This is a genomic window from Streptomyces sp. NPDC055189 (assembly GCF_053606765.1).
On sequence record NZ_JBSGSG010000017.1, the window covers coordinates 57,548 to 114,185 of the forward strand.

The following is a 56,638-nucleotide window of genomic DNA, read 5'->3' on the forward strand; positions in this document are numbered from 1 at the left end:
GGTTTGTCCCTAACACCGTATGTCAACCCCCGTCGGGCTTAAAACTTTTGGGGGTGGTACTGGGGTCTTGGGTTCCCGGCGGGAATGGCGGGGGGGCCGGGCGGGGGGGGGCGCCCGCCCCCTGCCGGGGGTGAGCTGTCAGCTGTTCTTCGGCAATGTCAGCTCTTCGGCTGGGTCAGGTCGTAGAAGGTCGCGCTGCCGGCGGTGACCTTCTTGTAGTTGTCCTCCACCCAGGAGGTGATCTTGGAGGAGGTGCCGCTGTCGCCGCCCATGCCGCCTCCCATGCCGCCGCCGGAGATGAAGTAGTGGATCTTTCCGTCCTCCACGTACTGCTTGAACTGGGCGAGGGTCGGGGACGGGTCGCTGCCGTTGAAGCCGCCGATGGCCATCACCGGGTCGCCGGTGGCGAGTTGGTAGCTCGCCGCGTTCTGCGAGCCGATGGCCGCCGCCGCCCAGGTGTAGTCCCCGGAGTCCGTCTCCAGGAGCTTCTTGGCCTTGGCGCTGACCTGGGCGCCGTCGAGGAGGCCGCCCATGCCTCCGCCTCCGCCCATGCCGCCGCGTTCGCCGGTGCGGGCGCCCTGCTGCTGGCCCTTCTGACCCTGCTGGCCCTGGCCCTGGGAGTTGCCGTTCTGGCCGGGAGGCTGGCCCATGCCGCCGCCGTTCTGGCCGCCGGTGGGGGGCTGCATGGCGTTGCCGTTCTGACCGCCCGGGGCCTGACCGTTCTGGCCGTTCTGGCCGTTCTGGCCCGGCGGCTGCATCCCGCCGCCACCGCCACCGCCGCCGGGACCGCCACCGCCGGGACCGCCGCCGCCACCGGGACCGCCGCCCATCCGCCCCGCCGAAGCAGGACCCGCGGTCACGATCGACCCGGTGTGCGCGCTGTTCACGGTGGAGAGGGTGTACGCGACCGGTCCCGCCAGGGACGCGGCGAGGCTCAGCCCCACCGCCGCGAGGGCGAACTGACGCCCGAGCCGGGCCGCGAGCAGCAGCCCGACCGCGCCCACGAGGCCGTCGACCAGCACCGCCCAGCGCAGCCACGGCAGGTAGTCCGGGGTCCGGCCGAGCAGGACGTACCCCCACCAGGCCGTGCCCGCGACGCTCACGCCGAGCAGCGCGCCCGCCCACCACTTGGCCCGCTCCTCCCACAGGACCGTGGCGCCCATGCCGATCAGCGCCGCGACGTAGGGGGCGAGGGCGATCGTGTAGTACTGGTGGAAGATCCCCGCCATGAAGCTGAAGACGGCCGCCGTCATCAGGAGCGCGCTGCCCCACGCCACGAACGCCGAGCGCGTGGTGTCGGTCCTGCGGGCCTTCCAGGTGAGGATGATGCCGCCGACGAGCAGGATCAGGGCGGCGGGCAGCAGCCAGGAGATCTGCGCTCCGACCTCGGAGTTGAACATCCGCCCGAGCCCGGTCTCACCCCACTGGCCGCCGCCGCCACCGCCTCCGCCGCCCCCGCCGACGCTGCCGGTCTCTTCGCCGTTGATGCGGCCGAGGCCGTTGTAGCCGAAGGTCAGTTCAAGGAAGGAGTTGTTCTGCGAGCCGCCGATGTACGGGCGCGAGGACGCGGGCCACAGTTCGACTATGGCCACCCACCAGCCGCCGGCCACGATCATCGCGAGCCCGGAGAGTGCCAGCTGACCGAAGCGCTTGCGCAGCCGCACGGGCGCGCACACCGCGTACAGGACGGCGAGCGGCGGCAGGATCAGGAACGCCTGGAGCGTCTTGGCCAGGAAGGCGACGCCGACCGCGACGCCCGCCCACACCAGCCACTTGGTGCGGCCGTGCTCCAGGGCGCGCAGGACGCAGTACACGGTGACGGTCATCAGGAGCGCGAGGATCGCGTCCGGGTTGTTGAACCGGAACATCAGAGCCGCGACCGGCGTGAGCGCGAGCACGGCGCCCGCGATCAGCCCGGCCGCCGGGCTGAAGCGACGGCGCACGGCGGCGTACAGGACACCGACCGTCGCGACGCCCATCAGCACCTGCGGGGCGAGCACCGCCCAGGAATTGAGCCCGAAGAGCCGCACGGAGAGGGCCATCGGCCAGAGCGCGGCCGGGGGCTTGTCCACCGTGATCGCGTTGCCCGCGTCCAGCGAACCGAAGAACATCGCCTTCCAGCTCTGGCTGCCCGCCTGGACGGCCGCGGAGTAGAAGGAGTTGGCGTAGCCGGACGCACTGAGGTTCCAGAGGTAGAGGACCGCGGTCGCGAGCAGCAGCCCCAGGAAGGCGGGGCGCGCCCAGCGCGGGTCGTCGGGGCGTCCGCGCCAGGCACGGGCGAGGAACCCTCCCGCCCCCGCGCGCCGGTGTGCGGCGCCTTCGTGGGGCGGTGCGACCGGGGCCGGCGGCGGCACCGGGTGGGCCGGGTGATCCGGGTGGGTCGTCGTCATCGTGCGTTCCTCGGGTCGGGTGCTTCGGTTCGGATGGGGGCGAGGTCGTACGTCGTCGTGTCGGGTGCCGCGGGGTGGAATTCCGCTGTCGCGTACGCGGGTTGCGGCACCCTGTACTCGGGCTGCGGACCCGCGTCCGGGCGCCGCTCCGGGAAGACCCAGGCCCGCAGGAGCAGGAACCGCAGCACCGTCGCCGCGAGGTTGGCGGCTATGAGGACGGCGAGTTCCGTGCCGTGCGACGCGTCGCCCGACGCCGCGCCGAGTGCGGCAAGCGAGCCGCTGGTCAGGGCGAGACCGATGGCGAAGACCACCAGGCCCTGCGCCTGGTGCCGCACGGCCCGGTCGCGGCCCCGCACCCCGAAGGTCAGCCGCCGGTTGGCCGCGGTGTTGGCGACCGCCGACACGAGCAGGGCGAGCGCGTTGGCCACCTGCGAGCCCGAGAACGTACGGAAGCCGGAGTACAGCAGCAGGTAGAAGAGCGTGGAGAGCGCGCCGACCACGCAGAAGCCGACCAGCTGGCGGGCCAGGCCGCGCGGCACGCCGGTCAGTTGCCGGTCGCGCGGGTCGTCCCCGAAGGGGCGCGCGAGGCGGTCGAGCGGGAGCGCGCCGACGGCGAGGGCCTTCCCCACCCGCCACACCCCCTTGAGGTCGTCCGTGGCCGTCTTGACCAGGTGGACCGTGGAGTCCGGGTCGTCGACCCAGTCGACCGGCACCTCGTGGATGCGCAGGCCCGCGCGCTCGGCGAGCACCAGCATCTCCGTGTCGAAGAACCACCCCGTGTCCTCGACGAGCGGAAGCAGCACCCCCGCCACATCACCTCTGATCGCCTTGAACCCGCACTGGGCGTCGGAGAAACGGGCCTGCAGCGAGCCGCGCAGGATGAGGTTGTACGTACGAGAGATGAACTCCCGCTTCGGGCCGCGCACCACCCGCGAACTGCGCGCGAGCCGGGAGCCGATCGCCAGGTCCGAGTGCCCGGAGATCAGCGGCGCCACCAGCGGGAGCAGCGCGTTGAGGTCGGTGGACAGGTCCACGTCCATGTAGGCGAGGACGGGGGCGTCCGAAGCGGACCACACGGCGCGCAGGGCCCGCCCGCGCCCCTTCTGCTCCAGACGCGTGTACCGGACTTCTCCGCTCGACGCCGCGAGTTGCGCCGCCACCTCGGGGGTGCGGTCCGTGGACGCGTTGTCCGCGATGGTGATGCGGAAGGGGTAGGGGAAGGTCCGCACGAGGTGATCACGCAGGCGCCGCACGCACGGCCCCAGATCCTTCTCCTCGTTGTAGACGGGGATCACGATGTCCAGGACGGGCACATCGCGCCATCCGGCGGGGAGGTGGGCCCGGGCCGGCAGAGGGACCGAGAAAGCACCGCCCGAAGCAGAGTCGGTTTGCATGACACCGACATTCGCCAAGTGGTCTGTCAGGCCTGTGTGGTGAGCCTGTGGCCCGCCTGTGAGTCCCATGACGGGCCGCTGACCTGCTCCGATACGGCAGGCAGCGCCACGGTGAAGACCGTACGGCCCGGCACGCTGTCGACCGCCACAGTGCCGCCGTGGGCCGCGACTATGGCCTGCACGAGGGCGAGACCGAGCCCCGTGGACCCGGCGTTGCGGGAGCGCGAGGCGTCGCCGCGGGCGAACCGTTCGAAGACGTGGGGCAGGAGGGCGGGCGCGATGCCGGGGCCGTTGTCCTCGACCTCCAGGCAGACGCCGGGTCCGGCCCGCCGCACGCGGGCGGTGACCTTCGTGCCCGGTGGCGTGTGCGTACGCGCGTTGGCGAGGAGGTTGACGACGACCTGCTGGAGACGGGCCGGGTCGGCGAGGACGAGCGCCGGTTCGTCGGGCAGCTCAAGGGCCCAGTAGTGCTCGGGGCCCGCGGCCCGCGCGTCGCTCACGGTGTCGACGACGAGCGGTGAGAGATCAGTGCTCTGATACGAGAGCGGCAGTCGGGCACCGGGGCCGTTTCCGTGGGAACGCCCGCCGTCACGCCCCTCGTCGAGGCGCGCGAGCAGCAGCAGGTCCTCCACGAGGCCCGTCATCCGCTGCGCCTCGGACTCGATGCGCCCGAGAGCGTGCCGGGTGTCGGGCCCGGTCGACTCCCGCCCCCGCCGCGTCAGTTCGGCGTAGCCACGGATCGAGGCAAGGGGCGTACGCAGCTCATGACTGGCGTCCGCGACGAACTGGCGTACCCGCGTCTCGCTCTCCTGGCGCGCGTGCAGCGCGGAGTGCACATGGTCGAGCATCCGGTTCAGCGCGGCGCCCACCTGCCCGACCTCCGTGTTCGGCTCGGCGTCGGGGACCCGCTCGTACAACGTCACTTCACCGCTGTGCAGCGGGAGTTCGGAGACGCGGGTGGCGGTCGCCGCGACCCGGCGCAGCGGGCGAAGGGCGACGCCGACCATGACCGCGCCGGTGAGCGAGGCGGCGACCAGGCCCGCGGCGGTGACGCTGACCTCGACGATGATCAGCGTTTCGAGGGTGTTCTGCACCTTGTCCGTGGGGATGCCGACGAGGAAGTCGCCGTTGGGGCCGGTCGCGTACATCACGCGGTACCCGCCCAGGCCGGGGATGTCGACGTTGTGCTCCTGCTTGTCGCGCGGCACGGAGGCGAGCGCGGCGGACTCCGCCTCGTTGAGCTGCTTGGTCCGCGGCTCGAAGCTGCCGTTGTCCGGGTCGGCGCTGACCAGTGCCTGGCCGACCGAGCCGTCGCTCTCCACGACGGCCCCGATGGTGCCGACCTCCTGGGGCCCCTTCGACACGAACCGCAGCGGATCGTCCGTTTCCGCGGACGGCACGCCCGGGCCATCCGCCCCCGGCTTCGGCATCGGCCCCGACGCACGCTCCGCGACCGTGCCGAGCGTGCCGTCCAGCTGCTCGTACAGGTGCGAGCGCAACGCGATGGTCGTCACCGTGCCGATCACCGCGCAGACGACGGCGATCAGCGCCACCGCCGAGACGACGAGCCGCGTCCGCAGCGACCGCGGCTGCCGTCTCCGCCTCATGAGGCTGCGGCCACCTCGGTCGAGGGCGCGGGCTTGATCAGGTAACCGGCACCACGCCGCGTGTGGATCATCGGCTCACGACCGGCGTCTATCTTCCTCCTGAGATACGAGATGTAGAGCTCTACGACGTTGGCCTGACCCCCGAAGTCGTAGTTCCACACGCGATCGAGGATCTGCGCCTTGCTGAGCACGCGCCGCGGATTGCGCATCAGGAAGCGGAGCAGCTCAAACTCCGTGGCGGTGAGGTGGATGGAGTCCCCGCCACGCGTCACCTCGTGGCTGTCCTCGTCGAGGGTGAGGTCCCCGACGGCGAGCACGGATTCGCTGCGCCGGTCGGAGGCCCCGGCCCGGCGGATGAGTCCGCGCAGCCGCGCGACGACTTCCTCCAGGCTGAAGGGCTTGGTGACGTAGTCGTCGCCCCCGGCGGTGAGACCGGCGATACGGTCCTCGACGGCGTCCTTGGCCGTCAGGAAAAGCACCGGCACGTCGGGCAGCTCACGCCGAAGGCGCCCGAGCACGGCGAGGCCGTCCATGTCCGGCAGCATCATGTCGAGCACGACGGCGTCGGGCCGGAAGGCACGGGCGACACGGACCGCGCCGGCGCCGTCCCCGGCACTACGGATCTGCCAGCCCTCGTACCGCAGGGCCATGGAGAGCAGCTCGGTCAGCGACACCTCGTCGTCGACGACGAGGACGCGGACGGGGCTACCGTCCGCCCTGAGCAGTTCGGTACGCCCCTGGGGCGAGGTCGTAGTCATGACACACAGATTGCTCGGCGGCCGTGAGAGCGAGCTTTCGGCAACCTGTGAATTCCCTGAGAAACGGGGAGGGCTACAGCCGGGGCTCGGCGACGAACGAGCCGAGGCCGACCTCGGCTCGGACGAGCCCTTCCGCCTTGAGGTGGGCCAGAGCCTTCTGGGCGGTCGAAGCCGCGATACCGAACTCGGCGGACAGCTCCACGACGGAGGGCACCCTGGCGCCCACGGGGTAGGTGCCGTCGTCAATGCGGGACGCGATGGCTGCGGCCACCTGGCGCCAGACGGGGCGCGTCCGGTCCAGCTCCGGACTCACTCGGTGGGTCGCTGCGAGACGAAGGAGCCGAGGCCGACCTCGGCTCGGATGAGCCCCTTGTCCCGAAGGTGGGCCAGGACCTTGTGCGCCGTGGACGCCGAGATGCCGAACTCGGAGGACAACTTCGCCACCGACGGCACCGGTGCACCCACGGGGTAGTCGCCCTCCGCGATGCGCGCGGCCATGACCGTGGCGACCTTCCGCCAGACAGGCTGAGCATCCTGGATCTCAGGGACCCGCCCGGGCGGTGGGGTGTCGGCGGGGGAGACGAACGAGCCGAGACCTGGCTCCGTGTAGGTCAGCCCCTCCGCGCGCAGCCCACCGAGCACCTTGTGCGCAGTCGCGTTGGCGATGCCGAACTCGGCCGTCAACTGGACGACGGACGGCACTCGCGCACGCGGCGGGTAGACGCCATCCTCGATCCGCCCACGGATCACTTCGGCCACCTGGCGCCAACGAGGCTTGTCTGGAGCGAATTCCATCACACGACCATAATGAGTATGCCGCGCACTCTAGTGCGATTCATAGACGCCCTAGACGCCCTAGCATGCTTAAGAAACCCCGACCTTATCCGCCGCCTCGCCACCTGGGTGAGACTCCTCCTGACCCCCGCACCCACGCCCACGGCCACCCCCACCCCTCCACCGCAACTGCTCCCCGAACCAGCCGCCCCCACCCCCCGCAGCCGCTACGGCCTCGACGCTCTTCTCCCCCTCGCCGGAGAGTCCACCCGCCCAGTACGCCCCTACCTCACGGCCCACGAGCAGCACAGCCGCCGACGTGAACTGCTGCTGGCCACACTCGGATTGGACACCCCCGGCCCCTACTGGATCCACGGCATGGAGGTCGCCCGATGAACGACGACGCCGACGACTTCATCAGCCCCGCCCGCCTGCTCCCCTGGCCCGGCCCCGAGGGCAAACCCTGCTACTTGATCGGCGACGCCACCGGCCCCGTATCCCGCGTAGCCGACGCCATGGAGTCGGTCCAGCTAGGCATGGGCGGCGAGCTGCTGACGTACGCGCACGGCATGATCCCCGACGCATCCGAGGCCGAAATCCGTTACCTGGCCCAGCGCTTGACCGAGGCCCTCCAGGACGCGCTGCGCGTCGCGGAGAGCCGAGGCCAAAGGCTGCGCTGAGCCGGTGTCACCACGCGCGTCGCAAAAAAGTCCCGCCCGAAACGCCCAAAACGGGCGCGTCAGCGGGACTTTCTTGCAACAGCCGCAGCTACTCACTCCCCCGCTCGAAGCCGTAGCTCCGCTCCACCTTGGCGACGTGGACGACGTACTTCTCGTACCACTCGCCCCGCCCCCGCTTCTGCGCCGTGCGGTGCTCGGTGTTGCCGCGCCACTGCTTGATGGCGTCCGCGTCGCGGAAGTACCCGACGGTTATGCCGAGCCCGCCGGGCGTCCGCGCGGACTCGATCCCGAGGAAGCCGGGCACGGCGGTGACGAGTTCCTCCATGCGGTCGGAGGTCTCGGCGTAGCCGTCGTCGTGGCCGTCCTCGGCCTCGGTTCTCAGGGAGGTGAACACGACGGCGTAGTAGGGAGGTTCAAAGGGCTGGACAGGCGCGACAGGCTGATCACTCATGTCCACAGACTTGGCCGCGCCGCACCCGACTGTCCACCCTCCGCTGCCCCTTATTGCCTTACGGGCAGCGAGACTTGACCATCCGGTCAGCAAGCAGGGCCCAGGGGTCAGAAGAGACCGCCCTGGACCACCGGCACCTCCCGTACCGGCACAGTCGTACGCTCCGCGCCCCCCGCCCCTTCGAGCCGCCACCCCCGCAGCAGCCGACTGTCGAGCACCACAAGCCGCCCACCATCGTCGAAGTAAAGATCAGGCCCGGCCACCGCGACGAGATCCCCCCGCACCACCCCGCCATCGACGAGCTCGGTGACGGCGAACCCGCCGCCGACGCCCGCGAGACGCTCGACCCCGAACGCCTCGCCGTGGTCCACGACAGCCGACGGCACCCGCTCCAGCGACTCCGGCCACCCGTCGAGCGCGAGGGCGAAGCCGTGCATCCGCTCCAGCTCGCGCCGCCGCTCGTCCGCCCCCGGCAGGGTGGCCCTCACGGCCCGCTTCCTCGCGTACGAGATCCGGTCCGGCACCCCGAGTGCGACGCGCAGCAGCTCCTCGGCCCGCCGAGCCGCCATCAGTGGGCCGCGGCCCAGCCAGGCGAAGGCCACCGCCCCCTGTTCGAGGAGGCGGGCCGGACCCCGCTCCTCGCGGGTGATCCCCACCTTCACCAGGCCCGCCCCGAACCACGCCAGGTAGACGCGGTAGGTCCGCGGATCGTCGGCGATGGTGTCGGCGGCCACCGAGTGCGCCCGGTCGAGCCGCGCGCACTCGTCGCAGCGGGCCTGCGTCCCCCGCGCGGGCACGGCGGCGGCGACCGGGCAGGGGTTCCCCCGCGCCCCCACGCACTCCCGCCGCCCGAGCGCCCGGAACCCCACCCGCCGGCCCACGACCAGCGGACTGACTTCCCCCCGCTCCCACACGAGCGCGGGCCGTTCGCGATCCGCCCAGCTCAACCCCGCGCTACGCCACTCCATGGGGACAGTCTTACGCCCGCCACTGACAGACGGACTCAGCAGCTCACGTGCCTGCCGGGCGCGGCGTGCAGCACCCGCACGAAATCCCGGTAGAGCCCGACCCGGTGCTTCACCTGCTCGGGCTTGCCCCCGTCGCACTCGGGTCCGTTGAGGCTGCGGATGGTCTCGCCGAAGCCCTTCCGCTGCACCATCGCCTCGTGGCCGGTGGCGGTGCCCATGCCGGTCTGGGTGTTCCAGTACCAAAGGGCGGTCATCCAGGCCACCTTCGGATCGCGCTCCACCAGCGACGGATCGTTCAGCAGGTCGATCCCGAGCGCGTCCCCGGCCGCCTTGTAGTTGAAGTTCCAGCTCAGCATGATCGCGCCGCGCCCGTAGTACGCGGACTCGCCCGCCGGACAGCCGTAGGGCTGGGTCTTGTCGCAGAAGATCGGATACGTCGACTCGTCCTGGGCCACGACGTAGAAGAGGCCGCCGGTCTCGTGACTGACGTTGGCCAGGAAGGCTGCGGCCTCCTGGCGCCGCACCGCCTTGCTTCCCGTCCGCGCGAACTCGGGGTAGGCACGGGTGGCTTCGACGAGACCGTCGTACGTGAAGAAGGCGTTCCGCTCGGGGAACATCCGCTCGAACTGAGCCTCACTGACGACGAACCGCGTCTTGCCCCGCTCCTCGGCGGCGGCGACGGCACCCGGCCCGTGCACCCCGGAGCCCACCCCCAAGGCCACCGCAAGCGCGACCAGAACAGCAAGCCCTCGTGTTCTCCACACCGCGTCATCACTCCCTCGGACATCACCCATCCCCGGCGGGATTGGTCCGGACCATTGTGCCGTGCATGTCAATGCCGCAACCTCAACTCCGCTGCCGCGCCACTCTGTTGCCGGAAAGACCGTCTATCGGGAAGGTCGCGGCGTACGGACACCCAGCCGGCCCGTACCGCGCGAGCTAGGATCCGGACCATGGCTCTGACCATGAACGACGTGGACCGGTTCGAAGCGGCAAGGCCCCGCCTGGAGGCCATCGCCTACCGCCTCCTGGGCTCGTCGGGCGATGCCGAGGACGCCGTACAGGACACCTTCCTGCGCTGGCAGGCCGCCGACGTCGACCGCATCGAGGTCCCCGAGGCCTGGCTGACGAAGGTCCTCACCAACCTGTGCCTCAACCAGCTCACCTCGGCCCGCGCCCGGCGCGAGACCTACGTGGGCCAGTGGCTGCCCGAGCCGCTGCTCGCCGGTGACCCCATGCTCGGCCCCGCCGACACCGCCGAACAGCGCGAATCGCTCTCGTACGCGGTCCTCATGCTCATGGAGCGCCTCTCGCCCGACGAGCGCGTGGTGTACGTGCTGCGGGAGGCGTTCGGCTACCGGCACCGGGAGATCGCCCAGATCCTCGACATCACCGAGTCCGCGGGCCAGCAGATCTTCCACCGCGCCAAGAAGCGCGTCGCGGAGGGCAAGACCCGCACCGAGATCGACGAGGCGGCGGCCGTGCGCATCGTCGAGGAGTTCCTCGCGGCCGCCACCAGCGGCCGGACCGAACCGCTGGTGGCGCTGCTCACCGCGGACGCCGTCGCGATCGGCGACGGCGGCGGGAAGATCCCGGCCCGCGCCAAGGCGTTCGAGGGCGCCGTGGCGGTCGCAAAGTTCATGCGGGGCCTGTTCAAGCCGAGCGAGGCCAAGCGCGCCTACGTCGGCGGCTCACCCGAGGCCTACATCACGACCGCCAACGGCGCCCCCGCCGTCGTGGCGGTCCTCGACGGCCGGGTCGTCGGCATCATGTGCATCGAGATCACCGCCGACGGCATCGCGGCGTTCCACAACCAGGTCAACCCCGACAAGCTCGAACGCGCGACCAGGCAGTGGGCGGCCACCGACCACGGGGATCCCGTGCTGCGCACCGCCTTCTGATCTCCGCACCACTCTCCGATACTGATGTGACTCCGATCCCTGATGTGACGTGCTTCACATCAGGCTCCTGTCAGGAAACGGCGGGCTGCCCGGTTCAAGGGGCGAACCCGCCGAAGAGCTGATGACAGCCGAAGAGCTGACGACAGGAGCCAGACCATGCTGCAGCACCGCATCATCGTCATCGGAGCCGGATACACCGGAGCCGTCGCCGCCGGGCGCCTCGCCAAGCGGCTGCACCGCGACGACGTCGCCATCACCCTCGTCAACGCCGAACCCGACTTCGTCGAGCGCGTCCGCATGCACCAGCTGACCACCGGCCAGGACCTCGGGCACCGGCCCTTCAGCGAGATGTTCGCGGGCACCGGCGTCGAGCTGAAGCTCGCGAGGGTCACCGCCGTCGACGCCGACCGCAAGACCGTCACGGTCACCGCCGCCGCGCCCGACCAGGACGAGCCGAGCGCGGACGGATCGGGGGCGGACGAACCGCGCGAGGAGGAGGAGCTGGAGTACGACACCCTCGTCTACGCCCTCGGCAGCGGCTGGAGCACCCAAGGCGTCCCCGGCACCGCCGAGCACGCCCACCAGATCGCGAGCCGCCCCGGAGCGCTCCGGCTGCGCGAGCGCCTGGCCGCCCTGGGCGCCGGGGAGACCGTGGTCGTCGTCGGCGGCGGACTCACCGGGCTCGAGGCCGCGACCGAGATCGCCGAGTCCCGCCCTGACCTCGACGTCGCCCTCGCCGCCCGCGGCCGGTTCGGCGACTGGCTCTCGCCCAAGGGGCGCGGCCATGCGCGGAAGGTCTTCGGCAAGCTCGGCATCACCGTGCACGAGCAGGCCGCGGTCACCGAGGTGCGGGCCGACGGCGTCACCACCGCCGACGGCAAGACCATCCCGGCCGCGGTCACCCTGTGGACCACCGGCTTCGCCGTCCACCCGATCGCACGGGCCACCACCCTGGACGTCACGGACTCCGGTCAGATCGTGGTCGACGGGACCATGCGCTCGGTGTCGCACCCGGACGTGTACGCGGTCGGCGACGCGGCCATGGCGATGGGCCCCGGCGACAAGCCGCTGCGGATGTCGTGCGCGACCGGCACCCCCATGGCATGGCAGGCCGCCGACTCCATCGCGGCCCGCCTGACCGGCAGGAAGCTCCCGAAGACCCTGATGCGCTACTTCAACCAGTGCATCTCGCTGGGCCGCAAGGAGGGCCTGATCCAGTACGTCACCGCCGACGACCGCGCGGTCCGGGCGGCCCTGACGGGACGGCTCGCAGCCGTCTACAAGGAACTGATCTGCAAGGGCGCGGCCTGGGGCGTCGCCAACCCGCTGCTCGGGATGCCGAGCCGTACCCGCCACATCGTGCGGGAGCCGCAGCAGGCGAGCACAGCCGTCAAGACGCCGGCCTGAGCCCGCCCCGAGTCCGGCCCGGACCCTGCGTGCCGCGGACGCCCCCGGACCATCTCCGGGGGCCCTTGCCCTCGCCTGCCCTCGCCCGCTCTCACATGCCCTCGCCCCGGTGCGCGCGTGCCGCCCGTACGGCTTTCGGTATTCGCGGGACCCGTCGCGGCGATGAAGAGTAATCTCGCGATCACGGAACGTGGCCAACACATGCGTGCGGGTCCGCCGGGCGCGGCACCGAGCCCGCTTCGGCACACCGGAGGACGGGATGAGCAGGGAAGCGGAGATCGCTCGCACTCTTGTGCAGCTCGCCGACACCCTGGCGGACGACTTCGACGTCATCGACTACGTGGAGCAGCTGAAGACCCGCTGCTGCGAGATCCTCGACATCGCGGACGCCGCCGTCCTGCTGGCCTCCCCGGAACCACTGACTTCCCCGGCACAACCGGCTTCCTCCGGATTCCCGGCTTCCCCTGAAGCGCCGTCCTCCCCGGAAAACCGTCTCTACAGCCCGGCAGCAATCACCTGCGGCACCGGCACCGGCGGCACCGGCGACGCCGATTCCGCCAAGGCCTCGCTAAAGGCCTCGGTACTCGACGCGGCCCTGCGCGAGGGCCCCGCCATCGACGTCTACCGCACCGCTTCCGTCATCGCCCCCGGGTACCTCGGCAGTGCCCCCGCCGTCTGGCGCGACTTCACCTTCCGGGCCCGCGCCGCCGGCTACACCTACGCCGGCGCCGTACCCCTGCGGCTGCGCAAGGAGACCCTCGGCAGCCTGCTGCTCCTGCGCACCCGCCACAGCCCGATGCCGGACGCCGACCTCGCGCTGGCCCAGTCCTTCGCCGACGCGGCCGCCATCGGCCTGCTGCACGCCCGCACCTTCCGGCAGGCGGACACCCTCAACGCACAGCTGCGCACGGCCCTGCACACCCGCATCGTCATCGAGCAGGCCAAGGGGTTCCTCGCCGCCCGCCGCGGCATCTCCCCCGCCGAGGCCTTCGAGACCCTGCGCCGCCGCGCACGCCACCACCGCGTACGCCTCGCCACCGTCGCCCAAGAAGTCATCGCCATACGGGAAATCCCCCACGCACCGCCCGGCGCCAGAGACCCGGGCCGGGACGCACCGGCCTCGTAAGCCCGCACTCGCTCGGGGGGCCTGCCGCACGGCCTGCCCCGCACGGCCCCTCGTTCGCCAACCAGTGAGGAGGCACGATGCTCAACTCGACCGACGCCTTCGCGGGATTCGCGCACTCCTTCGAGCATTGCCAGCGGCTGCGCCGCCTGGCCCGGGAGACGATCGACAGGGCCCGCAAGATGCGGTCGGAAGCGGTGGAGATGCGGCTGCAGGCAGCGCAGATCCGTGCCGACCGAGCGCGGTGGCTCTCCGCACGCCTCACCGAGGGCCTCGCGAACCGCCCCGCACCGACGGGCACACGCCCGTCCGGCACGCACCCGACCGCCACGCACTCTCCGGGCACTTACCCGACCGGCACACGCCCGCCCGCCACACGCCCGTCCGGCAAGGCCTCTCCTGCCGTGCAGCTGGCCGCACTGGCCGCCTTCGTGCACGCCCGCCTCGACGAGGAGGCAGCTTCCGCCGACCTCTTCCACAAGGCCGACTGCCCGGCGGCCGAACAGACCAGGACCACCGACCTCGACCGGACCCGCTGTCCCTGCCGTATCCCGCACCGCACCGGCCCGCCCGCCCGCTGCGGCTGCCCCACCCCACGCCTCATCCACCAGAAGATCGACGACCGCCGGAACATCGCCCACAACAGCGAGGCCGTCATCCGCCAGGCGGACCACACCGCTCCGAACTGGCCCCACAACGAACTCAACGCCCTGCAGGATCTGCAGACCCTGGCCGTGTCCTACGAACTGCACTGGCTCTGGCAGGAGGAATGGCGCCCCTGACACCGACGCCGACGCCGACGCCGACGGCAGCGCATGCCCGGTTGACGCGACGCCCCGGCCAAAACACCGAAGGCCCCGTGGATCTCTCCACGGGGCCTTCGGACTGCTGTGCACTCGGCAGGATTCGAACCTGCAACCTTCTGATCCGTAGTCAGATGCTCTATCCGTTAAGCTACGAGTGCTTGATTTTTCTTTTGTGTGCCTTCGCTCCCCGGCCTTTCGGCCCGTTCGCGGCGACAGGAAGAACATTACATGACCGCCGCCGCCATGTGAAATCCGTTTGCCGCACCGCTTGCGACCTGCGGAAACACGCTTCGCGGGGGCGAAACGCCGAAGCCCCGGTCCAGTGGACCGAGGCTTCGGGATCTTGCAGCGGAGGCGGAGGGATTTGAACCCTCGATGGGATTTAAGTCCCAAACCGCATTAGCAGTGCGGCGCCATAGACCGGACTAGGCGACGCCTCCAGCTTGCACTCCTGCGCGAGCGCGGGGTGCGTGCAGATGATGACACAGCCGAGCGGCGTGTCACCAATCGCGGCTCTTACGGTACTAGTCGGGCGGCCCGCAGAGCAAAGCGTCTTGCGCGCCCGCAACGTCACGGCGTCAACGCCGTTAGACGCGGCAGAGCCCGTACGTGTTCGCGTACCCGGTATCCCGCACCCAGTGGAGCCCGTCATGCTGCGCCACCTCGTCCTCACCGCCGCCGCGTCCGCCGCCGCCCTGTCCGCGGCCCCCGCCGTCGCCCACGCCGGCATGGGCCCCCTCGACTTGTCGTCGCCGCTGACCGCGTCGACCCCCGACCGGCTCACGGTGAAGGTCACCGACGCCGGGGCCGGGCGCAACGGAACGTTCGAGCTGGAGTGCCACCCGACGGGCGGCACGCACCCGCGCGCGCAGGAAGCGTGCGAGAAGCTCGACCAGGAAAGGTGGGGCAGCGACACCTTCGCGCCCACGCCGGCCGACGCGAACTGCACGATGCAGTACGGCGGCCCCGCCACCGCGCACATCACCGGGACCTGGCACGGCCGGCCCGTGGACGCGACGTACAACCGCAGCAACGGATGCGAGATCTCCCGGTGGAACAACCTCGTTCCCGTACTGCCCGAGGCCGGCGCCTGAAGCCTGTTGGCCTGTTGGCCTGTTTTCGGCCACGACTATGTCCGGTTCTGTGCCACGGCTTTATGCCTCCGGCAACCGACCCGTCGTGACCAGGGGGTACGGAAGCCTCACATCTTCTGCGTGCGACCTCCCTCTCATCCGGCGTCGCGCCCGCAACCTCTCCCCGTAGACTCCCTTCCGTGACACGCCACGGGCCACGCGGCAAGATGGCCGGGGCGAGTCGGCAAGCAGCAGTAACCAGGGAGGAAGCGTCGTCGTGAGCAGCAGGCCATCCCGAGGCGCTGCTCGCCTCGCAGCCATACTCGACGCGCTCCCGGACGCGCTGGTCCTCGTGAATGCCAACGGGACCGTCGTGAACGCGAACGCGATCGCGCTCGAGGCGTTCGAGACGCCGGGCACCGCCCTCGTGGGGCGCGGGCTCCTCGATCTGTTGCCGGAGTTCGACTCCCGGCTGATTCCCGGATCGATGCGCAGGCCCGAATCCATCGATGAGCGCGGGCGGACCAAGCCGACGCGGATGATGGCGCGCCGCACGGACGGCAGCGAGTTCCCCGTCGAGGTCACCAGCTCGAACCTCGAGGACATCCGGGACGCCTACGACAATTACGGCTACACCGGTGACGAGTTGCTCATGCTCGTCGTACGCGACCTTTCGGGCGCCGTGGACACCGAGGCCGAACTCGCGCGTTCCCAGCGGCAGACCGAGATGATCCTGCGCGCCGCCGCCGAAGGCGTCGTCGGAACGGACACCGAGGGACGCGTCGTCCTCGTCAATCCGGCCGCCGCGCAGATACTGGGCTTCAGGGCCAGCGACCTCGGCGGGCAGGAGCTGCACCACCTGGTGCTCCACTCGCGCGCCGACGGCGAGCCCTTCCCCTACGAGGAGTCCCCCCTCGCTGACACGCTCCGCTCCGGGCGCAAGCACCGGGTGCGCGGGCAGGTCCTGTGGTCCAAGAGCGGCGACCGGGTCGCGGTCGACCTGACGACGGCGCCGGTGCGCGACGGGGATCAGCTCGTCGGCGCGGTCATGACGTTCACCGACCGGCGCCCCTACGACGCGCTGGCCGAGGAGCACGAGGCCGCGCTCGCGGCGCACGCGCAGGAGATGCAGGCCGCGACCGAGCGGCGCACGGAGGAACTGCGGGCCGCCACCGAGCGGCACGCCGCGGAACTTGCCGCCGCCGCCGAGCAGCGCACGGAGGAGATCGCCGCCGAGCAGGAGCGGTACGCGGCGCTCGCCGAGCGCGAGAAGGACCGGTTCGAGGAGCTGACCGAGCGCGAGAAGGACCGGTACGACGCTCTGGCCGCGCGGCACGAGCAGCTGCTCGCCGTGCTCGGGTCGTCCCTGCGGGGTCCGCTCGACGAGCTGCGGCGCGAACTGTCGGCTCTCGCCGCCGATGACGCCGGGCAGTTGTGGCCCGAGGCGAATCAGGTCCTGCACCATCTTTCGGCCGGATACGCCCGCATCACCACCCTCGTCGACAACGTGCTGGGCTTCCAGCTGCTCGACTCCGGTGCGGATGAGCTGTCGCGCGTGAACGTCATGCTCGACGCCGTCGTCGCGAGCGGCGTGGAGGGCGCGATCGAGCTGATCGGGCCCGGGCGTGCGCAGTTCGCCGTGCACGCGCCGCCGATCGAGATAGAGGTCGATCCGGGGCGGCTCGCCACGGCTCTCGCCCACCTGGTCGCCGATGTGGCGGGAATCGACGCCACCGGCAACGCGCGCGCAGGCGTGAACCCTTCGGCCGTGCAGGCCGGCGGCTACGTGGACTCGACCGTGGTCGTCGCCGCCGCTCAGCGCGGCGAGGTCGTCCGCATCGAGGTGCGGGGCCCGTACGCCGGGGGAGACCCGGTGCACGAGCCGATCGTCCGCGGCATCGTGCGGGCGCACGGCGGCGTGCTGCAGACGCACGAGGTGCCGGGCATGAGCGGCAATGCGTACGTCCTTGAAGTGCCGATCGGTGCGGGGGGCGGGGCGGTTGCCGGGGCCGGGGCCAGCATCGGGGCCGGGGCCGGGGGTGAGGTTTCCGCTGCTTCTGAGGCTTCGGGCGGCTCTGTCGGGTCTTCCGTGGTGGTACCCGCGCAGGCTTCGCCGCCCACGGGTGGCGGTCGGCGCCGGGCCCGGCGGGCCGCGGGGCCGTCGGTGGACTCGTTCCTGGAGAGTTCGGTTTCCGGGGACGCCACTTCGGGGGGTGCCGCGGACAGCGTTCCTGGCGGGGTTCCGGCCGCAGGAGTTCCTGGCGGGGCTCCGGCCGGCGGAACCGGGCGGCGGCGTGGCCGGCGTGCGGCGGAGGCTGACGCGGCGGAGACGGCGGCCTCTGCGGCCTCCGCGCCGACTTCGGCTTCAGCTTCGGCTTCGGCTTCCGCCGAGGGGCCGGTTGCTTCGGAGGTGCCCGCGCCTGCCGAGGGATCGCAGGCTTCCGGGGGTACGGGGCGGCGTCGTGGGCGGCCCAGCGCCGCCGAGGGGACCGCTGTGGGGTCCGTGGGCTCTGTGGGCTCCGTGGTGACCGCTGCCGAGCATGCGGCGGGGTCCGCCGCGCTGGGAGCTACCGTGCCGCCGCAGGGTGTGCCGGTTCCGGCGGGCGGGGTGGCTCCCGCTTCCGGGCAACGGGCTCGGCGTGGCGACGACCAGTTGGCGTTGCCGCCCGCGTTGCCTTCGGGTGGTGCCGGGGGCGGCGCTTCCGGGGCCGGGTCGGCTGTGGCTGTTGTCGGTGATGCGGGCGAGGGCTCGCCCCGGCCCACGGGGCGGCGCCGACGTGCGCTGGCCGCCGCCAAGGAGCGGGCCGCTGCCGAGGAGGCTCCCAGCGGGCGCGTCTTCGCGCTGCCGCCGGCCTCCGCCGACCAGGACGACACCGGGCAGCACGAAGCGGCCCTGCACCACCCGGCCGACGACCACACCCCGCCGGAGCCTCACCCGGCTCAGGCGCCTACGGGCCGCCGCCGGTCGCGTCCGGCAGCACCGGCCACTCCTGAGGCTGCTGCGGCTGCTGCGACTCCTGCGGCTGCTGATCCGGGGGCGCCCGCCGCTGCGGGTCCTGCGGAGGCGCGGGAGACCCCGCCCGCCGGTGTTCCCTCGCAGGCAACCACGTACGCCGAAGGCACTCCCGCGCACGGCGTCCACACGTCCGGCAGGGGCGTCGCGCTCCCGCCCGAGCGCGGGACCCGGGAAGCGGCGCAGGCCGCCCGGGCCGCGCAGCCGCTGCCCGCCGAGGCCGCGCCCGGCGACCCCAACTCGACGCAGGGGCGCGCGATCAGCGTGCGTACGCTCGGGCAGGGTGTGCCGTTCGGCCAGCAGATCGCCGAGCAGCAGCAGCGTCGGCGGGGGCTTCAGCAGGGTCAGGGGCAGGCTCAGGAGCAGGGGCAGGGGCAGGGGCAGGGGCAGGCTTCGGCTGCGGCTCCGCAGATCCCGCAGGCGCCGCAGCCTCCGCTGCCGCCTCAGACGCCTCAGACGCCTCCGGCCCAGCAGGCCCCGCAGACCCCGCAGGCACCTGCTCCGGCGCCGGCTTCCCCGCCCGTACCGGAAGCCCCTCAGTCCACCGCGACCCCGCTGCCGGAGCAGGCACCGGCGCAGCCCGCGGCCACGGGGCAGTCGCAGTCCCACACCCTCGGCGGGTCCGTCAGCGGCTCCGGGCGGCGGCGCAGGTTGTCCACCCCCCCTGGCTCGGCGGGGTCCGCCGACTCCGCCAACTCCGCAGGCGATGACCGCCCCGAGACCGCTGCCCGCCCGCACCTCCAGACTCCGGGTCAGGCTCCGGGCCAGGCCTCGGGCCAGCCGCAGTCCCGGATCGCGTCCTCCTCCGAGGGCGCGGGACGCTCGTACGCGATCGGCGCACCGGACGAGGACGCCGACGAGGGCCCGGAGCCGCTGGACGGTCCGGGCGGCGCGGTCGAGGTCGCCAACCGGCCGCAGCCGCAGCCCATGGACGACGAGTTGCCGCCCGAGCCGCTGGACAACCCGCGTCGCCTCCTGGTCTGGCCCGCGCCCGACGTCACCACGCAGCAGGCGCTGAGCGACCGCGGCTACCGTCCCGTCATCGTGAACTCCCGCGAGGAGGTCGACGCCCAGATCGCGGCGTTCCCCGCGGCCCTGTTCGTGGACCCGCTGACCGGACCGATCACGCGTACGGCCCTGCAGTCGCTGCGCACGGCCGCCGTGGCCGCCGAGGTCCCGGTACTGGTCACGGCGGGACTCGGCCAGGCGACGCGCGAGGCCGCGTACGGCGCCGACCCCGCCGTACTTCTGAAGGCCCTCGCGCCCCGCGACAGCGAGCAGCATCCGCCGCGCGTCCTGCTCATCGAGGAGCACGAGGAGATCGCGCTGGCCCTGACCGCGACGCTGGAACGGCGTGGCATGCAGGTCGCGCGGGCCGAGAGCGACGCGGACGCGGTGACGCTCGCGGCGCAGATGCGGCCGAACCTGGTGGTGATGGACCTGATGCAGGTACGTCGCCGCAGGGCCGGGATCATCGACTGGCTGCGCGCGAACGGCCAGTTGAACCGCACCCCGCTCGTCGTCTACACCGCCGCCGTCGACCAGACGGAGCTGCCGCGGCTCGCGGCGGGGGAGACGGTGCTGTTCCTCGCGGAGCGCTCGACGAGCGGCGAGGTGCAGGACCGGATCGTGGACCTGCTGGCGAAGATCGGTACGAACTAGCCCGCAGAGCAGCCGCTTCCGTACCTCAAAGCACCCGCGTACGTACACATGGCTGATGCGCCGCCCCGGCGGGGGAGCGGCGCATCAGCGGGTGTCGGTCTTTGCGTCGGTCAGAGCTTCGTGACGTCCAGCTCGCCGTCCGCGTACTGCCTGCGCAGCACCTTCTTGTCGAACTTGCCGACGCTCGTCTTGGGCACGGCCGGCACGATCGCCCAGCGCTCGGGCAGCTGCCACTTGGCGATGGTGCCCGCGAGGAAGTCGCGCAGGGCGGCGTAGTCGAGGGTCGAGTCCTCCCTCAGGACGACCGTCGCGAGCGGGCGTTCTCCCCACTTCTCGTCGGGGACGGCGACGACCGCCGCCTCCGCGACATCCGGGTGGGACATGATCGCGTTCTCCAGCTCGACGCTGGAGATCCACTCGCCGCCCGACTTGATGACGTCCTTCGCCCGGTCGGTGAGCGTCAGGAATCCGTCGGAGGAGATCACGCCGACGTCACCGGTCTTCAGCCAGCCGTCCGCACTGAACTTGTCCTCGGGCTTGAGTGCCTCGCCCGCCGCGCCGCCGTAGTAGGCGCCCGCGATCCACGGCCCCCGCACCTCCAGCTCGCCCGCCGACTCGCCGTCCCACGGCAGGTACTCGCCGCCGGGCCCGACCAGGCGGGCCTCGACGCCGGTCGGGAACCGGCCCTGCGTGAGGCGGTAGGCGAACTCCTCGTCGGTGCCGAGGGCCTTGGCCGGCGGCCGGGCGACGGTGCCCAGCGGGGACGTCTCCGTCATGCCCCAGGCGTGGCAGACCCGCATGCCCAGCTTGTCGAACGCCTCCATCAGCGAGGGCGGGCAGGCCGAGCCGCCGATGGTGACCTGGCCGAGCGAGCTGACGTCGCGCGGCTTCGCGGAGAGTTCGGCGAGCAGGCCCTGCCAGATGGTGGGGACCGCGGCGGCGTGCGTGGGCCGCTCCGTCTCGATCATCTCGGCGAGCGGGGCGGGCTGCAGGAAACGGTCCGGCATCAGCATGTTCACGCCCGCCATCAGGGTCGCGTGCGGCAGACCCCAGGCGTTGACGTGGAACTGCGGGACGACGACCAGTGTGGTGTCCGCGTCCGTCAGGCCCATGGACTCGCTCATGTTGACCTGCATGGAGTGCAGGTAGATGGAGCGGTGGGAGTAGACGACGCCCTTGGGGTCGCCGGTGGTGCCGGAGGTGTAGCACATGGCGGCGGCCGTGCGCTCGTCGAGCTCGGGCCAGTCGTAGGCCGTGGGCTTGGCGGCGATCAGGTCCTCGTACTCGTGCACCTGCGCCTGGATCCCGGCCAGCGGCGAGCGGTCGCCGGGGCCCGAGACCACCAGGTGCTCGACGGTCGGCAGCTGCGGAAGCAGGGGTGCGAGCAGCGGGATGAGGGAGCCGTTGACGATGATGACGCGGTCGGCCGCGTGATTCACGATCCAGGTCAACTGGTCGGCGGGCAGCCGGAGATTGAGGGTGTGCAGGACGGCGCCCATACAGGGGACCGCGAAGTAGGCCTCGACGTGCTCGGCGTTGTTCCACATGAAGGTGGCCACGCGCTCGTCGCCGTCGACCCCGAGGTCTTCGCGCAGCGCGTGCGCCAGCTGGGCGGAGCGTTCACCGATCTCACGGAAGCTGCGGCGCTGCGGGGCCTCGCCGGTCCATGTGGTGACCTGCGACGACCCGTGCACGGTCGTCCCGTGCCGGAGGATGCGGGTGACGGTCAGTGGTACGTCCTGCATCGTGCTCAGCACGGCGTCCTCCCGGTGGGCGCGCGGCATTCATCCGGGGCGGCTCCCGAATGACCTACCTGGCAGTAGGGCTCGCCAGATTCTTGCCGCATACCGCACGGTATGTCACTAGTACGGGAGAAGAAAGGTCAGTCAGAGCTGCGACGATCACCGGACGCAGGGTGTGCCGATCGCCGGAGACGAGCCCGGTGATCACCGGACCGGCGTGAGCTCCGGGTCCTCGCGGAGCTTGCCGAGTGCCCGCGAAACCGCGCTCTTGACCGTGCCGATGGACACCCCGAGCACCTCGGCGGTCTGCGCCTCGCTGAGATCCTCGTAGTACCGCAGGACGACCATCGCCCGCTGCCGCGCTGGCAGCTTCATGATCGCGCGCCACATCGCGTCCCTGAGCACCTGCTGCTCCGCCGGATCCGCGACCGGCGTCACCTCGGGCTCGGGCAGCTCGTCACACGCGAACTCGTCGACCTTGCGCTTGCGCCACTGCGAGGTCCGGGTGTTCAGCAGGGCCCGGCGCACATAGCCGTCGAGCGCCCGGTGGTCCTGGATCCGGTCCCACGCGACATAGGTTTTGGTGAGGGCCGTCTGCAGGAGATCCTCCGCATCGCTCGGATTCGCGGTCAGCGAGCGCGCGGTGCGAAGCAGGACGGGCTGTCGTGCCCGTACGTACGACGCGAACGACGGATACGCCGAAGGACTCGCTGTCCGCGTCGCGGCCTTCGATGCGCTGGTGCACATGGGCACCATGGATACGGTCATGGCTCCACGCTAGAAGCGCCCCCTACTTCAGCGGATCGGCCGCAGGTCCCTAAGCCGTGTCCGCCTCAGGTTGTACGCCGGGTGGTAGCCCCACCTCCTGAAGGTGGAGGAGGCGGAGCACTCCCCTGAGGGTTCGTCCCTGATAGAGCCGCGGTCCGCCCTAGCCGATCCGGGCCACCGGCGCGTGTACGAAGTTGCGGTCGATCTTCATCGTGCGCCCGCCGTGCCTCTCCTTCACGTTCCCCGCGTACTGGTGGATGCGCCGCTCGCGCCACGCGTTCTTCTGCAGCACGGGCTCGTTGTACAGGCTCGGCCGCTTGTGCCAGCGCGCGAACCAGATCACCGACGGCAGGTCCCGCACCCCGGCCCGCCGCGCCGTCTCCATGTGCCGTACGCCGTAGTTCGCGCTGCTGTAGAACCCCGGTACGTAACCGGACCTGCGCACCTCTCGGTTCCAGGCCCGCACGAAGGCCAGGGTGGTCTTGCCGCACTCCACCTTGCGGTAGGTGTACGCCTCCATGTCCAGGTAGAGCGGGCTGCTCGCCCGCATCCCGAAGGACTTCGCCCTCTTTACCGCGTCACGCCCCTCCCTGGTCCCCTGCTGCACGGGGTAGCGCCCCATGCGCACGTGCTTCTTGTTCTTCGAGATGACACAGGGCGACTGCGAACCGACGTACACCGGCAGCACCTTCCACCCCTGCCCCCGCACCGCACGCATCCACGAGTGGCTCAGGTGCGGCTGGCGCGCGCACGCCCGGCCGCGGCCCCCGAAGTAGACGCCCACCGCTTGGTAGTCGGATGACGACCAGCGGCGCATCGTGTCGACGGACGGGGCGAGGCAGGTGTCGAAGGCCCAGCCACGGAAGACCGAAACCGCCGCCGCCTTCTTTGCCGCACGCTCCCCGGCTCCGGGCCCCGCATCGGGCCGTGCGCCGACTCCGGGCCGCGCGTCGGCCCCCGCATCGGTCCGTGCCCCGGGCCCGGCCCCCGTCACACGCTTCTCGGTCCCTGGTCCGCTCACGGCGCCGGACGTCGGCACGGCCACGGCCAGCGTCGTCAGGGCGGTGGCCAGGACGAATCCCATCATCAGCTTTTGGCATCGCATACGCCGAGTGAAGAGCCCGGCGCCGCCGTTCCGGCCGGGACACGCTCCGCGTTCAGCCGTCCGCCGCCAGAATCAACCCCGAAGTGGGGACACCGGTGCCCGCCGTTACGAGCGTGCGTGCCGCACCCGGTATCTGGTTCACGGACGTGCCCCGCACCTGTCGGACCGCTTCCGCTATGCCGTTCATCCCGTGCAGATACGCCTCCCCGAGCTGCCCTCCGTGTGTGTTCAGCGGCAGCATCTCCCCGGCCACGAAGTCCGCCGCCTCACCCGGCCCGCAGAAACCGAACTCCTCCAGCTGCATCAGCACGAACGGAGTGAAGTGGTCGTAGAGAATGCCGACGTCGATGTCGCCCGGCGCCAGACCGGAACTCCGCCACAGCTGCCGTGCCACCACGCTCATCTCGGGCAGCCCGCTCAGATCGTCGCGGTAGAAGCTGGTCATCTGCTCCTGCGCCCGGCCCGCACCCTGGGCCGCCGCCGTGATGACCGCCGCCGGCTTCGGCAGATCGCGGGCCCGCTCCACGCTCGTCACGACGATCGCCTGCCCGCCGTCGGTCTCCTGGCAACAGTCCAGGAGGCGCAGCGGTTCGACGATCCAGCGCGATGCGGCGTGATCGGCGAGCGTGATCGGCTTCCCGTGGAAATACGCCGCGGGGTTGGTCGCCGCGTACTTCCGGTCGGTGACCGCCACATGGCCGAAGACATCGGGGGTCAGGCCGTAGGTGTGCAGATAGCGCTGGGCCGCCATGGCCACCCAGGAGGCGGGGGTCAGCAGGCCGAACGGCAAGGACCAGCCGAGCGCCGCCCCCTCCGCCGACGGCTCCCGGTGCTGCACGCCCGAACCGAAACGCCGACCCGACCGCTCATTGAACGCGCGGTAGCAGACGACGACCTCGGCCACGCCGGTCACCACCGCGAGCGCCGCCTGCTGGACGGTCGCGCAGGCCGCTCCTCCGCCGTAATGGACGCGCGAGAAGAACGAGAGCTCCCCGATTCCGGCCGCCTGCGCGACGGTGATCTCCGGGTTCGTGTCCATCGTGAACGTGACCATGCCGTCCACGTCGGCGGGGTCGAGCCCGGCGTCGTCCAGCGCGAGGCCCACCGCCTCCACGGCCAGTCTGAGTTCGCTCCGCCCTGAATCCTTGGAGAACTCGGTGGCCCCGATTCCCACCACGGCGGCCTTCCCGCCGACGCGGTCGCGCGTGCCCACGCTCATGCCGCGCCCCCTGCCGGCGCCCCGCCCGGAACGGTGACCGTGACCGTGCCGGTGACGTGCTTGCCGATGGCGTTGGCCCCGACCACTCTGACCGTGGCCGTATCGCCGTCGACCTGCTGCACGGAGCCGGTCAACACCATCGTGTCCCCCGGATAGTTGGGAGCCCCCAGGCGGATCGCCACCTTGCGGAGGACCGCCCCCGAACCGAAGTGATCGGTGATGTACCGGCCGACCAGGCCGTTCGTGGTCAGGATGTTCATGAAGATGTCGGGGGAGCCCTTCTCCTTGGAGGCCACCGGGTCGTGGTGCACGTCCTGGAAGTCCCGCGAGGCGATGGCACCGGAGACGATGAGCGTCCGGGTGACCGGGATGCTGAGCTCCGGCAACTCGTCCCCGGCCCTCACACCGCTGCCTCCACCGCCGCCGTCGCTGCTTGCCCCTCCGTCTCCGGCTCCGTCTCCGGAGTCCCGTGCTCCCATCACGCCGTCTTCCCCTCCGCCCGAATCCGGTCTCCCCGTCATGCCGCCCCCTCCTGGACGCCCTGCGCGTCTCGCGCGTCCTGCGTGCCCCCCGTGTCCTGAGCGTCCCGTGCGATCAAGTCGCCCATCTCCGCCAGGACTTCGCCTCCGCAGCCCAGATAGGCGTCCAGCTGTCGCCCCCACAGGAAATGCCGGTGTACGGGATGGTCCAGGTCGGCGCCCATGCCGCCGTGCAGATGCTGCCCCGCGTGCACGACGCGCTTGCCCGCCTCCGACGCCCACCACGCGGCGGTCAGCGCATGCGTGCCGTAGGCCAGCCCGGCGTCCCGTCGCCAGGCGGCCTCGTACGCCGTGACCCGTATCGCCTCGGTGTCCATATGGGCGTCCGCCGCACGGAGTTGCACCCCCTGTTTGGCTGCGAGCGGCCGTCCGAACTGCTCCCGCTCGTTCGTGTGGGCGACCGCGCGGGCCAGCGACCCCGCGCACACCCCGGCCTGCAGCCCCGCGAAGGCGGTCCGCGCGCTCGCCAGAACGTCTTCGTACGCGCCCTCCCCTCCGATCCGTTCCGCGGGAGTTCCGTCCAGGACCAACCGCCCCGCCGCCCAGGGCGCGGTCAGCTCCACGGGCTCGGTGTCCGCGTCGGCCACCCGCACTCTCCACAGGCTGTGGCCGCCCCGCGGTGCCGGCTCGCGCACCGCCACCAAGACCTCCGTGGCATCCCGCAGCCACGGCACCCAGGGCACTTCCCCGGCCAGCGTGCCGGACGGCCCCCCGCCCCGTGCCCCCTGCGCGGCGACCACCACCCCGCTCCGCGCCGGAAACGCCCCCGTAGCGACCGCTGTGCCGTCCCGCAGCCCCGGCAGCAGCCGCTCCCGCTGCTCCTCCGTGCCGTGCGCCGCCACCGCGAGCAGCCCGTAGACGCAGGTGGCCCCGAACGGCACCTGCGCCGTCACCCGCCCCTGCTCCTCGAGCAGCAGCACGAGCCCGAGCAACCCGACATCCTCCACCGCACCCGGCAGCCCCGCCGCGCACAGCGCCTTCCACAGCTCGGCGTCCGATCCCGTGCCCGCAGCCGCGAGCCGCTCGGGTGTGGACAGGTCCCCGAAGATCTCTTGGGCCAGGTCCCGTGCGGCGGCCTGCTCCTCCGTAGGCGTGAAGTCCATGTCAGACCCCGCCCCCCGCCATGCCCTCGACGGCCCGGAAGACCGGGAGCTCCAACTCCTCGTCCACCTGCTGGAATTCGAGCCGGACCGGCTGCCCGATCCGCACCTTGTCGCTGGGAACACCCACCACATTGCTGACCATGCGCACGCCCTCCGCCAGTTCGACGAGCCCGACGGCGTACGGCGGATCGAAGGCGGGGAAGGGCGGGTGGTGCATGACGACGTACGAGTAGACCGTGCCATCACCGCTCGCCTCGACCGTGTCCCATTCGAGCGACCCGCAGGCGTTGCAGCCGGGCAGCCAGGGGAAGCGCAGAGCCCGGCAGCCGACGCAGCGCTGGATCAGGAGCTGGTGGCGGCCCACGCCCTCCCAGAACCCGGTGTTGTCCCGGTTGATCACTGGACGGGGTCTCTTGCCCCGCGGTTTCTGCTGCGCGGGCGCGTACTTGAGGATCCGGAAGCGATGAGTCCCCGCCGGTTCGCCGCCCGCTCTGACGTCCATCCGGGTCGTGACGAAATGCCCCGTGCCCAGCTTCGTCGTCTTGCGCTCCGAGACCGACTCGATGACCGCGTCGAAGGTGATCTCGTCCCCCGGCCGCAGCACCCGCAGATACTCCTGCTCGCAGTCCGTCGCGACGACCGAGGTGTACCCCGCGCCGTCCAGGAGCGCGAACAACTCGTCGTACGCGGCCGAACGCCCCTGATGTCCGGAGAGCCCGCCCATCGTCCAGGCCTGGAGCATGGTCGGCGGGGCGATCGGACTCGCTCCCGCGTAGTCCGGGTTGGTGTCCCCCATGGCCTCGCACCAGTGCCGGATCATCGGCTCGTTGACCGGGTCCTTGCCCACACCCGATGTGGCGGCCACCCGGCCCTCGAACGCCTTGAGCGTCTCGTACGAAAGATCGGTCACCGCCGCCCCCTCCGCATGCCGAGGCGCATCGTCGCCACGATCTCCCGCTGCACCTCGCTCACCCCGCCCCCGAACGTATTGATCTGTGCCGCCCTGTTCATCCGCTCCAGCTCCCCCTCGCCGCCACCGCCCGTGCCGAGCGCCAGGGACCCGGGTGAGCCGGCTCGCACCAGACCCGCATCGCCCGTGACTTCCTGACATATTCGGTACACCTCAACGGCCGACTCGGTTCCCACGAATTTCACGCCGCTCGCGTCTCCCGGCGCCAGGACGCCCGCCCCGACATCCCCCACCAAACGCCAGTTGAGCAGGCGCGTTGCCGCAAGCCGCGCCTGCGCTTCGGCCAGTTTCAACCGGACCCACGGAGCGTCAATCCGGCGTTCGCCCGTCACCGGATCGGGTGCACGGGCGAAGGCGACGGCCGCGGCGTAGAAATCCTCGGCCTGCATGCCGATCGCGGCGAGCGCCACCCGCTCGTGGTTGAGCTGGTTGGTGATGAGCCCCCAGCCGCCGTTCTCCTCGCCGACGAGATTCGTGGCGGGTACGCGGATCCCGTCGTAGTACGTCGCCGTGGTCGTCAGGCCGCCCACGGTCTCGATCGGCGTCCACGAGAAGCCCGGCGCGTCGGTCGGCACGAGGATGATCGAGATGCCCTGGTGCTTGGGCGCCTCGGGGTCGGTGCGGCAGGCCAGCCAGATCCAGTCGGCGTTCTGGGCGTTCGACGTGAAGATCTTCTGCCCGTCGATGACCCACGCGTCACCGGTCCCACTGACACCACCGGCCGCACTAGCCCCGTCGGCCCCGCCTGGCTCGCGCACCGCCCGCGTCCGCAGCGAGGCCAGGTCCGTCCCCGCCGACGGCTCGCTGTAGCCGATCGCGAAGACGAGGTCTCCGCTGAGGATGCGCGGCAGGAAGGCGGCCTTCTGCTCATCGGTGCCGTACTTCATGAGGGTCGGCCCGACGGTGTTCAGGGTGACCATCGATACGGGCGCGCCCGCGCGGTAGGCCTCGTCGAAGAAGACGAACTGCTCGTCCGGCCCCCGCCCCTGCCCTCCGTACTCGACAGGCCAGCCGAGACCGAGCATTCCGTCGGCCCCGATGCGCCGCAGAAGTCGGCGCTGCCCCTCCAGATCGCTGCCCGCGGGTGGCCCTCCCGGCATCAGATCGCGGAAGTACGTGCGCAGTTCGGCGCGCAGCTGCTGTTGTCGTTCGGTGGGGGCGAGGTGCACGGCGGCGGGCCTCTCCTTCGCGTACGGGCGTCGCACCGACAGGGTTTTCTGACTGTCCGTCAGAAAACCTGCCGGTGTCAAGAGATCACCCTGGATACGAGGGGGATCGCCCTGGAACGACTGGACACGACGGGGGTCGCCCTGGATACGAGGGGGTCCGCCCTGGACACCAGGCCACCCGCCCCGGATGCGACAGGCCCCGAACGCGCCTGGGCGGCGGTGCAAATGCACCGCCGCCCAGGACGTCACACACCCCATCGAGCAGGCTCCGGGAGCAGCCCCGGAGGCCCGTCACTTCACCAGAGGTTGGTGAAGTTGACGGCGGTGGTCTCGTTCGACTGGTCGAGCGCCGTGAACCCCGAGCCGTTCACCTGGGCGGTGTTGTTCTGGTTCGAGGCGCCGGAACCGACGGCCTGCTGCTGCGTCGTGGCCGAGTTGCCGCTGTTGTTGCCCCCCACACCACTGCCGTTGACGGACGCCACGCCCGCATTCGATCCGTCGTTCGCGAAGGAGCCGTTGTCGGCCGTCGCGACGCCCGTGAAGAGCGCGGCGGCCAGAGGCAGGGCCGCGGCGGCAGCGATGACGCGGGCGGTACGGATGCTTGCCATGTCAATTCCTCCAGGAACGGGGGTGCGCACCAGCGTTGTGCCGGGAGCACCTCAAGAGCGTCTTTTTCCGGGTCAGTTGGCCGACCGCCCCGGGGGTTCTGCTCGACGTCGCGAGACCAGAGTTGCCCACCGAATCCCCGGCGAACCACCCCGGAAGCCCCGATTCCCCCGCAAGCGTGAGTACAAGTCGATAAACACTCCCCGCCCCCTCATAGCCCCAGCTCAGCCGCGAAAAACCAGCTCAAACCCAAGCGCCGCACGGGCTGAAGCGTTCCGCCACTTTTCGAAGATCGACGGGCGCACCCGCGTTTCGCCCGCGCGCCGCGCCCGCGCCCCTTTCTTTCTTCGAACGCTTGTACGAAAATGAGGGCATGGCCACTATCGACCGCCATGCCACAGCGCTCGTTCTCGCCCACGCCCTGTCCGCCGCCGAGCGCGGCCTCGCCGTCATCCCGCTCTCCCGCACCAAGCTGCCGGCACTCCGCTCCCCCCATCACGAACAGCCCGAGCCGTCCCCCTGCCACGGCGAATGCGGCCGCACCGGACACGGGGTGTACGACGCGTCGACCGACCCGCGCCGCATCCGCGCCCTTTTCGCGGCCGCCCCCTGGGCCACCGGCTACGGCATCGCGTGCGGTCTGCCCCCGCACCATCTGATCGGCATCGACCTGGACACCAAGTCCGGTACGGACGCTCCGGCGGCCCTGCGGGAACTGGCGCTCCGCCACCTGTTCACGATCCCGGCCACGGTCGTCGTGGCGACCCCCAGCGGTGGCCGCCACATCTGGCTGACGGGCCCGCCCGGCGCCGTCATCCCCAACTCCGCGGGCCGCCTCGCCCCCGGCATCGACATCCGGGGCGCGGGCGGCTATCTCGTCGGCCCCGGCTCGCGCACCGAGCACGGCGTCTACAGCACCGTGGCCGGCACCGCCCATCTCCCTCCCGCGAGCTGCCCGCCCGCGCTGCTGCGCCTGCTCACGCCCCCGCCACGGACCCGCCAGCCCGCGCTCCCGCAGATGCCGGCCCCGCGCGGCTCGGGACTGGTCCAGTTCGTGCTCGCCGCGCACGAGGGCCAGCGCAACACGCGCCTGTTCTGGGCCGCTTGCCGCGCCTACGAGAACGGCATCGGCGAGTTCCTGGCCGAGGAACTCTGCGATGCAGCGCTCCAGATCGGCCTCACGGAACGCGAGGCCCTCTCGACGATCGCGTCGGCGGCGCGCCTGACGGGGCATGCGTAAGGGGCGCCCGCAACAGCGGACGCCCCTTACTAGCCGACTAACCGACTGCGTACTCCCCTGAGCACCCCTACCCGAGCAGCGAACGCACCGCCGCACGGTCGATGTTCGTCAGGGCACGAACCAGCTTCGGGGTCAGGAAGACGATGGCGAGGCCGACCAGGGACGCCCCGGCGATCTGCACCGGCGACTCCAGGTAGAACGCGTGGTGCTCGCCGCCGGAGGTGTAGTCGAACAGCCGGTAGCCGGGCCAGTCGACGTAACGCGGGAACACCCAGGAGTACGCCGGAAGCAGCGCGACCACCCAGCCGGTGACCAGGAAGGTCACGCTGAGGACGAAGGAGACCACCCGCGAAGGGAACATCACGAACTGGAAGAGCAACGCCCGCCAGCCCGCCCCGTCAAAGAGCCGCGCCCGCATCCCCGCCCACGCCCCCGCGTCCCGCGGCCTGTCCACGGCAGCGGGACCGGTGACCTCGAGCCCCAACTGCGTGCGCGCCCGCCCCCGCTCGGCGGCGCCGAACCCCCGCGCCCCGGCCAATGCGGCCGCGAGCACCGGCAGCCCGAGCACAGTGACGAACAGGCTCACACCGAGCGCGAACATCGTCACGGCGAAGGCGAAGCCCACGATGGCGATGGGCAGCGACGTCACGGTGTAGCCGATCTCCCGGTACGTGGAGGCGGCGAACGGCGCCCGCCAGAAGCCCGGCGACCCCGCGGGGCGCACAGGAGAGGGAACGGCCGATGAGGGAGCGGCGGAAGCGGCTGCGTACGGCAGTGCACTGGTGCTGCTGGTGCTCATGACGGGCCTCGAATCTTCGCGGTGGGGACGTTCCGGGGAATGCCGGGGAGTGCCGGGGAGTGCTGTGCTGACGTCCTCAACATTCGCGGATCCGAACGGCACGCAACATCCGGTGATCCGCCCTCTCGGGGGTGTTGCTGGCACCACCCCCGAGAGGGCGGAACGCGAAAAGGGCGCCTCTTCCTGAGAGGCGCCCTTTTCGCAGACCACGGCTTACTCGCCGCGGAACACGACGTACTTGCCGCGGTGAACGTCAGCCGTCGTAGCCGTCGAAGCCGGAGTTGAAGACCCCGTCGAGGGACGTGCCGTGGCTGTAGCCGCCCATCGAGGCGCCGCCGTAGGTGATCCCGTAGGGACCACCCATGTTGTATGCGGCCTTGCCCGCGTAACCGCCCTGGGAGTGGGTGGTGCTCGGGCCGTCGTCGGCGACGGCGGTACCGGCGGCCAGGAATCCGGCGACGGTGGCTACGGCGAGGGCAGATGCGATGCGCTTCAACACGAGTTTCTCCTCTGTGACGAATCCAGTGATCCCCCGCAGAGAACGAGACCGCACTCGGCACGCACCTCCTTCTAGGCACGCCGGGCAGCGTCCACGTGGAGTACTACGTTCATCCATTCATCCAAGGCGACTTGCTCCGCGCACCCGGCCCCGCGCCGCGGACAGGCGCTGCCCCTCCGCGCCCAGACGCATGTACGACCCGCGGTGGCCGATCCGCCCACGGCAAAGGCCCCCGACCAATACTGCTGGTCAGGGGCCTTGCAAGCTGCGCGGTGGGTGTGGGATTTGAACCCACGGTGACTCGCGCCACGACGGTTTTCAAGACCGTTCCCTTAGGCCGCTCGGGCAACCCACCCCGCACCGCCGCTCAAGCGGTGCGGGGACAAGAGTAGCGGGTCAGCTCTCGCCCTTGCGCTGGCCCAGGACCACGTCGGCCTTGTGCTCCTTGCCGTCGCGCTTGAACGTGATCTGGACGGTGTCGCCCGGCTTGTGGGTCCAGATCTGGCCGATCAGGGTCGGGCCGCTGTCGATCACGGTGTCGTCCAGCTTCGTGATGACGTCACCGGGCTTGAGGCCCGCCTTGGCCGCGGGGCCGTTCGGAGTGACCGCCTTCGTGCCGCTGGCGCCTTCCGGGGAGATCGTGGCGCCGCCCGTGCTCTCCTCCAGGGAGACCGAGGCGCCGATCACGGGGTAGACGGCCTGGCCGTTCTTGATCAGCTGCTGTGCGACGTACTTGGCCTGGTTGACCGGGATCGCGAAGCCCAGGCCGATGGAGCCGGACTGGCCGCTCCCGCCGAGGCCGCCCCCGCTCTCCGCGGGCTTGATCGCGGAGTTGATGCCGATGACCGCACCGCCCGCGTCGAGCAGCGGGCCGCCGGAGTTACCGGGGTTGATGGAGGCGTCGGTCTGCAGGGCGCTCATGTACGAGCTCTTGCTGCTCGCGCCGTCGCTGGAGGTCACCGGGCGGTCCTTGGCGCTGACGATGCCGGTGGTGACCGTGTTCGAGAGGCCGAAGGGGGCGCCGATGGCGATGGTCGAGTCGCCGACCGCCACCTTGTCGGAGTTGCCGAGGGGGAGCGGCTTCAGGTTCTCGGGCCGCTCCTTGAGCTTGATGACCGCCACGTCATAGCCCTCGGCACGGCCGACCACCTCGGCGTCGTACTTCTTGCCGTCGGAGAACGTCGCCGCGAGCTTGCCGCCGTCGGCCGCGGAGGCCACCACGTGGTTGTTCGTGAGGATGTGGCCCTCTTCGTCGTAGACGAAACCGGTGCCCGTGCCGCCTTCTCCGTTGCCTCCCTGGGCCTCGATCGTGACGACGCTGGGCAGCGCCTTGCCCGCGATGTTGGCGACCGTGCCGCGCTCGCGCTTGAGGTCGGCCGGGGTGTTCGACGCGGAGACCGTCGTCGAGCCCGTGCTGTTGTCGTTCCGGTCGGCCGCCCAGAAGCCGATGCCGCCGCCGACACCGCCGGCGACCAGCGCGGCCACGAGCACCGCCGCGATCAGACCACCACGCCGGCCCTTGGGCTTGGACCCTTCCGGGTGCTCCGCCGTGTACGAGGCGCCCCACCCGGAGCCTGAGCCGCCGTCCTGGGCATAGGAAGGAACCGCGGGCGGCGGCGGAGGCGGCCAGCCTCCGGCACCGGAGGCGTGCGGGGTCGCGCCCGCGGTGGCACCGGCGTGCGCGGGAGCCTGGTGCGCCGCCGGGTCCTCGAATGCCGCGGAAGGCGGCGTCGCGGGGTCGTGCGCCGGGGTGTGGGGCGCGGCGGAAGGGGGTGCGGGCTCGGCGGAAGCAGCGGGAGTTTCCACCGGCACAGGAGGCGCTGACGGGGCCGGGGGTACCTCGTTGCCCTCGTTCTCGGTGCTCACAGCTCTTCTCCTCGGTCCACGCTGTCGTTCTCGGTCACGGCCTTGCTGCGCCCAACTGTGCATGTGTCTGCAGTCAGCTTTTCCCATGGGCTGTCAGGGCACCATAAGCCGATCCTGTGGATCCGGCGCTCTGTGCCAACCCTTGGGCAAGCCTTCGGGTACCCCGTGATGGCACCATGACGCGGTGACCCTCGCACGACAGCACCAGATCCAGGTCGTAGCCCACCGCGGAGCCTCCGAAGATGCCCCCGAGCACACGCTGGCCGCGTACAAGAGAGCGGTCGAGGACGGTGCCGACGCTCTTGAATGCGACGTACGCCTCACTGCGGACGGACATCTCGTCTGTGTCCACGATCGTCGCGTGAACCGCACGTCGAACGGCCGGGGAGCCGTATCGGCCCTGGAACTCTCCGATCTCGCCACCCTCGACTTCGGCTCCTGGAAGAACAACCACGGCGAGGCCGACGAAGGCCCCGACTGGGAGGACACCTCCGTTCTCACCCTGGAGCGGCTCCTGGAGCTGGTGGCCGAGAGCAACGCTTCGGGGCGCAACGTCCAGCTGGCCATCGAGACCAAGCACCCCACCCGCTGGGCGGGCCAGGTCGAGGAAAGGCTGCTTCTTCTACTGAAGCGCTTCGGTCTGGACTCCCCGCCCGCCGACGGCCCCTCTCCCGTACGCGTCATGAGCTTCTCGGCGCGCTCCCTGCACCGGGTGCGGGCCGCGTCCCCCACACTGCCGACGGTCTACCTGATGCAGTTCGTCTCGCCGCGCCACCGCGACGGCCGCCTGCCCGAGGGCGTGCGGATCGCGGGACCGGGCATGCGGATCGTCCGCAATCACCCCGCCTACGTGGCCAAACTCAAGCGCGCGGGCCACCAGGTGCACGTGTGGACCGTGAACGAACCCGAGGACGTCGAGCTGTGCGCCGAACTCGGCGTCGACGCCATCATCACCAATCGCCCCAAGCAGGTGCTGTCCCAGCTGGGCCGCCGCTAACCGCAACCCCGTCGATTACAGGGTGTGCACCGGCGCGTTCGTTCCGTATTCGATCGTTCCGAGTGCGTCACCGCACAAGGATTGGCCGGTTTCCGGTCCAGTCCATTGGGGCATTCACACCGTGGCGTGGGGCGAAGGAGGTCTCGGGGGTGGCGTTGGTGGTGGCACGGGAGGTGCCCGCGTCGTCGAGCATGGCCGTACCTCATGGCCCGGCGGGCGTGGGGGAAGCAAGGCACCGGATGCGTGATCAACTGCGTATGAACGGGATGCCGGAATCGGTCGTCGACGATGCCGTACTGGTCCTTTCGGAATTGCTCAGCAATGCCTGTCGGCACGGCAGGCCACTGGGCGAGGGAATGGTCGGTGACGGTGATGTCCGGGCCGCATGGCACGTGGACAAGACAGGCCGGCTGACGGTCGAGGTGACGGACGGCGGCGGCCCGACCCGCCCCGTTCCTGCCACACCCTCGGTCACCGCGCACGGCGGCCGCGGGCTCAACATCATCACGGCCCTCGCCGACGCGTGGGGCGTGCGCGACGACACCCACGGCGAGGTCACGGTCTGGGTCGTCGTCCATGCCGGCCACCGCCACGAGGACTTCGCTACGCGCGTCGCGGCCCCGTCCGCCGCCACGATGTCCGAGCTCGCGTACGCGGACCCCTTCGACGACCGCGACTGACGACCCCGCCCACGGCCTCGACCGGCGGCTTCGTCCGGCAGTCCCGGCCCACGACTTCCACCGACTCCGGCTGAATCCCGACGCCCCATGGGCGAGCGGCTAGGCTCGCGCCCGTACGCCCAAGACGTACGAAGAGCCACGCTGTAAAGCCGCATCCGGGAGACACCCAAGATGGCCAAGAAGCGCCCTCAGACCAAGGGCAAGCAGCCGCAGCTGACGGACGGGCAGGTCCCTGTCGTCGGCGCCCGCGAACCCTGCCCCTGCGGTTCGGGCCGCCGTTACAAGGCCTGTCACGGCCGCGCCGCCGCGCACGCGGTGACCGAGCTGGTGCACCGCCCCTTCGAAGGCCTGCCCGGCGAGGGCGACTGGGTGGCCCTGCGGGAGCTCGTCCCGGCGGCCACGGTCGAACTGCCCCTCAAGGACGGGCTGCCGGACGGCGTGCCCTCCGTCTCCCTGGCGACCGTCCTGCCGATGGCCTGGCCCGCACTGCGCCGCGACGACGGCTCGGTCCTGCTCGGCCTGCAGAACGACACCGCGTCCGGCGACATCAGCCGCGACCTCGCCGACACCCTCCAGCGCGCCCTGGCCGCCGAGCCCGGCTCCCCGGTCCAGGCCCGCCGCGCCCCGGCCGACGGACCGCGCCTGCAGGACATCCTCGACCCCGACGGCACATTCGAGCCGAACGTACATGCGGGCTTCGAGTTCTGGGTGCCGGATTCGGAGAACGCGTCCCCGGAGGTCTCCGCGTCCCTGGAGCGGGCGAACGCCGCCGCGATCCCGACCGTGAAGCTCTCCTCGGTGGACTCGGCGTACTGGTGCGAGACCCCGGAGAAGAACCACCTGCGGTGGGTCATGCCGCACGCCGAGGAGAAGCTCCTCGACGCGCTCGCCCGGCTGCACGTGGCCGGTGCGTCGAGCCTCGGAGAGGGCACCCGCCTGGTCGGTTCCTTCCGGGCGCACGGTCTGACGGTGCCGGTGTGGGACCTGCCGAGCGGGATGGGTGCCGAGGACATCGAGAAGCCCGCCGCGGAGTTCGCCGAGCGGCTCGCGACGGCCCTCGGCAACGATGCCCCGCTCACGCCGGAGGAGCGCCGGGCGCGCGGCGGTCTCACCAACCGCCAGGTGACGCTTAGCTGACCCGTCAGTCAGTTGTAGGGGAATGGGTGACTCCTGTCACAACTCCCCGTCGTCGCAGGTAAATCCCTGTCTGGATATCCGAGATCGAATTTGCCCAGAGCAGATCTCTTGTTACCGTTCAGGTAGCCCGGTTGCTGGTGCATCCCCCGTCGCCAGCAACCGGGCCCTTGTGTGTCCGGACCGTCCTACGGCCCGGACAGCACTCTCAACTGGCCTGAGGCCGGGCGGAGTTGCTCCCGGAGCGCAGCAACAGCGGCCCGCCGCTCCCGACGTCGGCGAACTCCACCACCGCCGTGTACGCCTCGGCTTCCCCCGCGGTTCGTTCCCGCGGCGTCTCGCACGCACCCGGCTCGTCCGCCGCGTCCACCGCACAGTGCGTCTGTACGGTGCGTCCGCCCGGCCCCATGAAGGTCAGCACGGCGCTCAGCTCGTCGCCGGTCGTGTTGCGGTAGTACGTGCGCCCCCAGGTGTCGTCCTCCCGGGTCAGGACGCAGGTTTGGGCCTCGATGCCCTTGGGGGAGGTGAGTTCGGGTCCGCAGCGGGCAGCGCGTGTCGAAGTCGGCTTCTCCGTAGTGGGCTGTTTCGCGTCGGTGGGCTGTTTCGCGTCGGGATCCGGCGCCGCCCCCGGTTCCGCGTCCGCCTGCCGCTCCGACGGCTTGGCTTCGGCGTCACCGTCGCCCACGGGCCCCGCGGACGCGCCGGCGAGCGGCAGGAGAACCGTGATGGCCACGACGCCCATGAGCGCGAGCAGGCGGGGGTTCATGGTCCCTGACACTAACGACGTTTGACGTGCGGCCGGCCCGCCGCACGCCCATTTCCCCTACAACTCGGGCGCGCTCACACCCGTACGAGTGAGGGCGTCCACCACCGCGTCCACCACGGCCTCCACGTCGGGCACCCAGGGCGCCGCCGAGCCGGGCAGCGGAGCCCGCTCCCAGTGCACCGGCCCCTGGCCCGTCTCGGAGGGCGGCAGGGCGATGTATCCGCCCTCTCCGTGGAAGCGCAGTGAGCCCGGTACGTAGTCCTTGGCGTACAGCAGGTCGCCCAACTGCTCCATGGAGTACGGCGCTACGAGCAGGAAGAGGCGGGCCGGGGTCGCGACGACCGGGCCGAGCCTGATGCCCGTCTTGTCGAGCGCGGCCAGGGCGCGCGCGCCCGCCATCGCAGGCAGGCTGACGGCGCACGGTGCGCTGCCGCCGGTGGCGAGCACGATGGGCGCGTCCGGGCGGTTCGTCCACCACCAGCGCACCATGCGCTCATCGGTCGTCGCGGTCAGCAGACCGGGGTCGAGAGGGTGCGCTCCTGGCACTGTGCAGTCGGGGTCGGGGCAGGCGCACCGGGTGCCGTCTCGCCGGTCGAGTCCGACGCCCGGCACCACGGACCACTTCCATGCCGTCGCAAAGGTCAGGGCCGCGCCGTACAGACCGGGACTCTGGTCAGACTTCCTGCCGGTGAGCCTGGACAGGAGCCTGCTTCGCCTTCCGAGGATCTCGCGCATGAGCGCTCGTTCCTTTCCGTTTACACGCCGAGGAACACGGCGGGCCACATCACACCATGTGTGGATCACTTCGCTGTGCGTAGAACTGGCGCATCACACCCCAGCCTGCGGCATGGGGAACCCCTAGGGGCCGAGCGTTAGCGTGGCGTGGGGTGGCGGTGCCTGGCGTTTGCTGTCCCGCATACTTTTCGCCGCCTCCCCCACGGGAGGATGGGGCACGGTCGTCGTGAGTTAAGACGCCCGGTTCCGTCACCAGGTTCCGGGCGGATCTCAACTGCCCCTGGTCATCACCGATTACGTACCCATCACGGCCGCTGTGACGCGCCTCCCGTGCCTGAGGGCCTGGGAGTACCCCTTGTTGAACAATCCCAGTCGATCGCAATAGGCCGTCGCCTCAGGCACTTTTGAGCCAAGTTACCAAGATCGCTCTTAGGTCACAGAATTCCCACGGACACCAGGAATCCCAGCTGGACAATGCTGGACATCCCCTAACCAGTGCGTGTAGATGTGGAGAACATTGCAAGCGGCGCAGAATGACATGGGGGTTTGCGATGCTATTGAGCAATACGCACCGGTCGGAAAGCCGTCAGCCATGAACCCTCCGCATCTGCCGAAAGTGGCCGGAATCGATTCAACTGTTCCGCCACAAGACCACACTGCCCCGCCCGCCCCGCAGGCCCAGGGCACCCCGACCCTGCTGATCCAGGACCGGCTCGCGGGCTGGGTCTCCGATCTGACCACGCTGCAGGAGCTCACCGAGCGCCTGGCGCGCACGGCCTCCCTCGACGAAGCCCTGCACGAACTGCTGCGCGCCGGAGCCGCCCTCGTCGGCGCACGCCGCGGCCTGCTCGTCCTGGAGCCCGCCGACCGGCTCGGCCCCGACACCACGGTCGGCCTCGGCCTCGCCCGCGCCGACCTCGGCCACATCGAGACCGTGCCCCGCGGCGCCACCGCCTTCGGACGGCTCCTCGACGCACCGCCCGTGCCGCCGGGTGCGCAGACCGAGCTCATCGACGCCGATCTGCTCGCCGACAGCGGCCTCGACCCCCGCCACCGCGAGGTCGCCGTCCGCCTCGGGTACGCCGCGAGCTACGCACTGCCCCTGTCCACCGAGACCGCGGGCCGCATCGGCGCCGCCGTCTGGCTGTACGACGAGCCCGCGGAGCCCGACGAGCGCCACCGGCACCTCGTCGGTCTCTACGCCCGGCAGGCCGCCGAGCACCTGGCGCTGCTGATCGAGCTGGACCGCGCCCGTAAGACGGAAGCCACCCTGCGCGAGGAGCTGCTGCCCTCGCGCCTGCCGCGGGTCGCCGAAGTGCAGCTCGCCGCCCGGCACCGCACCTGCGCGCGCGGAGGCGGCGACTGGTTCGACGCGCTGCCGCTGCCCGATGCCGCGCTCGGTCTCGCGGTCGGGTCCGTCACCGGGTCGGGGCCGAGCGCCGTCGCCGCGATGGGGCGCCTGCGGGCCTCCTTGCGGGCGTACGCCGTGATGGAGGGCGAGGACCCCGTCGCCGTACTGTCCGATCTGGAGCTGCTGCTCAGGCTCACCGAGCCCGCGCGGTCGGCGACCGCCCTCTTCGCCTACTGCGAGCCGGCCCAGCGCAAGATCATCCTGGCCGGTGCCGGGCACAGCCCGCCCCTGGTGATCGGTGAGCGGCGCACGGAGTTCGTGGAGACCTCGCTGTCGGCGCCCCTGGGGATGCTCGCGTGCTGGGAGGCGCCCAGCGTGGAGTTCAGGGCGGAGCCGGGAGAAACGGTGCTTCTCTACACGGACGGTCTGCTCCACCGCACCGGCGACCCCATGGACCGGGCCTTCGCGCGGCTGCACGCGGCGGCGGCGAGCGTGCCGAAACCGGTGCGCGCCGACCCGGCCGCGCTCGCCGATCACATCCTGCGGACTGTGCTGCCGGACGGGCTCGACGCGGTCGAGAGCGACGAGGACGTGGTCCTCCTCGCGGCCCGTTTCGAGTAACCCCCGCAATACGGCATGTAATGGGCCTTCCGGCTCTGGGACCCCTTCCGTACGCCCGTACGATGGAGGGGGTTCAGTGTCGTACATAGGAGGCAGATCGTGTCGGAGGAGCTCATTCGGGAGATCCCGGAGACCCCGGAAGGCCTGGAGACCGAGTCCGAGGAAGAGCCGATCAAGCAGCGCAAGAACGGCCTGTACCCGGGCGTGTCCGACGAGCTCGCCGAGAACATGAAGTCCGGCTGGGCCGACACCGAGCTGCACGACCTGCAGCCGATCGCCCAGGCAGCGCACACCGCCGCCCGCCGTGCCGCGCTCTCCGCCCGTTTCCCGGGCGAGCGTCTCGTGATCCCCGCGGGCAATCTCAAGACCCGCTCGAACGACACCGAGTACGCCTTCCGCTCCTCCGTCGAGTACGCGTACCTGACCGGCAACCAGACCGAGGACGGCGTCCTCGTCCTTGAGCCGTCCGACTTCGCCGACGGCACGAGCGGCCACGAGGCCACCATCTACCTGCTGCCGCGCTCCGACCGCGAGAACGGCGAGTTCTGGCTGGACGGCCAGGGCGAGCTGTGGGTCGGCCGCAGGCACTCCCTCACCGAGGCCGAGACGCTGTACGGCATCCCGGCCTCCGACGTGCGTGAGCTGCCCGCGCAGCTGCGCGAGGCGACCGGTTCCGTCCGGGTCGTCCGCGGCTTCGACGCGGGCATCGAGGCCGCGCTGACCGACAAGGTCACCGCCGAGCGCGACGAGGAACTGCGCGTCTTCCTTTCCGAGGCCCGTCTGGTCAAGGACGAGTTCGAGATCGGCGAGCTGCAGAAGGCGTGCGACTCGACGGCCCGCGGCTTCGAGGACGTCGTGCGTGTCCTGGACAAGGCCGAGGCGACCAGCGAGCGCTACATCGAGGGCACCTTCTTCCTGCGCGCCCGCGTCGACGGCAACGACATCGGCTACGGCTCGATCTGCGCCGCGGGCCCGCACGCCACGACGCTGCACTGGGTGCGCAACGACGGCGCCGTGCGCTCCGGGGAACTGCTGCTGCTCGACGCCGGTGTGGAGACGCACACGTACTACACCGCCGACGTGACGCGGACGCTGCCGATCAACGGTCGCTTCAACGAACTGCAGCGAAAGATCTACGACGCCGTGTACGAGGCCCAGGAGGCCGGCATCGCGGCGGTGCAGCCCGGTGGCAAGTACCGCGACTTCCACGACGCCGCGCAGCGCGTGCTCGCCGAGAAGCTCGTGGAGTGGGGTCTCGTCGAGGGCCCGGTCGAGCGCGTCCTGGAGCTGGGTCTGCAGCGCCGCTGGACCCTGCACGGCACCGGTCACATGCTCGGCATGGACGTCCACGACTGCGCCGCCGCGCGCCGTGAGACCTACGCCGACGGTGTCCTGGAGCCCGGCATGTGCCTGACCGTCGAGCCCGGTCTGTACTTCCAGGCGGACGACCTGACCGTGCCGGAGGAGTACCGCGGCATCGGTGTGCGGATCGAGGACGACATCCTCGTGACGGCCGACGGCAACAAGAACCTGTCCGCCGCGCTGCCGCGCCGGGCCGATGACGTCGAGGCGTGGATGGCCGAGCTCAAGAGCTGAGCATCCTGCAAAGCGGGCCTCTTCTTTAAGAAGGGGCCCGTTTTGCGTTGCCGGGGCCCGGCGATCATCGGCGGGGCCTAGCGCTCGTCCTCGCCCGCCACCTTGCCGGTGCTCAGGGCGATGCGGTTCCAGGTGTTGATGGTGAAGATCAGGGCCAGCACGTGGCCCAGTTCCGTCTCGTCGAAGTGCGCTGCCGCGCGGGCGTAGACGTCGTCCGGGACACCACCCCGGTGGACGAGCGTGACGGCTTCGGTCAGGTCGAGTGCCGCCTGCTCCTTCTCCGTGAAGAAGTTCCTGGCCTCGCGCCAGACGCCCACCATGTGCAGCCGCGCCTCGTCCTCGCCGGCCTTGCGCGCGTCGGAGGTGTGCATGTGCAGGCAGTAGGCGCAGCCGTTGAGCAGCGAGGCGCGGATCTGGATCAGTTCGACCAGGGCGGGGTCGAGGCCGTCGCGGGCCGCGGCGTCGAGTCCGATCACGGCCTTGAAGGCCTTGGGGGCGGCCTTGGCGAAGTTGAGGCGGGGAGTGTGGGTGTGGGTGTGGGTGTGGGTGTGAGCCTGGGCTGCGGTCTGGGCGGCGGTCTGCGCGGCGTTCTCGTTGTTCGTCATGACCATGAATCTACGGGCGGGATAGACCTTGGATAGGGTGCATTCCCATGCCGGAATCATGGGTCAATTTGGCCGAGCGCATCGGGAGTGACCTGCATCTGGAGCTCTCCGGGGCGGGTGGTCGCCGTGCCGTCCTGATCCGCGCGCTGCGCGACGCCGTGCGCGAGGGGCGGCTCGCTCCGGGGACGCGGCTTCCGCCCTACCGCTCCCTCGCCGCCGACCTGGGCATCGCACGCAACACCGTCGCCGACGCCTACGCCGAGCTGGTCGCCGAGGGCTGGCTGACCGCGCGGCAGGGGTCCGGCACGCGGGTGGCCGACCGGGCGGCTCCTCCCGCGCGCACCCGCCGCCCCAAACGGGCACCCACCCGGCCCGCGACGCCCGCACCGCCCGCCCACGACCTGCGTCAGGGCCAGCCGGACGCCGCCTCCTTCCCCCGCACCGCCTGGCTCGCCGCCGCCCGGCGCGCCCTCGGCTCCGCGCCCAACGAGGCCTTCGGGCCGGGTGACCCGCAGGGGCGCATCGAGCTGCGCCGGGCGCTGGCGGGCTATCTGGGGCGCGCTCGCGGGGTGCGAACCGACCCGGAGCGGATCGTGGTGTGCTCCGGGTTCGCGCACGCCCTGCGGCTGCTCTTCGGGAGCGGGGGAGGCGGGATGCTGCGGGGGCCCCTGGCCGTGGAGTCGTACGGGCTCGGCTTTCATCGCTCGATCCTGGCGACCGCGGGCGTACGGACGGTCCCGCTGGGCCTCGACGAAATGGGCGCCCGCGTCGAGGAACTGACCGGCTGTCAGCGAGTCCGGGGTGTGCTGCTCACACCCGCACACCAGTTCCCGACCGGCGGTCCCCTGCACCCCGCCCGACGTTCCGCGGTGATCGACTGGGCACGCACCCGCGACGCCCTCGTCCTGGAGGACGACTACGACGGCGAGTTCCGCTACGACCGGGAGCCCGTGGGCGCCGTACAGGGTTTGGATCCCGAACGCGTCGTATACGTGGGCTCGGTGAGCAAGAGCCTGTCTCCGGGGGTGCGTCTGGGGTGGCTTGTTCTGCCCGAACACCTCATCGACGACGTGCTCGCGGCAAAGGGCGAACGGGAGGCGTGGGCCAGTGTCGTCGACCAGCTCACGCTCGCCGACCTCATCGACACGGGCCACTACGACCGGCACGTCCGCCGCATGCGGCAGCGCTACCGCCACCGCCGCGATCAGCTCGTCGCCGCGCTCGCCGCGCACGCGCCGCACATCAGCCCCACCGGCGTGGCCGCGGGCCTGCACGCCGTCCTGCGGCTGCCGCCCGGAACCGAACAGTCCACGGCGAAGGCGGCCGCCTGGCAGGGCCTCGCACTGGAGGGTCTCGCCGAATTCCGCCACCCGGAGGCCACGATGCCCGCGCCCGACGGCCTGGTCGTCGGCTACTCCACGCCGCCGGAGCACGCCTACGGAGCGGCCCTCGATGCCCTGTGCAGGGCGCTGCCGCCCGGCTGAGCGGGAGGGAGCCGGAGGTTCAGGCCGTGACGAGCCGTGCGTCCACCTCAGGCCGTGACGAGCGGTGTGTGCCTCTCAGGCCGTGACGAGCGGTGTGTCCTCACGCCACTTGAGGATCTTGTCGAAGCTGATCACCGCGCCGCCCCTGCCCCCTGGCTTGTTGCCGAAGTGCACATGATCGGCGAGCTCCTGGATGAGGTACAGACCCCGCCCGTGCTCGGCGGTGTCGGACGCGGGCACCGTGACGGGCACGAATCCGGGGCCGGAATCAGCCACTTCGATGCGGCACTTCTCGCCGTCCAGATACGCCGTCACCCGATAGGCCCCGGCAGCGCCATCGGGGACCGTCGCCCCGCCGTGCTCCACCGCGTTGGCGCAAGCCTCGCTGAGAGCCACCGAGAGGTCGTACGAGACGTCGGGATCCACCCCCGCGGTCTCCATCGTGCCGATCAGCAACCGACGGGCCAGCGGGACGCTCGCAGCTTCGCGCCGCAAATGGAGTGACCACCACATGCTCATGCTCCAGCCTCCTGGCCGCGGCTCGACATACCGATACGTATTGCCGCAAGCGACGGTGTATAAGCGCGCACTTGACGTGATGCCGCCCATACGGCGGACGCGCGGACGGCTCGGGGCGGTGTAGACACGTCCCCCACAAGCAACTCACAGGCCCCCTAAAGCCACCCATTCGGTACCCATAGGCAGTTATCGACCCTCACTGCCACTCATCGGCACCCATCGGCACGGACGGGAGCTTGCGGACCTGCCGTATGCGGCGGGTAAGCCCAGTGCAATGATGTTCCGGCCATGACTGCCCCCCACCAGCGCGAGGCGCGCGCCGGAGTCGACCTCCGGCTCCTGAGAGCCGCGGTGTTCGCCGTGCTCTGCGTCGTGCTGTCCGCCGGGGGCCATGTGCTCGCTTCCTGCGCCGCCGTTCCGCTGTGGACGCTCGGCGTCGGATTCGTCGCCGTCCTCGCCGTCGCCGCACCGCTCGCCGGACGCGAGCGCTCGCTGCCGGGCATCGCCGCCGCGCTCGCTGCCGGGCAGGTGGGCCTGCATGCGCTCTTCGGAGTGGGCCAGCACGGCGCCACGACAGTGGCGAGCACCGACACCACCATGGTGGAGCGGGCCGCGCGCCTGATGTGCGGGGTGGGCGCAGCCGGCCTCAGCCCCGCTCAGGCCCACCGGATCCTGACCACGGCGGGCGTGGAGCCGGGCGGCGGGGCCTCGGGCCACGCCATGCACCACAGCGCACCGGCCACGGCGGCGGACTCCGCGATGGACTCGATGTCGCTGCTCCCGTCGCTGCCGATGCTCCTGGGGCATGTGCTCGCTGCAGTTGCCGCCGGATGGCTGCTGCGCCGTGGCGACATCGCGCTGCTCCGGCTCGTGCGGCTCTCGGCCCACGGGGCGTACGGAGTCGCCGAAGGGGCGCTCGTACGTTCCCTGCGCGGCGCGCTCGCCCTCGTAGGAGCACTGCGCGCCGGGCTCCCCGGAGCGCCCCAGGTCGGTTCACCGACTCCGCGCGCCACGTTCCTCGTACCGGCGAAGCCGCACACCAGCGCGCTCCAGCACACGGTGATCAGGCGGGGCCCGCCGGCCGCCGCCGCACTCGCACTCGCCGCCTGACGCGACGCACTCCTACCGCAGCACTACGGAGAGGTGCCTCACGCCGCGCGGCGTCCCACGCGCGCGTGCCGCTCGGTTCGTCGCCGCGCGCACTCTCCCCTGATCACCGCTGCCGGCCTGCTCGGCGCCGCTGATCATCACCGCTGAAAGTGGAGTGTTCCGCCATGTCTGCTCTGTCTGCGCTGTCCGCCGTGAAGGCCTCCCGCGTCTCTGTCGTCGGTGGCGTCGCCGCCACCGCCGTCCTCCTGCTCTCCGTCCCCGCCTTCGCGCACGTCAGCGTCTCGGCCGAGGGCGAGGCCGCCAAGGGCGGCTACGCCACGGTCAACTTCAAGGTCCCGAACGAGATGGATGACGCCTCGACCAACAAGCTCGAGGTGTCCTTCCCCGAGGACCACCCGCTCGCTTCCGTCATGACGGCGCCCGTCCCCGGCTGGACCGCCAAGGTCACCAAGACGAAGCTCGACAAGCCCCTCGAAATGCACGGCGAGAAGATCGACGAAGCCGTCTCCAAGGTCACCTGGACCGCCGACGGCAAGGGCGTCCAGCCGGGCTCCTTCCAGAAGTTCCCGCTGTCCATCGGCGCGCTCCCCGAGGACGCCGACGAGCTCGTCTTCAAGGCCGTCCAGACGTACGACAACAAGGACGTCGTCCGCTGGATCGAGCCGCAGCAGAAGGGCCAGGAGGAGCCGGAGCACCCGGCCCCGGCCCTTGCGCTCACCGCCGCCTCCGAGGAGGGCCACGACGCCGCCGCCTCGCACGACGAGGCCAAGGAAGACGCGAAGTCGGGCGACAAGACCGAGTCCGCCGCCTCCTCCGACAGCAGCGACTCCACCGCCCGCGTCCTCGGCATCGTCGGCATCGTCGTCGGCGCCGCGGGTGTGGCGTTCGGCGTGCTCGCCGGCCGTCGGCGCGCCAACAGCTGAGCCACCCTTCGGGCCGCACCGGGGGCGTTTCGTCTGCCCCCGGTGCGCCCGGGCCCCCTCACATCTGGGACATTTTCGTATGCGCAAGAAGAAGTTGCTCGCCGCCGCCATGCTGGCCGCGGCCACCCTCACTCTGTCCGCCTGCGGCAGCGGTGACGACGGCAAGAAGCCCGTCGCGGACGTCTCCGTGGAGTCCGGCGGCGACAAGGCCGCGACCGTCCTCGACAAGCCCTTCGAGAAGCCGGACCTCGTCCTCAAGGACACGCACGGCAAGAAGTACGACCTGCGCGAGCGGACCAAGGGCAAGCCGACGCTCCTCTACTTCGGCTACACCAAGTGCCCGGACTTCTGCCCCTTGACGATGAGCAACATCGCCGTCGCCAAGAAGCAGCTGCCCAAGGCCGAACAGGACAAGCTCCAGGTCGTCTTCGTCACCACCGACCCCGAGCGCGACACCCCCGCCCACCTCGGCGAGTGGCTCAAGGGCCAGGACACCGACTTCATCGGTCTGACCGGTGACTTCGACACCATCCAGGCCGGCGCCCGCACCCTGGGCATCAGCATCGAGCCCTCCAAGAAGGAGAAGGGCAAGGTCATCTCGATGCACGGCACGCAGGTCATCGCGTTCTCGCCGAAGACCGACGCCGGGTACGTCCTGTGGGGCCAGGACGCCACCGTGGACGACTACACCAAGGACCTCCCCAAGATCGTCAAGGGAGCGACTCCGTGAACCGTCGCGCACTGATCAGCGGGGCCGTGGCGCTGACGGCGGGGCTCGTCCTCGCGGGCTGCTCGGACTCGTCCGGCGACAAGGCTTCGGGCGAACCGGAGCTCAAGGTCGCCGGCGCGTTCATGCCCGAGCCCGCCATGGACGACATGGCCTCCGGGTTCTTCACCGTCACGAACAAGGGCGGCGCGGACAAGCTCACCTCGGTCACCAGCTCCATCGCCGAGAAGGTCACGCTGCACAGCACCAAGGACGGCGCGATGAAGGAGCAGAAGTCGTTCGCCGTACCCGCGAACGGCGAGCTCGACTTCGCGCGGGGCGGCAACCACCTCATGTTCGAGGAGCTCAAGGACAAGCCGAAGCAGGGCGACAAGGTCGCCGTGACGCTGCACTTCGCAAAGTCGGACCCGATCGAGATTGAGGTTCCGGTGAAGGCCGCCACGTACAACCCCAAGCCCGGCAAGCACGCGTCGCACTGAGGGACTGATCGCTGATGCAGACCATCGCTCCCCGCTGTGGAGTTCGCGCCGGAGGCTCCGGAGCGCGCTCCGGAGCCGCCAGAGCTCGCTCCGGGGCCGCCGCGCGCTTCGGGATAGCCCCCGGCGTCGGACGGCTCCTGCTCGTCGTCGCCGTCTTCCTCGGCGCGCTGCTCGGCACGGCGGCCCCAGCCTCCGCCCACGCGGCGCTGACGGGAAGCGACCCCAAGCAGGGGGCGGTGGTCGACAAGGCGCCCGCAGCCGTCTCGCTGACCTTCTCCGAGAAGGTCGCCATGTCCGACGGCTCCGTACGGGTGCTCGACCCGGCCGGCAAGCGCGTCGACACCGGCAAGACCAGTGACCTCGGGTCCAACACCTACGGCGTGAAGCTGCACAAGGGGTTGCCCGACGGCACCTTCACCGTCGCCTACCAGGTCGTGTCCGCCGACAGCCACCCGATCTCCGGGGCCTTCACGTTCTCCGTGGGCGCGCCGTCGGACACCAAGGTCGCGCTGCCGGACCAGGAGGTGGGCGGCGGGTTCGTCGGCGGCCTCTACGGCTTCGCGCGCTACCTCTCGTACGCCGGGTTCATCCTCGTCGTCGGCGGCGCGGCCTTCGTGCTCGGCTGCTGGCCGCGCGGCGCCGGCGTACGGCCCGTGCAGCGCCTCGTGGTGTCCGGCTGGGTCACGCTCACCGCGTCCACCCTCGTGCTGCTCCTGCTGCGCGCGCCCTACACCGGCTCCGGGAAGATCGCCGACGCCTTGGACATGGCCAAGCTCGGCGACGTGCTCCAAACGAAGACGGGAGCCGCGCTGGTCTCACGGCTCCTCCTGCTGGCCGCCGCCGCGCTCTTCATCGCGGTGCTCTTCGGGGCGTACGAGAAGCGGACCGACCCCAAGGAGCGCAAGGACCTCACCTTCGGGCTCGCGATCGGCGGGGGCGTCGTCGCCGTCGGGCTCGGCGCGACCTGGGCCATGGCCGAGCACGCGTCGACCGGTATCCAGGCCGGGCTCGCGATGCCCGTGGACGTCGTGCACCTGCTCGCCGTGGCGGCCTGGCTCGGCGGGCTCGCGGCGCTCGTCGTCGCCCTCTACTTCGCGCCGTCGGTGGATGCCGGGGCGGTGAAACGCTTCTCCCGGGTCGCGTTCTGCAGCGTCGTCGCCCTCGCGGCTACCGGGCTCTACCAGTCGTGGCGGCAGGTCGGTTCGTGGTCGGCCCTCACCGGTACGTGGTACGGACAGCTGCTCCTGATCAAGGTCGGTCTGGTCGTCGTACTCGTCGGCATCGCCTGGATCTCGCGCCGCTGGACGGCCCGGATCGCGGGCCAGACGGGCGATGTGGCCCCGGAGGCGGCCGCGGCGACCGTCGTCGAGAAGCGCGCGGAGAAGCATGCGGAGAAGAACGCCGCGGCCAAGCGCGTGGAGAAGAAGCCGGTGACGGTGCCCGCCGGAGGCACCGGCGCGGATTCCAAGGAGGCCAAGGCGTCCAAGGACTCCAAGGAGTCCAAGCGCTCCGCCCAACTCGCCCGCCAGCAGGCCGCCATGAGCACCGCCCGCGAGAAGCGGATCCGCGACGCCGACCCCAACCGCTCCGGCCTGCGCCGCTCCGTGCTCGCGGAGGCGGGCGTCGCCGTGGTCCTGCTCGCCGTCACGACGGTCCTCACCTCCACCGAGCCGGGGCGTACGGAGGAAGAGGCTGCGGCGTCGAAGACGGCCGCCGCCGCACAGCGGTCAGGACCGCTCACCCTCAAGATCCCCTTCGACACGGGCTCCGACGACGGCAAGGGCACCCTGCAGCTCGACCTGGACCCCGGCCGCACGGGCAGCAACGACATGCACATCTTCGTGAAGCGGCCGAACGGCAGTGCCTTCGACATCCCCGAGGTGAAGGTCTCCTTCACCCTCAAGTCGAAGGATCTCGGCCCCCTGCCTGTCGCTCCCGACCACATCTCCACCGGACACTGGAGCTCCAGCGGGGTGCAGATCCCGATGGCCGGCAACTGGAAGATCGCGGTGACCGTACGCACCTCCGACATCGACCAAGTGACCGTGAACAAGAACGCGCAGATCGGCTGAACGGAACCACCATGGCGGACAACGGGATTTCGAGGCGGCGGCTGCTCGGCACCGCCGGCGCCACCGGTCTCGCGCTGGGCGCGGCGGGCGGTGCCGCCGGGTATGCCGCGGCGCCCTCGGAGACCCCCGAGCAGGCGCCGTCGCTGGCGTCGCTTGGCGCGGACACGGTCATGTTTCACGGGAAACATCAGCCCGGCATCACCACGCCCCTCCAGTCCCGCGGCCATCTGGTGGCCTTCGACCTGACCGCGGGTGCGGGCCGCAAGGAAGCCGCCGCCTTGCTGCGCCGCTGGTCGGCGACGGCCGAACGGCTGATGGCGGGCAAGGCAGCGGAGGGCGGGGACACGGACGTCGCCCGGGACGCGGGCCCCTCGTCGCTGAGCGTCACCTTCGGCTTCGGGCACAGCTTCTTCGGGCGCACCGGCCTGGAGAAGCAGCGCCCTTCCGCGCTCGACCCGCTGCCTGACTTCTCCTCCGACCGCCTCGACAAGGCGCGCAGTGAAGGCGACCTGTGGGTGCAGATCGGCGCGAACGACCCGCTCGTCGCCTTCCACGCGCTGCGCGCGATCCAGAAGGAGGCGGGTGAAGCGGCGCGGGTGCGCTGGCAGATGAACGGCTTCAACCGCTCGCCGGGCGCGACCGCGCGGCCCATGACGACGCGCAACCTCATGGGACAGATCGACGGCTCCAACAATCCGAAGCCGTCGGACGACGACTTCGACCGGCGGATCTTCGTGCCGGCCAAGGGCGACCCGCAATGGATGGCCGGCGGCTCGTACGTCGTCGTGCGCCGCATCCGGATGCTCCTCGACGACTGGGAGAAGCTCGGCGTCAAGGACCAGGAGGCGGTCATCGGGCGTCACAAGTCGGACGGCTCACCGCTGACCGGCGGTACGGAGACCACCGAACCGAAGCTGGAGAAGGCGGGCCCGGACGGCAACTACGTCATCGCCCTCAACGCCCACGCCCGCATCACCCGGCCCGACAAGAACGGCGGCTCCGCGATGCTGCGCCGCCCGTTCTCGTACCACGACGGCTTCGACAAGAACGGGGAGCCGGACGCGGGCCTGCTCTTCGTGTGCTGGCAGGCCGACCCGCTCCGCGGCTTCGTGCCGGTGCAGCGCAAGCTCGACCGGGGGGACGCGCTCTCGGAGTTCATCCGGCACGAGTCGAGCGGTCTGTTCGCGGTGCCCGGCGGGGCGGCGAAGGGCGAGTACGTGGGGCAGCGGCTGCTGGAGGGGTAGGGCTGCGGCTGCCGGAGGGGGGGGCTGCGGCTGCCGGAGGGGAGGATGGCTGCGGCAGCTGAAGGGCAGGGCGCGCGCTCCCGTACGAGGGTTCGAGCGCGGATGCGTGAGGCGTGCGCCGCTTCGTGAGACGCGTGAGCCGTGCCACGTACGGGCCATTAGGGTGACGGTATGTCGGCGATGCGCTACACCTATCTCGGCCCCGAGGGCACCTTCACCGAGGCAGCCCTCCGTACGCTCCCTGAAGCGGCCACCAGGGAGCTCGTCCCGATGGTGTCCGTGCCGGCCGCACTCGACGCGGTCCGGAGCGGCGACGCCGCTGCCGCGCTCGTGCCGATCGAGAACTCCGTCGAGGGCGGTGTCACGACCACCGTCGACGAGCTCGCCAAGGGCGAGCCCTTGATGATCTACCGCGAGGTCGTGCTCCCGATCGCCTTCGCGCTGCTCGTGCGGCCGGGCACGCAGATCAAGGACATCAAGACGGTGACCGGCCACCCCGTGGCCCAGCCGCAGGTCCGCAACTGGCTCGCGGCGAACCTCCCGGACGCCCTGTGGGAATCGGCGGCGTCGAACGCGGACGGCGCCCGTCTGGTCCAGGAGGGACGCTTCGACGCCGCCTTCGCGGGCGAGTTCGCGGCGGCGACGTACGGCCTCGAACCGCTGGTGCGCGAGATCCACGACGCGGCGACCGCCGAGACCCGCTTCGTCCTGGTCGGCCGCCCGGCCCGCCCCGCCGCGCCGACCGGTGCGGACAAGACCTCGGTGGTCATCTGGCTCGGCGACGACCACCCCGGCGCACTGCTCGAACTGCTCCAGGAGTTCGCCGTACGCGGGGTCAACCTGATGCGGATCGAATCGCGGCCCACCGGCAAGCGCATCGGTAATTACTGCTTCTCGGTGGACGCCGAAGGCCACATCACGGACCGCCGCGTGGGCGAGGCCCTGATGGGCCTCAAGCGGATCTGCCCGCAGGTGCGCTTCCTCGGGTCCTATCCGAGGGCGGGGGTGACGCCCGCCGACGTACGGCCGCTGCGACCCGGTACGACCGACGGCGAGTTCCTCGCCGCGTCGGACTGGCTGACCCAGTGCCAGGACGGCCGGTTCTGACGGCCGGTTCTGACGGCCGGTTCTGACGGCCGGCTGCGTCGGCCGGTTGTGAGCGGTCTTACCTGCTGATTTACGTTATCCACAAAGTTATCCACAGGGCCTGTTCTCGACCTGGGGACAAGTCGACAACGAAGCGTGACATGGTCGACAAATCGGCCTACACCCCACAAGTCCGTCCACAGTCGCGCACGTCACCCCTCGTCCACCCTTTTCCATTGATCAACTCTTTGGAGCGAACCATTTCCACTCGAAAGTGGGTGTGAGGGTGGTTTGGGACGGGAATCCTTCGTCGCGCATGCGGCTTTCGGAACGATCTCTTCCGGCATCCACAGATCTTTCGCACAGCCTGTGGATAACTTTTCGGCAGGGGATATTCCTGTGGACAACCGGCCCGCCAAGTCCCGCCCCCCGCAAGGGGATCGAGTCAAGGGAGCACGTCCCCTCTGCCCCGTTTCGGGGAGTGACGCCCTTTCCATTGACCCTGATCGCCGATGTACGGGGCATGCCGCGGGGTGCGCCGCATTCCGGAATTCCCATTCCGGCAAATCGGTCATAACGCCACGGGGTGGAATATCGAGTCGAGAGCCCGAACCGCTCGACGGTAGCCTGGTGGGGTGATTGACCTTCGCCTGCTCCGTGAGGACCCCGACCGTGTTCGCGCCTCCCAGCGCGCCCGTGGAGAGGACGTCGAGCTCGTCGACGCCCTGCTCTCCGCCGACGAGCGGCGCAGGTCGTCCGGGCTCCGCTTCGACGAGCTCCGTTCCGAGCAGAAGGCGCTCGGCAAGCTCATCCCCAAGGCCTCGGGTGACGAGAAGGCCGAGCTCCTGAAGAAGGCCGGCGAGCTCTCCGCCGCCGTCAAGGCGGCCAACGCCGCACAGGACGAGGCCGACGAGGAGACCAAGCGCCTGCTTGGGCAGCTGGGCAACCTCGTCCACCCGGACGTCCCGGTCGGCGGCGAGGAGGACTTCGTCGTCCTCGACACCATCGGCACCCCGCGCGACTTCGCGGCCGAGGGCTTCGAGCCCAAGGACCACCTGGAGCTCGGCGAGCTGCTCGGCGCCATCGACGTCGAGCGCGGCGCGAAGGTCTCCGGCTCGCGCTTCTACTACCTGACGGGCATCGGCGCGCTGCTCGAACTGGCCCTCGTGAACGCGGCGATCGCGCAGGCGACGGAGGCCGGGTTCATCCCGATGCTGACGCCCGCCCTGGTCCGTCCGCGCGCCATGGAGGGCACGGGCTTCCTCGGCCAGGCCGCCGAGAACGTCTACCACCTGGAGAAGGACGACTACTACCTGGTCGGCACCTCCGAGGTCGCGCTCGCCGGTTACCACATGGACGAGATCATCGACGCCGACAAGCTGCCCCTGCGGTACGCGGGCTTCTCGCCCTGCTTCCGCCGCGAGGCCGGCACGTACGGCAAGGACACCCGCGGCATCTTCCGCGTGCACCAGTTCGACAAGGTCGAGATGTTCTCGTACGTCGACCCGGCGGACGCGGAGAACGAGCACCAGCGGCTCCTGGAGTGGGAGAAGCAGTGGCTGACCGGCCTCGGTCTGCCGTTCCAGGTGATCGACGTCGCCACGGGTGACCTGGGCTCCTCGGCCTCGCGGAAGTTCGACTGCGAGGCGTGGATCCCGACGCAGGGCAAGTACCGCGAGCTGACGTCCGCGTCGAACTGCGACAGCTTCCAGTCGCGCCGTCTTTCGATCCGGATGCGCGACGAGAGCGACGGCAAGAAGGTGACGCAGCCGCTCGCGACGCTGAACGGCACGCTCTGCGCCGTCCCGCGCACGATCGTCGCCCTCCTGGAGAATCACCAGCAGGCCGACGGCTCCGTGTGGGTGCCCGAGGTACTGCGTCCGTACCTGGGGGGACGAGAGATCTTGGAGCCCACCAACAAGTGAGTCACCCTGCTCCTGCCACACCGTCCTTCCCGTACAAACTCGTCGCGACCGACCTCGACGGAACGCTCCTGCGCTCCGACGACACGGTCTCGGCGCGTACGCGCGACGCGCTCACCGCGGCCACCGCGGCGGGCGCCGCGCACATCATCGTCACCGGCCGTGCCGTGCCCTGGACCCGGCACATCCTCGACGATCTGGGCTATGACGGCCTGGCGGTGTGCGGGCAGGGCGCGCAGGTCTACCACGCGGGCGAGCACCGGCTGCTCACGTCGGTCACGCTCGACCGGCAGCTTGCCGGTATCGCCCTGGCCAAGATAGAGGCCGAGATCGGCCCGCTGGCGCTGGCCGCGAGCCGTGACGGCCTGGACGGCGAGGTGATCGTCGGCCCCGGGTACGCGGTGCAGGACGGCCCGCTGCCCGCCGTCCCGTTCACGGACGTCGCCGAGCTGTGGGCGGCCCCGCTGAACAAGGTGTACGTCCAGCACCCCGGCCTGAGCGACGACGAGCTGGCCTCGGTGGCGCGTCAGGTGGCGGGTGGTCTTGTCGGCGTCACGATGGCCGGCGAGGGCATCGTCGAACTGCTCCCCCTCGGTCTCTCCAAGGCCACGGGCCTGTCCCTCGCGGCCCGCCGCCTGGGCGCGAAGGCCGCGGACACGATCGCCTTCGGGGACATGCCCAACGACATCCCGATGTTCGGCTGGGCGGCGCACGGCGTGGCGATGGCCAACGCCCACGAGGAACTCAGGGCGGTGGCGGACGAGGTGACGGCGTCGAACGAGGACGACGGCATCGCGACGGTGCTCGAGCGGTTCCTGGCCTGATCACACCTGTGCCGCGTGGCGATGAATCGGCTCAAGCCCGGTGCAACGTCTTGCGGAGGATGCGCGGATCGAACGCGCGCGAGGCGTGAACCCCGACGACGGCTTAGCAAGCCGCTGCCTTACCACTCGGCCAATCCTCCGGGTGGGCGGCCCGCGCACGAAGTGCGCGCTCGAAGCGGCCGCCCCGGGCAAACTCCCGCGGGCGGGGCTCTACGGAGTGAGTAACTACTCCGGGGCCTGCCGCGGGCTGCCCTGCTGGGAACTCGACGGACTGCTGATGGACACGTCGGCTCCTCTCCCGGTAAGCGGGCGCCAGGGTCTTGGCGCGGTGACACAACTACTGTGCCCGCCGACCCGATCCGCCCGCCACCGATTAATTACTCCTCCCCGGCCAGCTTCAGCGACCGCAGCTTCTGCCCGGCGTACCAGGTGGCGAGCACCGTGACGCCGACAAGGAGCACGGTGGCCACCGGGAGGCCGACGTCCGAGGTGACCAGATCACCGCCCGCGGTCTTCTGGGCGACGGCGAGCGACCACTGCTGGACGCTGAGCGTGCGCGCCCCGGCGACGAGCGACCCGAAGAGGGCCTCCCACACGAGGGCGTAGACGAGTCCGAAGACCACCGCGTGCCGCGTGATGGTGCCCAGGAGCAGGAAGATCGCGGCGTACGCGATGGAGGCGACCAGGGCGGCGATGGTGTACGCCACGGCGATCTGCTGGCCGTTGCCGTTCAGGATCAGGCCGGCGATCAGCGTCGGGATCGCGGAGAAGGCCATGGTGACGGCGATGGCGACGGTGAGCTTGGTGACGATGATCGTGGGCCGCTTGACCGGCTTGGAGAGGAGATAGACGACGGAGCCGTCGTCGATCTCCGGGCCGATGGCTCCGGTGCCGGCGATGACGCCGATGATCGGCACCATCGTGGCGAGCGCGAAGCCGCCGAGGAGGTCCGAGGCGACCTGGTCGTCGGCTCCGCTGAATCCGCGGACCGCGGCGGAGATGACGATCAGCAGGACGGGCAGGGCGAAGAGGATCAGCGCCCGGCGGCGGCCGAGCAGGGCCCGGTAGGTGAGCCGGGCGACAGTGGGGTCGTACACGATGGCTCCCTTCAGGCCGCGACGAGATAGGAGAAGACCGACTCGAGGGACTCGTCCGAGGGCGAGACCGTGAGCAGTCGGATGTCGTGATCGCGGGCGATGCGTGGCAACAGGGCGGTGAAGCGCCCGAAGTCGATGGCTTGGATGCGCAGGGCGCCTTCCTTGAGGTCGACTTCGATTCCTGCCGTCGACGGGTCTGCGATCAGGGCGGCGGCCAGGGCGCGGTCGTCGCTGGAACGCACCAGGTAGCGGTGCGGGCGGTCGGTCATCAGACGGCGGATCTTGCGGAAGTCGCCGCTCGCGGCGTGCCTGCCGGCCACGATCACCTCGATGTGCGATGCCAGTTGCTCGACCTCTTCGAGGATGTGCGAGGAGAACAGGACCGTGCGGCCCTCGTCCCCCATGCGTCGCAGCAGGTCCATCAGCTGCATGCGCTGGCGGGGGTCCATGCCGTTGAACGGCTCGTCGAGCAGGAGCACCGACGGTTCGTGGACGAGGGCGGACGCCATCTTCACGCGCTGGCGCATGCCCTTGCTGTACGTCGAGATCTTGCGGTCCTGTGCGTACTCCATCTCGACCGTGGCGAGGGCCTTCTGCGCGGCACGCTCGTCCAGGCCGTGCAACTCGGCGTTGGCGACGACGAATTCGCGCCCGGTGAGGAAGTCGTACATCGCCTCGCGCTCGGGGACGATGCCGATGTCCTTGTAGATCTGTTCGTTGCGCCAGATCGGCCTGGCGTCGAGCGTGACGCTGCCGGTGGAGGGGGCGAGGAAGCCGCCCATCATGTTGATGAGGGTGGATTTGCCCGCGCCGTTCGGGCCGAGGAGGCCGGTGACGCCCGGTCCTACGTTCATCGTGATGTCGTTGACCGCCACCACGTTGCCGAACCAGCGGCTGGTGTGGTCGATGTTGATGGTGCTCACAGCCCGACCTTTCGGTAGCGGCGCATCATCGCGCCGTAGCAGCCCGCGATGAGGGCGAGGACGACGATCACGTAGACCACGCCGGTGCCGGACGAGGGGCCTTCCCCTCCG

52 protein-coding genes and 4 tRNA genes (1 of these 56 only partly in view) are annotated in these 56,638 nt (G+C 70.8%); 24 read left to right on the forward strand and 32 right to left on the reverse strand.

Annotated features, from left to right (window positions below):
- Window positions 1-158: 158 nt before the first annotated feature.
- From ACWFR3_RS15595 to ACWFR3_RS15620, 6 genes are all read right to left on the reverse strand, one after another.
- A complete protein-coding gene (locus ACWFR3_RS15595) occupies window positions 159-2,390 on the reverse strand; it encodes an ArnT family glycosyltransferase (RefSeq protein ID WP_453735087.1) in 2,232 nt (743 codons plus the stop codon).
- Window positions 2,387-3,784 carry a glycosyltransferase gene (locus tag ACWFR3_RS15600; protein WP_453735088.1) on the reverse strand — a complete coding sequence of 466 codons (1,398 nt, stop codon included), beginning with the start codon at window positions 3,782-3,784 and terminating at the stop codon, window positions 2,387-2,389. The genes ACWFR3_RS15595 and ACWFR3_RS15600 overlap by 4 nt, the downstream gene beginning before the upstream one ends.
- A gap of 26 nt (window positions 3,785-3,810) precedes the next feature.
- Entirely contained in the window at window positions 3,811-5,391 is a 1,581-nt protein-coding gene (locus ACWFR3_RS15605; protein WP_453735089.1) for a sensor histidine kinase, read from the reverse strand.
- The gene (locus ACWFR3_RS15610; RefSeq protein ID WP_453735090.1) at window positions 5,388-6,149 is read right to left on the reverse strand and encodes a response regulator transcription factor; all 762 of its coding nucleotides are present in this window, start codon (window positions 6,147-6,149) and stop codon (window positions 5,388-5,390) included. Before ACWFR3_RS15610 ends, ACWFR3_RS15605 begins: the two co-directional genes overlap by 4 nt.
- A 73-nt stretch (window positions 6,150-6,222) precedes the next feature.
- Window positions 6,223-6,462 (reverse strand): GntR family transcriptional regulator, encoded by a 240-nt coding sequence (locus ACWFR3_RS15615; protein WP_453735091.1) that lies wholly within the window; start codon window positions 6,460-6,462, stop codon window positions 6,223-6,225.
- Window positions 6,459-6,944 carry a GntR family transcriptional regulator gene (locus ACWFR3_RS15620; protein ID WP_453735092.1) on the reverse strand — a complete coding sequence of 162 codons (486 nt, stop codon included), beginning with the start codon at window positions 6,942-6,944 and terminating at the stop codon, window positions 6,459-6,461. The genes ACWFR3_RS15615 and ACWFR3_RS15620 overlap by 4 nt, the downstream gene beginning before the upstream one ends.
- Before the next feature lie 108 nt (window positions 6,945-7,052).
- Here ACWFR3_RS15620 and ACWFR3_RS15625 point away from each other — a divergent pair, with 108 nt between their 5' ends.
- Entirely contained in the window at window positions 7,053-7,319 is a 267-nt protein-coding gene (locus tag ACWFR3_RS15625; RefSeq protein WP_453735093.1) for a hypothetical protein, read from the forward strand.
- Entirely contained in the window at window positions 7,316-7,603 is a 288-nt protein-coding gene (locus ACWFR3_RS15630; RefSeq protein ID WP_453735094.1) for a hypothetical protein, read from the forward strand. Before ACWFR3_RS15625 ends, ACWFR3_RS15630 begins: the two co-directional genes overlap by 4 nt.
- Before the next feature lie 88 nt (window positions 7,604-7,691).
- Here the strand turns inward: ACWFR3_RS15630 and ACWFR3_RS15635 are convergent, their stop codons facing one another.
- The 3 genes from ACWFR3_RS15635 to ACWFR3_RS15645 all read right to left on the reverse strand — a co-directional run bounded on the left by ACWFR3_RS15635 (window position 7,692) and on the right by ACWFR3_RS15645 (window position 9,738).
- The gene (locus ACWFR3_RS15635; protein WP_453735095.1) at window positions 7,692-8,054 is read right to left on the reverse strand and encodes an antibiotic biosynthesis monooxygenase family protein; all 363 of its coding nucleotides are present in this window, start codon (window positions 8,052-8,054) and stop codon (window positions 7,692-7,694) included.
- A 107-nt stretch (window positions 8,055-8,161) separates the two neighbouring features.
- Window positions 8,162-9,022, reverse strand: a complete 861-nt coding sequence (locus ACWFR3_RS15640; RefSeq protein ID WP_453735096.1) for a DUF2797 domain-containing protein — start codon at window positions 9,020-9,022, stop codon at window positions 8,162-8,164.
- 35 nt (window positions 9,023-9,057) lie between these two features.
- On the reverse strand, window positions 9,058-9,738 hold the full coding sequence (locus ACWFR3_RS15645) for a chitinase (RefSeq protein ID WP_453735168.1): 681 nt from the start codon (window positions 9,736-9,738) through the stop codon (window positions 9,058-9,060).
- A gap of 237 nt (window positions 9,739-9,975) precedes the next feature.
- Here ACWFR3_RS15645 and sigJ point away from each other — a divergent pair, with 237 nt between their 5' ends.
- The 4 genes from sigJ to ACWFR3_RS15665 all read left to right on the forward strand — a co-directional run bounded on the left by sigJ (window position 9,976) and on the right by ACWFR3_RS15665 (window position 14,235).
- A complete protein-coding gene (gene sigJ, locus ACWFR3_RS15650; RefSeq protein WP_453735097.1) occupies window positions 9,976-10,923 on the forward strand; it encodes an RNA polymerase sigma factor SigJ in 948 nt (315 codons plus the stop codon).
- Window positions 10,924-11,082: 159 nt separating this feature from the next.
- Window positions 11,083-12,330: an NAD(P)/FAD-dependent oxidoreductase gene (locus tag ACWFR3_RS15655; RefSeq protein ID WP_453735169.1), complete on the forward strand. Its 1,248-nt coding sequence runs from the start codon at window positions 11,083-11,085 to the stop codon at window positions 12,328-12,330.
- A 259-nt stretch (window positions 12,331-12,589) separates the two neighbouring features.
- Complete coding sequence (locus tag ACWFR3_RS15660) at window positions 12,590-13,456, forward strand: ANTAR domain-containing protein (protein WP_453735098.1); 867 nt, start codon at window positions 12,590-12,592, stop codon at window positions 13,454-13,456.
- Between the two features lie 77 nt (window positions 13,457-13,533).
- Entirely contained in the window at window positions 13,534-14,235 is a 702-nt protein-coding gene (locus tag ACWFR3_RS15665; protein ID WP_453735099.1) for a hypothetical protein, read from the forward strand.
- Between the two features lie 109 nt (window positions 14,236-14,344).
- On the opposite strand, the gene ACWFR3_RS15670 is transcribed toward ACWFR3_RS15665, so the two are convergent.
- Window positions 14,345-14,417: transfer RNA gene (locus ACWFR3_RS15670), tRNA-Arg, on the reverse strand.
- 191 nt (window positions 14,418-14,608) lie between these two features.
- Window positions 14,609-14,699: transfer RNA gene (locus ACWFR3_RS15675), tRNA-Ser, on the reverse strand.
- Window positions 14,700-14,909: 210 nt separating this feature from the next.
- Here ACWFR3_RS15675 and ACWFR3_RS15680 point away from each other — a divergent pair.
- On the forward strand, window positions 14,910-15,353 hold the full coding sequence (locus ACWFR3_RS15680) for an SSI family serine proteinase inhibitor (RefSeq protein WP_453735100.1): 444 nt from the start codon (window positions 14,910-14,912) through the stop codon (window positions 15,351-15,353).
- A gap of 256 nt (window positions 15,354-15,609) precedes the next feature.
- Window positions 15,610-20,007, forward strand: coding sequence for a PAS domain-containing protein (locus ACWFR3_RS15685; protein WP_453735101.1), 4,398 nt, complete (start codon window positions 15,610-15,612; stop codon window positions 20,005-20,007).
- Window positions 20,008-20,117: 110 nt separating this feature from the next.
- Here ACWFR3_RS15685 and ACWFR3_RS15690 read toward each other — a convergent pair whose 3' ends face one another.
- The 9 genes from ACWFR3_RS15690 to ACWFR3_RS15730 all read right to left on the reverse strand — a co-directional run bounded on the left by ACWFR3_RS15690 (window position 20,118) and on the right by ACWFR3_RS15730 (window position 29,230).
- Window positions 20,118-21,764, reverse strand: coding sequence for a long-chain fatty acid--CoA ligase (locus tag ACWFR3_RS15690; RefSeq protein ID WP_453735102.1), 1,647 nt, complete (start codon window positions 21,762-21,764; stop codon window positions 20,118-20,120).
- A 189-nt stretch (window positions 21,765-21,953) separates the two neighbouring features.
- Window positions 21,954-22,517, reverse strand: a complete 564-nt coding sequence (locus ACWFR3_RS15695; protein WP_361193588.1) for a SigE family RNA polymerase sigma factor — start codon at window positions 22,515-22,517, stop codon at window positions 21,954-21,956.
- A 160-nt stretch (window positions 22,518-22,677) separates the two neighbouring features.
- Complete coding sequence (locus ACWFR3_RS15700; protein ID WP_453735103.1) at window positions 22,678-23,622, reverse strand: DUF1906 domain-containing protein; 945 nt, start codon at window positions 23,620-23,622, stop codon at window positions 22,678-22,680.
- 52 nt (window positions 23,623-23,674) lie between these two features.
- Entirely contained in the window at window positions 23,675-24,841 is a 1,167-nt protein-coding gene (locus tag ACWFR3_RS15705; protein ID WP_453735104.1) for a lipid-transfer protein, read from the reverse strand.
- On the reverse strand, window positions 24,838-25,245 hold the full coding sequence (locus ACWFR3_RS15710; protein WP_453735105.1) for a MaoC family dehydratase: 408 nt from the start codon (window positions 25,243-25,245) through the stop codon (window positions 24,838-24,840). The genes ACWFR3_RS15705 and ACWFR3_RS15710 overlap by 4 nt, the downstream gene beginning before the upstream one ends.
- 113 nt (window positions 25,246-25,358) lie before the next feature.
- Window positions 25,359-26,483, reverse strand: coding sequence for an acyl-CoA dehydrogenase family protein (locus tag ACWFR3_RS15715; protein ID WP_453735106.1), 1,125 nt, complete (start codon window positions 26,481-26,483; stop codon window positions 25,359-25,361).
- Window position 26,484: 1 nt separating this feature from the next.
- Entirely contained in the window at window positions 26,485-27,393 is a 909-nt protein-coding gene (locus tag ACWFR3_RS15720) for a bifunctional MaoC family dehydratase N-terminal/OB-fold nucleic acid binding domain-containing protein (protein ID WP_453735107.1), read from the reverse strand.
- Window positions 27,390-28,622: an acyl-CoA dehydrogenase family protein gene (locus ACWFR3_RS15725; protein WP_453735108.1), complete on the reverse strand. Its 1,233-nt coding sequence runs from the start codon at window positions 28,620-28,622 to the stop codon at window positions 27,390-27,392. The genes ACWFR3_RS15720 and ACWFR3_RS15725 overlap by 4 nt, the downstream gene beginning before the upstream one ends.
- 296 nt (window positions 28,623-28,918) lie before the next feature.
- Window positions 28,919-29,230 carry a hypothetical protein gene (locus tag ACWFR3_RS15730; protein ID WP_361193603.1) on the reverse strand — a complete coding sequence of 104 codons (312 nt, stop codon included), beginning with the start codon at window positions 29,228-29,230 and terminating at the stop codon, window positions 28,919-28,921.
- Between the two features lie 371 nt (window positions 29,231-29,601).
- Here ACWFR3_RS15730 and ACWFR3_RS15735 point away from each other — a divergent pair, with 371 nt between their 5' ends.
- Complete coding sequence (locus ACWFR3_RS15735; RefSeq protein ID WP_453735109.1) at window positions 29,602-30,468, forward strand: bifunctional DNA primase/polymerase; 867 nt, start codon at window positions 29,602-29,604, stop codon at window positions 30,466-30,468.
- A 67-nt stretch (window positions 30,469-30,535) separates the two neighbouring features.
- Here the strand turns inward: ACWFR3_RS15735 and ACWFR3_RS15740 are convergent, their stop codons facing one another.
- The 4 genes from ACWFR3_RS15740 to ACWFR3_RS15755 all read right to left on the reverse strand — a co-directional run bounded on the left by ACWFR3_RS15740 (window position 30,536) and on the right by ACWFR3_RS15755 (window position 33,632).
- Window positions 30,536-31,267: a sensor domain-containing protein gene (locus tag ACWFR3_RS15740; protein WP_453735110.1), complete on the reverse strand. Its 732-nt coding sequence runs from the start codon at window positions 31,265-31,267 to the stop codon at window positions 30,536-30,538.
- 253 nt (window positions 31,268-31,520) lie between these two features.
- On the reverse strand, window positions 31,521-31,766 hold the full coding sequence (locus tag ACWFR3_RS15745) for a hypothetical protein (protein ID WP_453735111.1): 246 nt from the start codon (window positions 31,764-31,766) through the stop codon (window positions 31,521-31,523).
- Between the two features lie 270 nt (window positions 31,767-32,036).
- A tRNA-Ser gene (locus tag ACWFR3_RS15750) sits at window positions 32,037-32,121 on the reverse strand.
- 41 nt (window positions 32,122-32,162) lie between these two features.
- Entirely contained in the window at window positions 32,163-33,632 is a 1,470-nt protein-coding gene (locus ACWFR3_RS15755) for a S1C family serine protease (RefSeq protein ID WP_453735112.1), read from the reverse strand.
- 184 nt (window positions 33,633-33,816) lie between these two features.
- Between ACWFR3_RS15755 and ACWFR3_RS15760 the strand changes: the two genes are divergently transcribed.
- The 3 genes from ACWFR3_RS15760 (at window position 33,817) to ACWFR3_RS15770 (ending at window position 36,446) form a co-directional block, all read left to right on the forward strand.
- Window positions 33,817-34,629, forward strand: coding sequence for a glycerophosphodiester phosphodiesterase (locus tag ACWFR3_RS15760; RefSeq protein ID WP_453735113.1), 813 nt, complete (start codon window positions 33,817-33,819; stop codon window positions 34,627-34,629).
- A 62-nt stretch (window positions 34,630-34,691) separates the two neighbouring features.
- Complete coding sequence (locus ACWFR3_RS15765; protein ID WP_453735114.1) at window positions 34,692-35,309, forward strand: ATP-binding protein; 618 nt, start codon at window positions 34,692-34,694, stop codon at window positions 35,307-35,309.
- 171 nt (window positions 35,310-35,480) lie between these two features.
- The gene (locus ACWFR3_RS15770; protein WP_453735115.1) at window positions 35,481-36,446 is read left to right on the forward strand and encodes a DUF5926 family protein; all 966 of its coding nucleotides are present in this window, start codon (window positions 35,481-35,483) and stop codon (window positions 36,444-36,446) included.
- Window positions 36,447-36,651: 205 nt separating this feature from the next.
- On the opposite strand, the gene ACWFR3_RS15775 is transcribed toward ACWFR3_RS15770, so the two are convergent.
- Complete coding sequence (locus tag ACWFR3_RS15775; protein ID WP_453735116.1) at window positions 36,652-37,209, reverse strand: hypothetical protein; 558 nt, start codon at window positions 37,207-37,209, stop codon at window positions 36,652-36,654.
- Between the two features lie 57 nt (window positions 37,210-37,266).
- Window positions 37,267-37,944 (reverse strand): bifunctional DNA primase/polymerase, encoded by a 678-nt coding sequence (locus ACWFR3_RS15780; RefSeq protein ID WP_453735117.1) that lies wholly within the window; start codon window positions 37,942-37,944, stop codon window positions 37,267-37,269.
- A 538-nt stretch (window positions 37,945-38,482) separates the two neighbouring features.
- Here ACWFR3_RS15780 and ACWFR3_RS15785 point away from each other — a divergent pair.
- On the forward strand, window positions 38,483-39,916 hold the full coding sequence (locus tag ACWFR3_RS15785; RefSeq protein WP_453735118.1) for a PP2C family protein-serine/threonine phosphatase: 1,434 nt from the start codon (window positions 38,483-38,485) through the stop codon (window positions 39,914-39,916).
- Window positions 39,917-40,015: 99 nt separating this feature from the next.
- A complete protein-coding gene (locus ACWFR3_RS15790) occupies window positions 40,016-41,512 on the forward strand; it encodes an aminopeptidase P family protein (RefSeq protein WP_453735119.1) in 1,497 nt (498 codons plus the stop codon).
- 77 nt (window positions 41,513-41,589) lie between these two features.
- Here ACWFR3_RS15790 and ACWFR3_RS15795 read toward each other — a convergent pair whose 3' ends face one another.
- Entirely contained in the window at window positions 41,590-42,123 is a 534-nt protein-coding gene (locus ACWFR3_RS15795) for a carboxymuconolactone decarboxylase family protein (protein ID WP_453735120.1), read from the reverse strand.
- A gap of 41 nt (window positions 42,124-42,164) precedes the next feature.
- Here ACWFR3_RS15795 and pdxR point away from each other — a divergent pair, with 41 nt between their 5' ends.
- Entirely contained in the window at window positions 42,165-43,601 is a 1,437-nt protein-coding gene (pdxR, locus tag ACWFR3_RS15800) for a MocR-like pyridoxine biosynthesis transcription factor PdxR (RefSeq protein WP_453735121.1), read from the forward strand.
- 75 nt (window positions 43,602-43,676) lie between these two features.
- Here the strand turns inward: pdxR and ACWFR3_RS15805 are convergent, their stop codons facing one another.
- Window positions 43,677-44,120 (reverse strand): ATP-binding protein, encoded by a 444-nt coding sequence (locus ACWFR3_RS15805; protein ID WP_453735122.1) that lies wholly within the window; start codon window positions 44,118-44,120, stop codon window positions 43,677-43,679.
- Between the two features lie 288 nt (window positions 44,121-44,408).
- Between ACWFR3_RS15805 and ACWFR3_RS15810 the strand changes: the two genes are divergently transcribed.
- The 9 genes from ACWFR3_RS15810 (at window position 44,409) to ACWFR3_RS15850 (ending at window position 54,507) form a co-directional block, all read left to right on the forward strand.
- On the forward strand, window positions 44,409-45,230 hold the full coding sequence (locus ACWFR3_RS15810) for a hypothetical protein (RefSeq protein WP_453735123.1): 822 nt from the start codon (window positions 44,409-44,411) through the stop codon (window positions 45,228-45,230).
- A 191-nt stretch (window positions 45,231-45,421) separates the two neighbouring features.
- The gene (locus ACWFR3_RS15815) at window positions 45,422-46,153 is read left to right on the forward strand and encodes a YcnI family copper-binding membrane protein (protein ID WP_453735170.1); all 732 of its coding nucleotides are present in this window, start codon (window positions 45,422-45,424) and stop codon (window positions 46,151-46,153) included.
- A gap of 79 nt (window positions 46,154-46,232) precedes the next feature.
- Window positions 46,233-46,883, forward strand: a complete 651-nt coding sequence (locus ACWFR3_RS15820) for an SCO family protein (RefSeq protein WP_453735124.1) — start codon at window positions 46,233-46,235, stop codon at window positions 46,881-46,883.
- Complete coding sequence (locus tag ACWFR3_RS15825; RefSeq protein WP_453735125.1) at window positions 46,880-47,359, forward strand: copper chaperone PCu(A)C; 480 nt, start codon at window positions 46,880-46,882, stop codon at window positions 47,357-47,359. Before ACWFR3_RS15820 ends, ACWFR3_RS15825 begins: the two co-directional genes overlap by 4 nt.
- Window positions 47,360-47,373: 14 nt before the next feature.
- Window positions 47,374-49,431 carry a copper resistance CopC/CopD family protein gene (locus ACWFR3_RS15830; RefSeq protein WP_453735126.1) on the forward strand — a complete coding sequence of 686 codons (2,058 nt, stop codon included), beginning with the start codon at window positions 47,374-47,376 and terminating at the stop codon, window positions 49,429-49,431.
- Between the two features lie 11 nt (window positions 49,432-49,442).
- On the forward strand, window positions 49,443-50,675 hold the full coding sequence (efeB, locus tag ACWFR3_RS15835; protein ID WP_453735127.1) for an iron uptake transporter deferrochelatase/peroxidase subunit: 1,233 nt from the start codon (window positions 49,443-49,445) through the stop codon (window positions 50,673-50,675).
- Window positions 50,676-50,846: 171 nt separating this feature from the next.
- Window positions 50,847-51,782 (forward strand): prephenate dehydratase, encoded by a 936-nt coding sequence (pheA, locus tag ACWFR3_RS15840; RefSeq protein WP_453735128.1) that lies wholly within the window; start codon window positions 50,847-50,849, stop codon window positions 51,780-51,782.
- A gap of 614 nt (window positions 51,783-52,396) precedes the next feature.
- Window positions 52,397-53,686: a serine--tRNA ligase gene (gene serS, locus ACWFR3_RS15845; RefSeq protein WP_453735129.1), complete on the forward strand. Its 1,290-nt coding sequence runs from the start codon at window positions 52,397-52,399 to the stop codon at window positions 53,684-53,686.
- Window positions 53,683-54,507: an HAD family hydrolase gene (locus ACWFR3_RS15850; RefSeq protein ID WP_453735130.1), complete on the forward strand. Its 825-nt coding sequence runs from the start codon at window positions 53,683-53,685 to the stop codon at window positions 54,505-54,507. Before serS ends, ACWFR3_RS15850 begins: the two co-directional genes overlap by 4 nt.
- Window positions 54,508-54,560: 53 nt before the next feature.
- Here the strand turns inward: ACWFR3_RS15850 and ACWFR3_RS15855 are convergent.
- From ACWFR3_RS15855 to ACWFR3_RS15870, 4 genes are all read right to left on the reverse strand, one after another.
- Window positions 54,561-54,647: transfer RNA gene (locus tag ACWFR3_RS15855), tRNA-Ser, on the reverse strand.
- A gap of 237 nt (window positions 54,648-54,884) precedes the next feature.
- Window positions 54,885-55,604 (reverse strand): ABC transporter permease, encoded by a 720-nt coding sequence (locus ACWFR3_RS15860; RefSeq protein ID WP_453735131.1) that lies wholly within the window; start codon window positions 55,602-55,604, stop codon window positions 54,885-54,887.
- Between the two features lie 11 nt (window positions 55,605-55,615).
- Window positions 55,616-56,527, reverse strand: coding sequence for an ABC transporter ATP-binding protein (locus ACWFR3_RS15865; protein WP_453735132.1), 912 nt, complete (start codon window positions 56,525-56,527; stop codon window positions 55,616-55,618).
- On the reverse strand, window positions 56,524-56,638 hold the 3' portion of the coding sequence (locus ACWFR3_RS15870; RefSeq protein ID WP_453735133.1) for an ABC transporter permease. Its footprint extends 791 nt past the window's final position; the window shows 115 of its 906 coding nt (coding positions 792-906); the start codon falls outside the window, past its right edge; it ends in the stop codon at window positions 56,524-56,526. The genes ACWFR3_RS15865 and ACWFR3_RS15870 overlap by 4 nt, the downstream gene beginning before the upstream one ends.

Coding starts and splice junctions, on each gene's coding strand:
- ACWFR3_RS15595 (WP_453735087.1), bottom strand. CDS start 2,390: ATGACGACGACCCACCCGGATCACCCGGCCCACCCGGTGCCGCCGCCG.
- ACWFR3_RS15600 (WP_453735088.1), bottom strand. CDS start 3,784: ATGCAAACCGACTCTGCTTCGGGCGGTGCTTTCTCGGTCCCTCTGCCG.
- ACWFR3_RS15605 (WP_453735089.1), bottom strand. CDS start 5,391: ATGAGGCGGAGACGGCAGCCGCGGTCGCTGCGGACGCGGCTCGTCGTC.
- ACWFR3_RS15610 (WP_453735090.1), bottom strand. CDS start 6,149: ATGACTACGACCTCGCCCCAGGGGCGTACCGAACTGCTCAGGGCGGAC.
- ACWFR3_RS15620 (WP_453735092.1), bottom strand. CDS start 6,944: ATGGAATTCGCTCCAGACAAGCCTCGTTGGCGCCAGGTGGCCGAAGTG.
- ACWFR3_RS15630 (WP_453735094.1), top strand. CDS start 7,316: ATGAACGACGACGCCGACGACTTCATCAGCCCCGCCCGCCTGCTCCCC.
- ACWFR3_RS15635 (WP_453735095.1), bottom strand. CDS start 8,054: ATGAGTGATCAGCCTGTCGCGCCTGTCCAGCCCTTTGAACCTCCCTAC.
- ACWFR3_RS15640 (WP_453735096.1), bottom strand. CDS start 9,022: ATGGAGTGGCGTAGCGCGGGGTTGAGCTGGGCGGATCGCGAACGGCCC.
- sigJ (WP_453735097.1), top strand. CDS start 9,976: ATGGCTCTGACCATGAACGACGTGGACCGGTTCGAAGCGGCAAGGCCC.
- ACWFR3_RS15660 (WP_453735098.1), top strand. CDS start 12,590: ATGAGCAGGGAAGCGGAGATCGCTCGCACTCTTGTGCAGCTCGCCGAC.
- ACWFR3_RS15665 (WP_453735099.1), top strand. CDS start 13,534: ATGCTCAACTCGACCGACGCCTTCGCGGGATTCGCGCACTCCTTCGAG.
- ACWFR3_RS15680 (WP_453735100.1), top strand. CDS start 14,910: ATGCTGCGCCACCTCGTCCTCACCGCCGCCGCGTCCGCCGCCGCCCTG.
- ACWFR3_RS15695 (WP_361193588.1), bottom strand. CDS start 22,517: ATGACCGTATCCATGGTGCCCATGTGCACCAGCGCATCGAAGGCCGCG.
- ACWFR3_RS15700 (WP_453735103.1), bottom strand. CDS start 23,622: ATGCGATGCCAAAAGCTGATGATGGGATTCGTCCTGGCCACCGCCCTG.
- ACWFR3_RS15705 (WP_453735104.1), bottom strand. CDS start 24,841: ATGAGCGTGGGCACGCGCGACCGCGTCGGCGGGAAGGCCGCCGTGGTG.
- ACWFR3_RS15715 (WP_453735106.1), bottom strand. CDS start 26,483: ATGGACTTCACGCCTACGGAGGAGCAGGCCGCCGCACGGGACCTGGCC.
- ACWFR3_RS15730 (WP_361193603.1), bottom strand. CDS start 29,230: ATGGCAAGCATCCGTACCGCCCGCGTCATCGCTGCCGCCGCGGCCCTG.
- ACWFR3_RS15735 (WP_453735109.1), top strand. CDS start 29,602: ATGGCCACTATCGACCGCCATGCCACAGCGCTCGTTCTCGCCCACGCC.
- ACWFR3_RS15740 (WP_453735110.1), bottom strand. CDS start 31,267: ATGAGCACCAGCAGCACCAGTGCACTGCCGTACGCAGCCGCTTCCGCC.
- ACWFR3_RS15770 (WP_453735115.1), top strand. CDS start 35,481: ATGGCCAAGAAGCGCCCTCAGACCAAGGGCAAGCAGCCGCAGCTGACG.
- ACWFR3_RS15775 (WP_453735116.1), bottom strand. CDS start 37,209: ATGAACCCCCGCCTGCTCGCGCTCATGGGCGTCGTGGCCATCACGGTT.
- ACWFR3_RS15780 (WP_453735117.1), bottom strand. CDS start 37,944: ATGCGCGAGATCCTCGGAAGGCGAAGCAGGCTCCTGTCCAGGCTCACC.
- ACWFR3_RS15785 (WP_453735118.1), top strand. CDS start 38,483: ATGGGGGTTTGCGATGCTATTGAGCAATACGCACCGGTCGGAAAGCCG.
- ACWFR3_RS15795 (WP_453735120.1), bottom strand. CDS start 42,123: ATGGTCATGACGAACAACGAGAACGCCGCGCAGACCGCCGCCCAGACC.
- pdxR (WP_453735121.1), top strand. CDS start 42,165: ATGCCGGAATCATGGGTCAATTTGGCCGAGCGCATCGGGAGTGACCTG.
- ACWFR3_RS15805 (WP_453735122.1), bottom strand. CDS start 44,120: ATGAGCATGTGGTGGTCACTCCATTTGCGGCGCGAAGCTGCGAGCGTC.
- ACWFR3_RS15810 (WP_453735123.1), top strand. CDS start 44,409: ATGACTGCCCCCCACCAGCGCGAGGCGCGCGCCGGAGTCGACCTCCGG.
- ACWFR3_RS15820 (WP_453735124.1), top strand. CDS start 46,233: ATGCGCAAGAAGAAGTTGCTCGCCGCCGCCATGCTGGCCGCGGCCACC.
- ACWFR3_RS15830 (WP_453735126.1), top strand. CDS start 47,374: ATGCAGACCATCGCTCCCCGCTGTGGAGTTCGCGCCGGAGGCTCCGGA.
- efeB (WP_453735127.1), top strand. CDS start 49,443: ATGGCGGACAACGGGATTTCGAGGCGGCGGCTGCTCGGCACCGCCGGC.
- pheA (WP_453735128.1), top strand. CDS start 50,847: ATGTCGGCGATGCGCTACACCTATCTCGGCCCCGAGGGCACCTTCACC.